Source organism: Noviherbaspirillum sp. (genome assembly GCF_035627455.1).
GTDB lineage: Bacteria > Pseudomonadota > Gammaproteobacteria > Burkholderiales > Burkholderiaceae_D > Noviherbaspirillum.
Genome location: NZ_DASPLS010000072.1, coordinates 55,563 through 101,963, shown reverse-complemented (window position 1 = coordinate 101,963; position 46,401 = coordinate 55,563). Strand labels below are relative to the sequence as shown.

At 64.2% G+C, this 46,401-nt stretch carries 41 protein-coding genes and 1 pseudogene (1 of these 42 cut by a window edge); 16 read left to right on the top strand and 26 right to left on the bottom strand.

From position 1 onward, the window contains the following. The 3 genes from ctaD to VEC01_RS14440 all read right to left on the bottom strand — a co-directional run. The coding region (gene ctaD / locus VEC01_RS14450) for a cytochrome c oxidase subunit I (RefSeq protein ID WP_324901596.1) at positions 1-1,503 on the bottom strand (1,503 nt) is incomplete at its 3' end. An 18-nt stretch (positions 1,504-1,521) separates the two neighbouring features. Next, positions 1,522-2,679 carry a cytochrome c oxidase subunit II gene (gene coxB, locus VEC01_RS14445; protein WP_324901595.1) on the bottom strand — a complete coding sequence of 386 codons (1,158 nt, stop codon included), beginning with the start codon at positions 2,677-2,679 and terminating at the stop codon, positions 1,522-1,524. Positions 2,680-3,397: 718 nt separating this feature from the next. Then, positions 3,398-4,345 (bottom strand): methyltransferase domain-containing protein, encoded by a 948-nt coding sequence (locus tag VEC01_RS14440; protein WP_324901594.1) that lies wholly within the window; start codon positions 4,343-4,345, stop codon positions 3,398-3,400. A 66-nt stretch (positions 4,346-4,411) separates the two neighbouring features. Here VEC01_RS14440 and VEC01_RS14435 point away from each other — a divergent pair, with 66 nt between their 5' ends. The 3 genes from VEC01_RS14435 to VEC01_RS14425 are packed head-to-tail and all read left to right on the top strand — an operon-like array spanning position 4,412 to position 6,135. Then, entirely contained in the window at positions 4,412-5,140 is a 729-nt protein-coding gene (locus VEC01_RS14435) for a ComF family protein (protein ID WP_324901593.1), read from the top strand. 18 nt (positions 5,141-5,158) lie between these two features. Next, the gene (gene trmL, locus VEC01_RS14430; protein ID WP_324901592.1) at positions 5,159-5,629 is read left to right on the top strand and encodes a tRNA (uridine(34)/cytosine(34)/5-carboxymethylaminomethyluridine(34)-2'-O)-methyltransferase TrmL; all 471 of its coding nucleotides are present in this window, start codon (positions 5,159-5,161) and stop codon (positions 5,627-5,629) included. A 29-nt stretch (positions 5,630-5,658) separates the two neighbouring features. Beyond that, entirely contained in the window at positions 5,659-6,135 is a 477-nt protein-coding gene (locus tag VEC01_RS14425) for a copper chaperone PCu(A)C (RefSeq protein WP_324901591.1), read from the top strand. Here the strand turns inward: VEC01_RS14425 and VEC01_RS14420 are convergent, their stop codons facing one another. From VEC01_RS14420 to VEC01_RS14405, 4 genes are all read right to left on the bottom strand, one after another. Further along, positions 6,136-6,585 (bottom strand): DUF411 domain-containing protein, encoded by a 450-nt coding sequence (locus tag VEC01_RS14420; protein ID WP_324901590.1) that lies wholly within the window; start codon positions 6,583-6,585, stop codon positions 6,136-6,138. 84 nt (positions 6,586-6,669) lie between these two features. Further along, complete coding sequence (locus VEC01_RS14415) at positions 6,670-7,677, bottom strand: asparaginase (RefSeq protein WP_324901589.1); 1,008 nt, start codon at positions 7,675-7,677, stop codon at positions 6,670-6,672. A 5-nt stretch (positions 7,678-7,682) separates the two neighbouring features. Next, positions 7,683-8,159: a D-glycero-beta-D-manno-heptose 1-phosphate adenylyltransferase gene (rfaE2, locus tag VEC01_RS14410; RefSeq protein WP_324901588.1), complete on the bottom strand. Its 477-nt coding sequence runs from the start codon at positions 8,157-8,159 to the stop codon at positions 7,683-7,685. A gap of 62 nt (positions 8,160-8,221) precedes the next feature. Beyond that, positions 8,222-9,079: a ferritin-like domain-containing protein gene (locus VEC01_RS14405; RefSeq protein WP_324901600.1), complete on the bottom strand. Its 858-nt coding sequence runs from the start codon at positions 9,077-9,079 to the stop codon at positions 8,222-8,224. Positions 9,080-9,227: 148 nt separating this feature from the next. Between VEC01_RS14405 and VEC01_RS14400 the strand changes: the two are divergent. The 3 genes and pseudogenes from VEC01_RS14400 (at position 9,228) to VEC01_RS14390 (ending at position 13,107) form a co-directional block, all read left to right on the top strand. Further along, positions 9,228-10,408, top strand: a pseudogene (locus VEC01_RS14400) (MFS transporter). 182 nt (positions 10,409-10,590) lie between these two features. Beyond that, on the top strand, positions 10,591-11,742 hold the full coding sequence (locus VEC01_RS14395; protein WP_324901587.1) for a glycosyltransferase family 1 protein: 1,152 nt from the start codon (positions 10,591-10,593) through the stop codon (positions 11,740-11,742). Positions 11,743-11,841: 99 nt separating this feature from the next. Continuing rightward, positions 11,842-13,107, top strand: coding sequence for an MFS transporter (locus tag VEC01_RS14390; protein ID WP_324901586.1), 1,266 nt, complete (start codon positions 11,842-11,844; stop codon positions 13,105-13,107). A gap of 23 nt (positions 13,108-13,130) precedes the next feature. Here the strand turns inward: VEC01_RS14390 and VEC01_RS14385 are convergent, their stop codons facing one another. Then, positions 13,131-13,859, bottom strand: coding sequence for a PhaM family polyhydroxyalkanoate granule multifunctional regulatory protein (locus tag VEC01_RS14385; protein WP_324901585.1), 729 nt, complete (start codon positions 13,857-13,859; stop codon positions 13,131-13,133). 217 nt (positions 13,860-14,076) lie between these two features. Between VEC01_RS14385 and VEC01_RS14380 the strand changes: the two genes are divergently transcribed. The 6 genes from VEC01_RS14380 to VEC01_RS14355 all read left to right on the top strand — a co-directional run bounded on the left by VEC01_RS14380 (position 14,077) and on the right by VEC01_RS14355 (position 19,531). Then, on the top strand, positions 14,077-15,147 hold the full coding sequence (locus VEC01_RS14380) for a DUF3108 domain-containing protein (protein ID WP_324901584.1): 1,071 nt from the start codon (positions 14,077-14,079) through the stop codon (positions 15,145-15,147). Continuing rightward, complete coding sequence (locus VEC01_RS14375) at positions 15,144-15,887, top strand: DUF3108 domain-containing protein (RefSeq protein WP_324901583.1); 744 nt, start codon at positions 15,144-15,146, stop codon at positions 15,885-15,887. Before VEC01_RS14380 ends, VEC01_RS14375 begins: the two co-directional genes overlap by 4 nt. A gap of 90 nt (positions 15,888-15,977) precedes the next feature. Next, on the top strand, positions 15,978-16,685 hold the full coding sequence (gene queC, locus VEC01_RS14370) for a 7-cyano-7-deazaguanine synthase QueC (protein WP_324901582.1): 708 nt from the start codon (positions 15,978-15,980) through the stop codon (positions 16,683-16,685). Between the two features lie 53 nt (positions 16,686-16,738). Next, entirely contained in the window at positions 16,739-17,185 is a 447-nt protein-coding gene (locus VEC01_RS14365; RefSeq protein WP_324901581.1) for a cyclic nucleotide-binding domain-containing protein, read from the top strand. 93 nt (positions 17,186-17,278) lie between these two features. After that, the gene (locus VEC01_RS14360; protein ID WP_324901580.1) at positions 17,279-18,022 is read left to right on the top strand and encodes a metallophosphoesterase family protein; all 744 of its coding nucleotides are present in this window, start codon (positions 17,279-17,281) and stop codon (positions 18,020-18,022) included. A gap of 9 nt (positions 18,023-18,031) precedes the next feature. Next, on the top strand, positions 18,032-19,531 hold the full coding sequence (locus VEC01_RS14355) for a bifunctional serine/threonine-protein kinase/universal stress protein (RefSeq protein ID WP_324901579.1): 1,500 nt from the start codon (positions 18,032-18,034) through the stop codon (positions 19,529-19,531). Here VEC01_RS14355 and VEC01_RS14350 read toward each other — a convergent pair. Then, the gene (locus VEC01_RS14350; RefSeq protein ID WP_324901578.1) at positions 19,476-20,225 is read right to left on the bottom strand and encodes a DUF72 domain-containing protein; all 750 of its coding nucleotides are present in this window, start codon (positions 20,223-20,225) and stop codon (positions 19,476-19,478) included. The genes VEC01_RS14355 and VEC01_RS14350 overlap by 56 nt on opposite strands. A 249-nt stretch (positions 20,226-20,474) precedes the next feature. Between VEC01_RS14350 and VEC01_RS14345 the strand changes: the two genes are divergently transcribed. Continuing rightward, positions 20,475-20,804 (top strand): hypothetical protein, encoded by a 330-nt coding sequence (locus VEC01_RS14345; RefSeq protein ID WP_324901577.1) that lies wholly within the window; start codon positions 20,475-20,477, stop codon positions 20,802-20,804. A gap of 214 nt (positions 20,805-21,018) precedes the next feature. On the opposite strand, the gene VEC01_RS14340 is transcribed toward VEC01_RS14345, so the two are convergent. After that, positions 21,019-21,564 (bottom strand): nucleotidyltransferase family protein, encoded by a 546-nt coding sequence (locus VEC01_RS14340; RefSeq protein WP_324901576.1) that lies wholly within the window; start codon positions 21,562-21,564, stop codon positions 21,019-21,021. 68 nt (positions 21,565-21,632) lie between these two features. Beyond that, a complete protein-coding gene (locus tag VEC01_RS14335) occupies positions 21,633-25,259 on the bottom strand; it encodes an indolepyruvate ferredoxin oxidoreductase family protein (protein WP_324901575.1) in 3,627 nt (1,208 codons plus the stop codon). A 235-nt stretch (positions 25,260-25,494) separates the two neighbouring features. Here VEC01_RS14335 and VEC01_RS14330 point away from each other — a divergent pair, with 235 nt between their 5' ends. After that, entirely contained in the window at positions 25,495-25,791 is a 297-nt protein-coding gene (locus VEC01_RS14330; RefSeq protein ID WP_324901574.1) for a hypothetical protein, read from the top strand. A 10-nt stretch (positions 25,792-25,801) separates the two neighbouring features. Here VEC01_RS14330 and phhA read toward each other — a convergent pair whose 3' ends face one another. Continuing rightward, on the bottom strand, positions 25,802-26,698 hold the full coding sequence (gene phhA / locus VEC01_RS14325; RefSeq protein WP_324901573.1) for a phenylalanine 4-monooxygenase: 897 nt from the start codon (positions 26,696-26,698) through the stop codon (positions 25,802-25,804). Positions 26,699-26,745: 47 nt separating this feature from the next. Then, complete coding sequence (hppD, locus tag VEC01_RS14320; RefSeq protein ID WP_324901572.1) at positions 26,746-27,858, bottom strand: 4-hydroxyphenylpyruvate dioxygenase; 1,113 nt, start codon at positions 27,856-27,858, stop codon at positions 26,746-26,748. 138 nt (positions 27,859-27,996) lie between these two features. Here hppD and VEC01_RS14315 point away from each other — a divergent pair, with 138 nt between their 5' ends. Then, positions 27,997-28,491 carry an Lrp/AsnC family transcriptional regulator gene (locus VEC01_RS14315; protein WP_324901571.1) on the top strand — a complete coding sequence of 165 codons (495 nt, stop codon included), beginning with the start codon at positions 27,997-27,999 and terminating at the stop codon, positions 28,489-28,491. A 19-nt stretch (positions 28,492-28,510) separates the two neighbouring features. Here the strand turns inward: VEC01_RS14315 and VEC01_RS14310 are convergent, their stop codons facing one another. After that, a complete protein-coding gene (locus tag VEC01_RS14310; RefSeq protein WP_324901599.1) occupies positions 28,511-29,170 on the bottom strand; it encodes a GNAT family N-acetyltransferase in 660 nt (219 codons plus the stop codon). A 257-nt stretch (positions 29,171-29,427) separates the two neighbouring features. Here VEC01_RS14310 and VEC01_RS14305 point away from each other — a divergent pair, with 257 nt between their 5' ends. Further along, positions 29,428-30,561: an ABC transporter substrate-binding protein gene (locus VEC01_RS14305; protein WP_324901570.1), complete on the top strand. Its 1,134-nt coding sequence runs from the start codon at positions 29,428-29,430 to the stop codon at positions 30,559-30,561. A 98-nt stretch (positions 30,562-30,659) separates the two neighbouring features. On the opposite strand, the gene VEC01_RS14300 is transcribed toward VEC01_RS14305, so the two are convergent. From VEC01_RS14300 to VEC01_RS14245, 12 genes are all read right to left on the bottom strand, one after another. Then, entirely contained in the window at positions 30,660-35,132 is a 4,473-nt protein-coding gene (locus tag VEC01_RS14300) for an EAL domain-containing protein (protein WP_324901569.1), read from the bottom strand. A 106-nt stretch (positions 35,133-35,238) separates the two neighbouring features. Further along, entirely contained in the window at positions 35,239-36,354 is a 1,116-nt protein-coding gene (locus VEC01_RS14295) for an ABC transporter substrate-binding protein (RefSeq protein WP_324901568.1), read from the bottom strand. A 155-nt stretch (positions 36,355-36,509) separates the two neighbouring features. After that, positions 36,510-38,585: a TonB-dependent receptor gene (locus tag VEC01_RS14290; RefSeq protein WP_324901567.1), complete on the bottom strand. Its 2,076-nt coding sequence runs from the start codon at positions 38,583-38,585 to the stop codon at positions 36,510-36,512. A gap of 56 nt (positions 38,586-38,641) precedes the next feature. Then, positions 38,642-39,298 carry an adenylyl-sulfate kinase gene (gene cysC, locus VEC01_RS14285; protein ID WP_324901566.1) on the bottom strand — a complete coding sequence of 219 codons (657 nt, stop codon included), beginning with the start codon at positions 39,296-39,298 and terminating at the stop codon, positions 38,642-38,644. Between the two features lie 18 nt (positions 39,299-39,316). Next, complete coding sequence (locus VEC01_RS14280) at positions 39,317-40,585, bottom strand: sulfotransferase (RefSeq protein WP_324901565.1); 1,269 nt, start codon at positions 40,583-40,585, stop codon at positions 39,317-39,319. A 40-nt stretch (positions 40,586-40,625) separates the two neighbouring features. Further along, positions 40,626-41,438, bottom strand: a complete 813-nt coding sequence (locus VEC01_RS14275) for a hypothetical protein (protein ID WP_324901564.1) — start codon at positions 41,436-41,438, stop codon at positions 40,626-40,628. Beyond that, complete coding sequence (locus VEC01_RS14270; RefSeq protein ID WP_324901563.1) at positions 41,435-42,241, bottom strand: citryl-CoA lyase; 807 nt, start codon at positions 42,239-42,241, stop codon at positions 41,435-41,437. Before VEC01_RS14270 ends, VEC01_RS14275 begins: the two co-directional genes overlap by 4 nt. Before the next feature lie 17 nt (positions 42,242-42,258). After that, a complete protein-coding gene (locus tag VEC01_RS14265; protein ID WP_324901562.1) occupies positions 42,259-44,091 on the bottom strand; it encodes a thiamine pyrophosphate-binding protein in 1,833 nt (610 codons plus the stop codon). Positions 44,092-44,516: 425 nt separating this feature from the next. Further along, positions 44,517-45,110: a hypothetical protein gene (locus VEC01_RS14260; protein WP_324901561.1), complete on the bottom strand. Its 594-nt coding sequence runs from the start codon at positions 45,108-45,110 to the stop codon at positions 44,517-44,519. Positions 45,111-45,226: 116 nt separating this feature from the next. Then, the gene (locus VEC01_RS14255) at positions 45,227-45,724 is read right to left on the bottom strand and encodes a protein-disulfide reductase DsbD N-terminal domain-containing protein (protein ID WP_324901560.1); all 498 of its coding nucleotides are present in this window, start codon (positions 45,722-45,724) and stop codon (positions 45,227-45,229) included. 61 nt (positions 45,725-45,785) lie between these two features. Continuing rightward, a complete protein-coding gene (locus tag VEC01_RS14250) occupies positions 45,786-46,163 on the bottom strand; it encodes a hypothetical protein (RefSeq protein WP_324901559.1) in 378 nt (125 codons plus the stop codon). Positions 46,164-46,219: 56 nt separating this feature from the next. Further along, positions 46,220-46,401: the 3' end of an efflux RND transporter permease subunit gene (locus tag VEC01_RS14245; RefSeq protein WP_324901558.1), read on the bottom strand. It continues 2,923 nt past the right edge of the window; the window shows 182 of its 3,105 coding nt (coding positions 2,924-3,105); the start codon falls outside the window, past its right edge; its stop codon occupies positions 46,220-46,222.

Here is a 46,401-nt window from a genome sequence, read left to right as displayed (position 1 = left end):
AGGGGCTTTCGCGCCCTTGCCCTTCGCGCATTGCAGCACGACGTAGAGGAACAGCAGCTGCGACAGGCCGAAACCGAAGGCGCCGATCGAAGCGAGCATGTTGTAGTCGGCGAATTGCGGCGCGTAATCGGGGATGCGGCGCGGCATACCAGCCATCCCGAGGAAGTGCATCGGGAAGAAGGTGATATTGAAGAAGATCAGCGAAAGCCAGAAGTGCCACTTGCCGAGCGTTTCGTTGTACATCACGCCCGTCCACTTCGGAATCCAGAAGTAGACGCCTGCGAACATCGCAAACAGGGAACCGGCGACCAGCACGTAGTGGAAGTGCGCCACGACGTAGTACGTGTCCTGGAACTGGATGTCGATCGGCGCGATCGCGAGGATCAGGCCGGTGAAGCCGCCGAGCGAGAACACGAACAGGAAGCCGACGGAGAACAGCATCGGGGTCTCGAAGGTCATCGAGCCCTTCCACATCGTCGCCACCCAGTTGAACACCTTCACGCCGGTCGGCACCGCGATCAGGATCGTCGCGTACATGAAGAACAGCACGCCCGCCGCCGGCATGCCGACGGTGAACATGTGGTGCGCCCAGACGATGAACGACAGGATCGCGATGGAGGCGGTCGCGTACACCATGGAGCTGTAGCCGAACAGCGGCTTGCGTGCGAAGGCCGGGATGACCTGCGACACGATGCCGAAGGCCGGCAGAATCATGATGTACACCTCGGGGTGACCAAAGAACCAGAAGATGTGCTGATACATCACCGGGTCGCCGCCGCCGGCAGCGTTGAAGAACGAGGTGCCGAAGTGGCGGTCGGTCAGGGTCATGGTGATCGCACCGGCGAGCACCGGCATCACGGCGATCAGCAGATAGGCGGTGATCAGCCAGGTCCAGCAGAACATCGGCATCTTCATCAGCGTCATGCCGGGCGCGCGCATGTTGAGGATGGTGGTGATGATGTTGATGGAACCCATGATCGAGGAGGCGCCCATGATGTGCATCGCGAAGATGCCCATGTCCATGCCGATGCCCATCTGGGTCGACAGCGGCGCATACAGGGTCCAGCCGGCCGCGGTGGCGCCACCGGGCACCAGGAAGGAGGCGACCAGCAGGATCGCCGCCGGCGGCAGCAGCCAGAACGAGAAGTTGTTCATCCGCGCGAAGGCCATGTCGGAGGCGCCGATCTGCAGCGGGATCATCCAGTTCGCGAAACCGACGAAGGCCGGCATGATCGCGCCGAACACCATGATCAGGCCATGCATCGTGGTCAGCTGGTTGAAGAATTCCGGCTGCACCAGCTGCAGGCCGGGCTGGAACAGCTCGGCGCGGATCAGCAGCGCCAGCACGCCGCCGGTCAGCAGCATGATGAACGAGAACCAGAGGTACAGGGTACCGATATCCTTGTGATTGGTTGCGTACAACCAGCGCCGCCAGCCGTGCGGATGGTCGTGCGCGTGGTCGTGAGAGTGATCGTGGGCGTGATCGACTACGGTAGTGCTCATGTCATTCTCCTAATTCGATTACTTGCGCGCAGCCAGCACTTCCGCCGGTTGAACAATGTTTTCCTTGGCCTTGTTGGACCAGTTGTTGCGGGTATAGGTGATCACCGCCGCAATTTCAGTATCCGACAACTGCTTGAATGCCGGCATCCCGCGGCGTCCGTTCAACACCACGTTGATCTGCTCCGCGCGCGGGCCGTTGACGGCCGGCGAGCCATCCAGCGCCGGGAACGCGCCGGGCACGCCCTTGCCGTTTGCCTGGTGACACGCCACGCAATTGGCGGAATAGACTTTTTCGCCTCGCTGCTTCAGTTCGTCGACGGTCCAGCTCTTGGTCGGGTCGTCAGCCAGGGCAGCCATTTCCTTTTTCTTGGTGTCGACCCATTTCTTGTATTCATCTTCGGTCACGACATTGACCACGATCGGCATGAACGCATGCTCCTTGCCGCACAACTCGTAGCAGTTGCCGCGGTAAGTACCGACCTTTTCGGCCCGGAACCAGGTGTCGCGCACAAAGCCGGGGATCGCATCCTGCTTGATCGCGAACGCCGGGATGCCCCAGGCATGAATGACGTCGGTAGCGGTGGTGACCACCCGGATCTTCTTGTTGACCGGCACCACGACCGGGTTGTCGACCTCGAGCAGGTAGTTGTCGCTCTTCGCCTTGCTCACGTCGATGATCTGCTCGCGCGGGGTGGACAGTGCGGACAGGAAGGAAATGCCTTCGCCTTCGCCCTTCAGGTAATCGTAGCCCCACTTCCACTGCATGCCGGTAGCCTTGATGGTGATGTCGGCGTTGGAGGTATCCTTCATCGCGACCACAGTCCGGGTAGCGGGCAGCGCCATGAAGATGATGATCAGGAACGGGACCACGGTCCACGCAATCTCCACCGCGGTGCTTTCGTGGAAGGTGGCCGGCTTGTGGCCGACCGACTTGCGATGCTTGATGATGGAATAGAACATCACGCCGAACACGGCGATGAAGATCACCAGGCAGATGACCAGCATCAGGTTGTGCAGCGAGTAGACTTCTTCCGCAATCTTGGTGACCGGCGTATGGAAATTCAGCTGACGCACAGCCGGGCCGCCCTGACTGTCGTTGACAGCCCATGACGGCATGCCGGCCGCCAGGAGCGATGCACCGAGCATCAGGGATTGAAGACGCTTCGCAAGTTTCATAGTTTCCTCAAAAGCCAAAATTGGAATTCTGGTTATCGTTCTAACGCCAGTGCGCTTTCCACCCCTGCGCGAGCTTGCGTCTTTTCCATTCTGTCAAGAACCGGCCTGCCTCAACCCCGGCACCACTCGCCCCCTGCAGACAGTTCCAGACCGTTGCTGCCCGGCCGCGGCGGCACCGCCCGTTCCGGTCCAGCCCTCACTGCCGCACCTGCTCGACCTGCATGACATCGACAAGCGGGCAGTCAGCCATAGGCGCGATATGTTCCTTTTGGTTGCATGCCGAGCATACAACAAAAATGCAATCCTGACAGACGGAGTCTTTAGTATCGGACAGCCATGGATGACGCATGCGCCGGGAGCCGCAAGAATCGTGGCGACAAGTAATGATGTAGCGCAAATTGCGGGAGAGGCCGGCCTCCATCCGGTACGGACAGAGGGTACAGTTACGCGTCCACAGCGATTCGCGTCACGGCATCACACCCCGTTCCGCACCGTCGAATCGGCACTGCCACTGCGCAAAACCCCGGCAGTATAAGTCGGATAACGGATGGTTATCAAGAGGGATATAGTCCTACAAAACCCGCTTGCTCGCGAGTGGGCGCGCGCCGGGAAGGCGCATGGCGCCGTCGCGGGCTATGGTTTTGACAAGATTTCAGGCGTGACCGGCCAGTCCGGGACCAGCTTTTGTCTGTCATCCGGATGCGGAAGCAAGCACACGCTAACGTTTCTTGTTCAGGTCGAGGCGAATAATGCTTTCGCCGCTGGCGGTCCTGGTTGGCTCGGGGCGGAACGCGTGCCCGTAAACGATTTCGAAGGTGAGGGCGAGGCGGCCGTCGGCTCGCCTGCCCGCCGCAAGCGCGTCTTCCACCGCCTTCCAGTCGCGCCGGCCGACGAGCCCGCGGCGCCGGGTAAGCAAGGGATTGCCGCCCCATGCCCGCACGTCGGCCAGCAGTTTGTGGACGGAATCGTAAGTGACCGTGAGGGTTTCCATGTCCATCACCGGCGTGGAAAAACCGGTATTGACGAGCATGTCGCCAAGGTCGTGCATATCGACGAAGGACAGCGCATGGGCGGCGCCGTCGACGGCGGCGAAGGCCGCCCGGATCTCCCGGAAAGTGTCCGGGCCAAAACAGGAAAACATCAGCAGGCCATCCACCCGCAGCACGCGGCGCCACTCCGCAAATATGCGATCCGGCAGCGGATGCCAGTGCAGTGCGAGGTTCGACCAGACCAGATCGGCGCTGGCAGCCTGCATCGGCAGTTGCGCGAAGTCGCCGCACACCAGCCCCGGCCCGGCGCCCAGCCTGGCGCCTCCCCTTGCCGGCAGCAGCTTCCTGAGCATGCGGTTGAGCGACGAGGTCGCCTCCGATTGCTTGCGCTGCGCCGCCGACAGCAGCGGCAGCGAGGCGTCCAGGCCCAGCACCTGGGCTTGCGGATAATGTTCCTGCAGCATGGCAAGATCGGCGCCGTCGCCGCAGCCGAGGTCGAGCACGCGTTGCGGCTGCGCCTTCACCAGGCCGAGCCGTTCATGCATGCGCGCAGCGATCTCGCGGCGCAGGAAATCCGAGTCGGCGATACGGCCAGGCGCGTCGAACAGCCGCCGCACGCGGTGCAGGTCGATTGGTGCGCTGGGGCGGGAGTCGGGCGGCGATGACGGGGAGGACACGAGGAAATCTTCTCGAGGCAATGCGATAATGGCAGCAGTTTACACGCTTGAAGGTTTGCCCGCTCCATGTTTTCCCGCCTGCGTCGCTGGCCGTACCGGATGCTGTCCGGCGTTGCGGCCCTGCTGCCCTCGTCCTGCGCATTGTGCGGCAGCGCGCAACGCGGGACCTTGTGCGACGAATGCCGCTCGCAGTACTTTTCCGCGCCCAGGACGCGCTGCAGGTGCTGCGCGATACCGTTGCAGGCGGCGGACGATGGACAGACCTGCGGCGGTTGCCTGAAGCAGCCGCCGGCATTCGATGCGACAATCGTTGCAACCGACTACACGCCGCCGGCCGACCAGCTGGTGCTGGCGCTGAAGTTCGGCACGCGGCTGGAACTGGCGCCGCTGCTCGCGCGCCTGCTCGATGCGCCGGCCCGGTGCGGGCATGCGCCGGCGGTGCTGACCGCGGTACCGCTCGGGCCGCAACGCCTGGCCGAACGCGGATTCAACCAGGCGCTCGAGATCGCCAAGCCACTGTCGCGCTCGCTTGGCGTGCCGCTCGAACGCGAACTGGTGGTGCGGCAGCGCGACACGCAGGCGCAGTCGCTGCTGCACCCCGACCAGCGGCGCAGGAACGTGCGCGGCGCATTCATGGTGCCGGCAAAGGCAATGGCGCTGGTGCGCGGCCGACATGTGGGCGTGGTCGATGACGTGATGACGACGGGCGAGACGCTCAACGAACTGGCGGCCACGCTCAAGCGCTTCGGCGCCGCCAGTGTCACGAATTTCGTGTTCGCGCGCACCCTGCAATAATGACTGAAGGAGCCCTTCTTGTTTCACGTCGTCCTGGTTGAACCAGAGATTCCGCCGAACACCGGCAACGTCATCCGGCTGTGCGCCAACACCGGCGCGCAGCTGCACCTCGTGGAGCCGCTCGGCTTTCCGCTGGACGACGCAAAGATGCGCCGCGCCGGGCTGGACTACCATGACTACGCGACGATGAAAGTGCACCGCGACTGGAATGCTTTCGTCGCCAGCGAGGGCCCCGATCCGGCGCGCATGTTCGCGCTGACCACGCACGGCTCGGCACCCTTTGCCCACATGGCGTTCAAGCCGGGCGACGTCTTCGTATTCGGTTCCGAAACGCGCGGCCTGGCTGCCGCGCTGCGGGAATCATTTCCTCCGTCGCAACGCATCCGCCTGCCGATGCGGCCCGACAACCGCAGCCTGAACCTCTCCAATACCGTTGCCGTGGTCGTCTACGAAGCATGGCGGCAGAACGGTTTTGCGGGCGGCAGCTAATTTTTCCATTGACTTCACGGACCCACATCATGATTTTGCGCTCTCTTGCCACCTTCGCCATTGCCGCCGCTTTCAGCATCCCTGCCCATGCCGAGGAAACCCGGCTGAACGACTTGCGGATACATAATTCTTTCGCGCGCGCCACCGCGCCGAAACAGCCGGCGGGCGGCGCTTATGTCACGATCGAGAACAAGGGCAAGGCGAACGATGCGCTGGTCGGCGCCAGTTCGCCGGTGGCCAAGAGCGTCGAGATCCATACCATGTCGATGGAGGGCAACGTGATGAAGATGCGCGAAGTCGGCCGCGTCGAGATCAAGGCCGGCGAGCGCATCGAGATGAAGCCGGGTGACGGCTACCACCTGATGCTGATGGGCCTGAAGCAGCCGCTCAAGGCGGGCGAGTCCTTCCCGGTGACGCTGGTCTTCGAGAAAGCCGGCAAGACGGACGTGAAGGTCACCGTGCGCGACGCAGCCGCCGGCCATGGCGGCATGCATCACGGTCACTGATCATGCGCCGACGTGCCGGTACACCTTGTGCCGGCCGTCGGCCTGGATCAGCATCACATCGTAGGGATCCTTGCGCGATCCCTGCTCCATGCCGGGCGAGCCCATCGGCATTCCCGGCACCGCCAGGCCTTTCGCCTTCGGCTTTTCCGCCAGCAGCCGCTTGATGTCCTGGGCTGGGACATGACCTTCGATCGCGTAGCCGCCGACGACGCCGGTGTGGCAGGAGCCGAGCTCCTCGGGCACGCCGAACTTGCGGCGATAGGGAGAGGTGTCGGAAACGTCGCGGGCGGTCACCGTGAAACCGTTCGCGCGCAAATGGTCAACCCAGAGATGGCAGCAACCGCAGGTCGGCGTCTTGTACACCTCGATGACCGGCTGGGCGGCACGGGCGGAAAACGCGGGAAGCAGGAGCGCGGCGAGCGTCCCCTGCAGGAATGAACGTCTTTGCATGATGTTTTTCCAACTGCATAAAGCGTGATGCGTGAATGAGGACTCACGGTAGCACAATGGCGGCCGCCGCGCAGCGGCGCCAGATCAAGTTCTCGCGAGCGTGACGGCGGCGCGGACCTCCCCGGTGTGCAGGCCGCGCAGGTTGCGCTGTTCGGTGCTGCGCCAGGAATCGAGCGGCGTGGTGTCCGCCGCCGCAAGCAGCCCAAGCTGTTCCAGGACCGACACGGTCGCCGCCGCCAGGCCGCGCGCATGTCCATCCGCGACCTTGATCGCGATGCCGAGTCCGGCGGAGCGGATCCCGAGCACCTGCACGCCTTCCGCACCGCCCTTTGCCACCCAGTCCCCCGGCGCCGCCTGCATCAGCGCGAGATCGACGCGGCCGGTGCCGGATACCAGTTCCGGATGCGCGGTCATTGCGCGGAACAGGTCGCCCATCAGGCTCCCGTGGTCCGGGTCGGCGTCGCCCTGCGCCAGCCGCGCATAGGTATAGGCCAGGCGCGACAGCGGCAACGCGTAGTTGGGCGCCGAACAGCCGTCGATGCCCATCGCCATCCCATCCTGCGCGATACCGGCCACGCGCCCCAGGTCTTCGCGGATCGCCTGCTGCAGCTGATGCGACGGATCGATGTAGGTATCGAGCGGCAGCCCCTGCTGCACGCAATGCGCGAGGAAGCCGGCATGCTTGCCGCTGCAGTTGTTGTGCAGCTGGGTAAACGTTTCGCCCGGCGGCGGGGTGCTGCCCTGCGTCGCGTAAAGGATCGGCACATGGCAGCCGCAGCGCAGATGGTGCTCATCGCAGCCCGCCTTGCGCAGCATCCCTTGCACCGTATCGACATGCATCGCCTCGCCCGAGTGGCTGGCGCACAGCAGCGCCATTTCCCTGCTGCCGTAGCCGAAACGGCCAGGACCGCCGGCGCGCAGGAAAGGCAGCGCCTGGAACGGCTTGATGGTCGAGCGGGTAAAGGTCAGGAAGTGCGGATCGCCCGCGCTGTACAGCAGTTCGCCGCGCCGGTCGACGACCGCGACCGCGCCGTAATGGATCGATTCGACCTGTGCGCCGCGGGTGACTTCGGCAAGGGGGGCAAGGTTCATGTCGGTCAGCTCCTGCGGACCTTCGACAGCAGCTTGGTGGTCGAGCGGTCGTGTTCGAAATCGATGGCAAGCGCGCGCCCGCCATAGGCAAGCACTGCTTTTCCCTCCGGGATCGCGGCCATGTCGTAGTCGCCGCCTTTCACATAGATGTCCGGACGCGCTTCCTGCACCACTTCAAGCGCGGTGTCTTCGTCAAACGGCACCACCATGCTCACCGCTTCCAGCGCGGCGAGTATCGCCATGCGGTCCTCGCAGGTGTTGATCGGCCGGTCCTCGCCCTTGCCCAGCCGCCTGACCGAGGCGTCGGTATTGACTGCGACCACCAGCGAGGCACCGAGTTCGCGCGCCTGCGCGAGGTAGGTCACGTGGCCGCGGTGCAGGATGTCGAAGACGCCGTTGGTGAGCACCACCGGCCCGGGCAGTTGGGCGGTCCGCTGCCGGAGCTCGGCGCGCGCGCAGATTTTTTTCTCGAAAGTCGGCATGCTGAAAATGAAAAAGCCGCAAGCGGAATGCTTGCGGCTCGTACTTTAACCCAGACCGGCGTTCAGGAGGCAGGCTGCGGATTGGCCTGTCCCAGCCGCGCCGTGATTTCCTTGCGGTAGCGGTTCAGGTCCTGCACCGATTCGAAGGTGCGCTCGAACAGCAGCGACATGTTGTGCAGGATGCGGTCGACCACCTTCTTTTCCCATTCGCCGTCGAAGTTGATCTGGCCGTCGAGCCAGCGCTCCAGCCAGTTCGGATCGGGCAGCCGGCTCTGCACGGTATCATTCGGGAACAGTGCCTGGTTCACATGCAGATTGGTGGGATGCAGCGGCTTGTCGGTACGGCGTGCCGATGCCATCAGCACGCCGATCTTGGCGAACGCGGCGCGAGCGCTGTCGCCGACCTCGGACAGCGCCTTCTTCATGTAGCGCAGGTAGGCGCCACCGTGGCGCGCCTCGTCCTGGCTGATCACGCGGTAGATGTGCTTGATCACCGGTTCGGTGTGCCACTCGGATGCGCAGCGGTACCAGTGGTTGAGGCGGATTTCACCGCAGAAATGCAACATCAGGGTTTCGAGCGGCGGCGCCGGGTCGAACTCGAAGCGCACATTATGCAATTCCGCTTCGGTCGGCACCAGTTCCGGGCGGAAGCGGCGCAGGTATTCCATCAGAACCAGCGAATGCTTCTGCTCTTCAAAGAACCAGACCGACATGAAGGCGGAAAAGTCGCTGTCGCCGCGATTGTCACGCAAAAACATTTCAGTGGCGGGAAGCGCTGACCATTCGGTGATGGCGTTCATCCGTATGGTTTGTGCTTGTTCGTCTGACAGCTTGGACGCATCGAACTTGTCCCAAGGAATATCCTTTTCCATGTTCCAGCGGACTTGTTCCAACGATTTGAATAGTTCTGGGTACAGCATCACGCACCTTCGATATGTAATAAGTTGTTGATTTTAGCAGGAAAACAGCGATCCCCGTGAACCGGCAGAATTTCCGCAGCCGACCCGGACGGCGGCTTCGCCACAGTTCAGCAATGCGCGCCGCGCACGCACGCCCTACAGCAAAGATATGGATAACAAGGTCTACCCCGTTGCGCCGGCGCGCATTCCATCCACCGTCCGGGCACTCGGCTTTGTCAGTCTATTGATGGACATTTCGTCAGAGATGGTCCATAGCCTTCTGCCACTATTTATGACCGTTGTCCTCGGAACAAGTGCCATGACGGTGGGGATAGTCGAAGGCGTGGCGGAAGCGACGGCACAGATCACGAAGGTCTTTTCGGGAGTAATCAGCGACTGGATCGGCAAGCGCAAATGGCTCGCGGTGCTCGGTTACGGCCTCGGCGCGGCGACCAAACCGTTGTTCGCGCTGGCAGCGGGCGCCGGCTGGGTGCTCGGTGCGCGCTTCCTGGACCGGATCGGCAAGGGCATCTGCGGCCCCCGCGCGACGCGCTGATCGCCGACGTCACCGCCCCTCGATGCGCGGCGCCGCGTTCGGCTTGCGCCAGTCGCTCGATACGGCAGGCGCCTTCCTCGGCCCGCTGCTCGCGATGGGCCTGATGCTCCTGTGGGCAAACGATTTCCGCGCCGTATTCTGGGTGGCGGCAATTCCCGGCATGCTCGCGGTGCTGCTGATCGTCGGCGTGCGCGAACCGGAGCGGCCCAGGCCCGCGCCGGCGGCCCCCTTTCCCATTTCGCGCAAGGCGCTGCGCCTGCTGCCCGCGGCTTCCTGGCGGGTGGTGCTGGCGGGCGCGGCGCTGACGCTGGCGCGATTCTCGGAAGCCTTCCTCGTGCTGCGGGCGCACCAGGGCGGCCTGCCGCTGGCGCTGGCGCCGCTGGTGCTGGTGCTGATGAACGTGGTGTATTCGGCAGGCGCCTATCCTCTCGGCAGGCTCGCGGATACGCTGCCGCACCGCCGCCTGCTGATGGCGGGTATCGCACCGCTGCTGCTTGCCGACCTGCTGCTGGCGCATAGCACTCAACTGCCGTGGGTCGGCGCCGGCCTGGTGTGCTGGGGACTGCACATGGCAGCAACGCACGGCCTGCTCTCGGCAATGGTCGCCGATACGGCGCTGGCGCAATTGCGCGGCACGGCCTTCGGGCTTTTCAATCTCTAGCGTCGTCGCGATGCTGCTGGCAAGCGTCTTCGCGGGCGTACTGTGGGATCGTTTCGTTGCCGCGACGACCTTCCATGCCGACGCCCTGTTTGCCGCGCTCGCGCTCGGATTGCTGATTCTGCGGCGCAAGTAGGCTGCCAAACATCGCGCGGCAACATTTTTCTCGTCTGGAAAAGCTTTCCTTGCAGAACAAAAGCGTATTTTGGGCGTCCAACACCGCGAGTGTTGAGTATAAGAAACCTCTCGAACTCATCATCTTCGTCGTGCATCCCGCCACGCCCGGAGAGTGTTGTCACGTTTCTCTCTTTGACCGCCATGCAAGAAATTCTGATCGACGTCACGCGCCTGCTGCGCCGCTTCATCACTGGCCGCCCGCCAGCCATGGCCGACCGGATCAGCCGGGAATATGTGAGGCACTATGCGCCGCGTGCGAACGCGGTCATCCGCCTGCGCGGGCGCAGCGTCGTGCTGCCGCGGCAAGCCTCGCGTTTGCTTTATGCGCAGCTGCTCAATCCGGCAAGCGGCTCTCGCGCCGCGGCCGTACTGACGGTGGGCAAGGAAGTGCTGTGCGCGCGCCAGCGGTGCGGGCTGGAAGGCGCGTTCCTGTTCAACACCGGCCATGCTGGCCCGGAACAGCGCTGCCATCCGAACGACCTCGACCGGCTCGGCGTGAAGCAGATGTTCTTCGTGCCTGACCTGATTCCAGTCACCCATCCGGAATACTGCCGCCCGGGCGAACGCGACAAGCATGTGGCGCGCCTGAACGGCATGCTTGCCGGTGCGGCCGGCATGATCACCCAATCGCAGGCGACGCTCGACGAACTTGCCGGTTTCGCCAGCAAGACCGGCGCGGCAATGCCGCCGGCGGCGGTGCTGCCGGCGCCGGCGCTGCTGCCGGCGCCCGCCTCCCGCCCGCCGCTCGCCAAGCCCTACTTCGTGGTGCTGGGCACGATCGAGGCGCGCAAGAACCACTGGCTGCTGCTCCAGGCGTGGCGCAGGCTGCAGCAGCGCATGGGGCGCCGCACACCGCGCCTGCTCGTCATCGGCCGGCGCGGCCGGGAATGCGAGAACGTTGCGGACCTGCTCGACCGCTGCGCATCGCTGCGCTCGGTCGTCACCGAACTGCCGCACTGTTCCGAGCGCGACCTGTCGACCTATCTGCGTCACGCGCGGGCGCTGCTCTTTCCGTCATTTGCAGAAGGTGACGGCATGCCGCTGACGGAGGCGCTGCAGCTTGGCACGCCCGTCATCGCCAGCGACCTGCCGGTGTTCCGCGAAATCGCGGGCGACGTCCCGGATTACCTCGATCCGCTCGACGGCACCGGCTGGGCCGAGCGCATCGAAGCGTACAGTGACGCGGCTTTCCCGCGTCGCGTCGCGCAGATCGAACGCAGCCGCGCCCTGGCGCTGCCGACCTGGGGGCAGCACTTCGAACGCATCGATGCCTTTCTCGAGACGCTGCAGTAATTCCGGCCGGCGCCGGGGCGGCAACCGGACGCGTCAGGAAAACATTTCCGCACACTGCTAAGCTATCGGCTTTGCAACCCGACTTCGCAGGCTTCATTCTTGAATCACGCTCCGCAAATTTCCGCGCCGAAGCAGGAGCGTTCGCTGCTCCTCGTGCTGGCCGGCATCCAGTTCACGCACATCCTGGATTTCATGATCATGATGCCGCTCGGACCACAACTGATCCGCACGCTGCACATCGACACCCATGAGTTCGGCCTGCTGCTGTCTTCCTATACATTTACCGCCGCGGCTTCCGGCCTGCTTGCCGCCGCCTGGATCGACCGCTTCGACCGGCGCGCGATGATGCTGTCGCTATATGCGCTGTTCATCCTCGCCACGCTATTCTGCGGCCTGGCGCCGAACTATGCGGCGCTGCTGGTGGCGCGGGCGCTGGCCGGAGCCTTCGGCGGCATCCTCGGCGCGATGGTGCAGACGATGGTGGCCGACGTGGTGCCGTTCGAGCGCCGCGGGCAGGCAATGGGCACGGTGATGGCGGCGTTTTCCCTGTCGACGGTGGCCGGCGTGCCGCTCGGCCTGTTCTTCGCGGAACACATTCCGGCGCTCGGCTGGCGCGCGCCGTTTTTCTTCATCGTGCTGCTTTCCGGCGTCTTCCTGTTCGTCGGCTGGCGGCGCCTGCCGTCGCTGACCGCGCACCTGCATGCGGGCCACGCCGGCAACGTGTTCAGCCAGCTGTTGGCGGTCGCGCGCGAACCGGATCACCTGCGCGCGTATTTCTTCGTGTCGCTGCTGATGATGACCAGCTTCTCGGTAATCCCGTACATCGCGCTGTACTACACCGCCAACGTCGGGATCTCGGAAAGCTTCATCACGGTGGTGTACCTGGCAGGCGGCGCAGCCACCTTTTTCAGCGCCCGCGCGATCGGCAAGCTGGCGGACCGGCACGGCAAGCTGCGCGTCTTCCGCTGGGTCGCGCTGGCATCCTTCGTGCCGCTGCTGGTGACGACACACCTGGTGCCGGTGCCCTGGTGGGCGGTGCTGGCGAACTCGACGATTTTCTTCGTGCTGGTGTCGGGACGCATGATTCCCGGCATGGCGATGGTGAGCGCGGCTGCGGCGCCGCGGGTGCGCGGCACTTTCATGAGCCTTGGCGCGTCGGTGCAGATGATGTCATCGGGACTGGCATCGCTGGCCGCCGGACTGATCATCAGCCGCAATCCGCTCGGCCAGGTCGAGCATTACGGCATCGTGGGGTGGCTTGCGGTCGGATGCGGACTGGCCAGCGTGTGGATGGCCGGACGCCTGAAGATGTGGCAGGCGTCGCCGCCGCAACAGGACCAGGAACCGGGCAGGCGGCGCGCCTGACGCGCCGTTTGCCCGGCATGCGGCTACTTGCTGCCGCTCTTGCGCTTGCGCGCGGACGACGATGCGGAAGAAGACGATGAGGTTTTCGACTTTGCCGCCGGCTTTGACGCCGACTTTGCCGCCGGCTTGGCCTTCGGCTTTGCGGCCGGCGCCGCCGGCGGTTCCGTCATTGCGCCGCTGACCGCCTGCTTGAACTGGTCTTGCAGCATGTTCCACCAGGCCGCCGCGTTGACCAGCGGCGCCGTCAGGCTCGCGGCATCCTGCTCATCCTTGCTGGTCGGTTCCGGCGCCGGCGCATGGGCGCGGGTGGCACCGTGACTGTCGGCGCCATTGCTGCCCTGCGAAGCGCCATTGCCCGTGGACGTTCCATTGGCGGGCGACGCCGCCGCCCGACTGGTGTCCTGCGTCATCGAGCTCATCGTCGCCGTAAACTGTTCGCCCATGGTCTGCAGCGTCGCGATGGTCGCCGCCTGCACTTCCAGTGCCTGGATTGTGCTGCGCAGCATTCCCATGTTCAGGTTGAGCCAGGTCTCCACCGCCTTCAGGTCGGAGATCTGCTTGTTGACCTCGTCGACCGACAGGGTCGGCATGACCATGCCCGGGATGCCGGGCACATTCATGCCGGTCATTCCCGGCATGTTCATTCCGGGCAGCCCCATGCTGCCCCAAAGGTTCTTCACGAAATCGAGGGTATCCGTCATCGCGCCGATGCCAGGGATGCTCGGCATATTCGGCAAATTCGGCTTCATCATCGCAGGCCTCCGTTGAAAACTGGGAGCGTAACAGATTAGGTGAGTGAGCAGAATGATAAAGGTTCAGTTTTGATCATTCTCGTGCCTATTGCCGGTCTTAAACTTTGTCTTGCATCTCAATGACCAAGGGAGAGGTTGATACACTAGCGCCATGCCCAGCACTTCCCGCCACGCCCCGCCATTGCCGCTTCGGCCCCGCCGGCCTGTGCGGCTGGCCGTGTTGCTGGGCGCATCGCTGCTGTGGCATTTGTTGCTCTACAACTGGGCCAACGGGCATATCACCGCGCCCGCGCCGCGGGACGAGCAGCCTGAGGTGGTGACGGCCCAGCTGCGGCCGCCCGCGCCGCTGCCCGCACCGCCCGTTGCGGCGCAGCCCGAGAAACGGGTTGCGGCGGCGCCAAAGCCGAAACCCAGGCCGAAGCCGAAGCCGCGGCGCGCACCGCCCGAGACAGCGCCAACCGCCGTGCAGGCGGCTGGCGCTCTGGACATGCCCGCGACGCCGGAGGAGACCGCGATGCCGCCCGTCACCTTCGCCGAAGCCGATCCCGAGCCGCAGTTCACCGAGCCGCCGCCAGCCGAAGCGACGCCCGGCGACCTGAAGTTCAGCCCGCCGCCCTCGGCCGAGCTCTCCTACGAGGTGCAGGCGCTGCGCGAAGGCAAGCAATGGTATGGCAACGGCCTGTTTCGCTGGAACGCGGACGGCGGCAGCTATAGCATCTCGGGCGAAGCGTACGTGACCATCCTGTTCAAGCTCACCGTACTGAATTTCCGCAGTGAAGGCGCGATCGCGCCGTTTGGCATCGCGCCACAGCTTTACACCGAAAAACCGCGCAACAAGTCGACGACGAACACCCATTTCCAGCGCGAGCAGGGCAAGATCACCTTCTCCGCGTCGGAAGCGGTGTTCCCGTACAAGGGCGGCGAGCAGGACCGCGCAAGCATCATGTGGCAGCTGGCAGGCATCGGCCGCGGCGATCCCGCACAGTTGACGCCGGGCACCAGCTTCGAGATCGTGGTCGCAGGCGCGCGCAACGCGGATACCTGGCGCGTGAAAGTTGTCGGAGAGGAAGAGATCGATACGCCGCTCGGCAAATTGACGGCCTGGCACTTGCGGCGCGCGCCGAAGTCGGATTCCCATGACCAGACGATCGATTTCTGGCTGACGCCGCAGCATGACTGGTATCCGGCCCGGGTGCGCTTCACCTATGCCAACGGGGATTATCTCGATATGCTGCTTTCCCAAATGAACCGCAACGCCCCGGGCGTTGCCGCCGCAGGAACAGAATGAAGCATTTCACGCCGCGCTTCGCCGCAGCCATCCTCGCCGCCGCCCTGACGGCCGGGACAGCCGGCGCCGCGCCGAAATACAAGACCAGCTTCCCGCCGTCGGCGGAGCTGTCCTATGCCATCAAGGCGAAACAGAAAGGCTTTCCGGTCGAGGGCGATGCGGTGATGCGCTGGTCGATGAAGGGCGGCAAGTTCAGCGTGACCAACCAGGCGCGCGCTGCGCTCGTCGGAAAGATCCTCGAAGCGCGCAGCGAAGGCGAGATCGATGCCTGGGGCCTGGCGCCGGCCAGCTTCGTGGAAAAGCGGTTTCGCCGGGAGCAGACGACCACCTCCTTCGATCGCGCATCCGGGACGATCCGTTTCAGCGCGTCCGGGCAGACCTATCCGCTGAAGGGCGGCGAGCAGGACCGCAACAGCGTGATCTGGGAACTGGTGGCGGTCGCGCGCGGCATGGCTTCCAGGGTCAAGCCGGGGGTCTCGTGGAATTTCTTCGTGGCCGGCCTGCGCGACGCCGACCCGTGGACCTTCCGCGTGGTCAAGCAGGAAAAGATCCGTACCCCGCTGGGCGAGCTGAACACGCTGCATGTCACCCGCGTGCCGCAGCCGGATTCGACCGACCAGCATGTCGACATCTGGCTTGCGCCGGCGCTCGAATGGTATCCGGCACGGCTGCGCTTTTCCGACGACAACGGCGACTACATCGAGCAGACCTTGCAGAACGTGAGCAGGACCGCGCCGTAAACCAGTCGCGGCGGCGGTACAATGCGTGGGCTTTCGGTCAGTGCGGCGCTGCCGCCCACCGCCCCCCACCCAACGCAATTGTTTACGACCATGACTCTCCCCAACGGCGCACTTGTCCTGTTCAGCGGCGGACAGGATTCGACCACCTGCCTTGCCTGGGCGCTCGCCCGCTACGCGAAGGTGGAAACCATCGGCTTCGACTACGGACAGCGGCATGCGATCGAGCTCGAGGTACGCCCGGCATTGCTGCAAAAGATGCGGAGGCTGACGCCGGAATGGGCGGCGCGGCTGGGCGAGGACCACATGATCGACCTCGGCCTGCTCGGGAAGATTTCGGACACCGCGCTCACCGCGGACGTCGAAATCGCGATGCAGGCCAATGGCTTGCCGAATACCTTCGTCCCCGGGCGCAACCTGCTGTTCATGATGGTGGCGGCAACCGTGGCCTACCGCCGGGGCCTGGATGTGCTGGTCGGCGGCATGTGCGAAACCGATTTCTCCGGCTATCCCGACTGCCGTGACGACACGATGAAGGCGCTGCAGGTCGCGCTCAACCTCGGCATGGCCACCCGCTTCAAGCTGGAAACGCCGCTGATGTGGATCGACAAGGCCGCCACCTGGCGGCTGGCGCGCGCCCTTGGCGGCGACCCGCTGGTCGACCTGATCCGCTCGGACACCCATACCTGCTACCTCGGCGAACGCGGCGCGCTGCACGACTGGGGCTATGGCTGCGGCAGCTGCCCGGCCTGCGAACTGCGCGCCCGCGGTTACCGGCAGTTCCTCGACCATACGACATAGACAATGGCGCCAATCCGCTCTACGCTTGCCGCAAAACAACCCGCGAGCAAGCCATGTCCGTCCACTGCGAGCCCGAAACCTGTCAGCTGCTGCTCCGCCTCGACCTGTTCCGCGGGCTGGAGGCGGCGGAGCTCGTCCGCCTGCTGACGGAAGCGGAACTGATCGAATGCCGTGCCGGCAAATACCCGATCCGCGAGGGCGAGCAGGATATCCACCTGTTCATCATCCTGGCCGGCAAGGCGGCGATCTACAAGCGCTCGCTGGGGGTGAACAAACTGATCAAGGAACTGGGACCGGGCGAGTGTTTCGGCGAAATGTCCCTCATCGAATGCCGCAGCCGATCCGCTTCGGTCAGGGCGATCACCCATTGCCGCCTGCTGCGCCTGGACGGGGCGCAGATCACAAAGCTGCCGGACATTGCTTCCAAGCTGTTCCGCAACATTGCCCGGCTGCTGTCCCAGCGGCTGCGGCATGCGAACGACCTGCTGACGCTGGGCTGAAAGGCCGTGGCTGTAAGCAAACTCAAAGAATCGGGGAGTAGGATGGAATGTCTCAACATAACAAAACCCCATTTACATCCTGAGGCATAAGCCATGCTGATCGCCATACTGACCGACATCCATGCCAACCGCGAAGCGCTGACCTCCTGTCTCGCCCATGCGAAGGAGCGCAATGCGCAGCGCTATGCCTTCCTCGGCGACTTCGTCGGCTACGGCGCCGATCCGGCCTGGGTGGTCGATACCGTGATGGAATATGTCGACCAGGGCGCGTTCGCGGTGCAAGGCAACCATGACGTTGCCGCCACCCAGGCGCCGAACAGGAACATGAATCCGGCCGCGCGCGAAGTGATCGAATGGACGCGGGCGCAGCTCAATGAAAGCCAGCTCCGCTTCCTCGACCGGCTGCCGCTGACGCAGGAGTTCAACAACCTGCTGTTCGTGCATGCGACGGCGGCCGAGCCGAAAAGCTGGGAATACATCAACGGCACGCTGGAAGCGGTCAAGAGCATGCACGCGACGCGCTGCCGCATCACCTTCGTCGGCCATGTGCACGAGCCGGCGCTATACAACCTCTCGCCGACCGGCAAGGTCTCTTCCTTCGTGCCGACCGGCGACAGCAGCATTCCGCTTGGCACGCAGCGCCGCTGGCTGGTCTTGCCGGGATCGGTCGGCCAGCCGCGCGACGGCAATCCGGCCGCATGCTACGCCTTGTTCGACGATGCGACCAACGAACTGGTGTATTTCCGCGTACCCTACGACCACGAAACCACCGCGGCGAAGATCCGCGCCGCAGGCTTGCCGCAAAGCATAGGCAACCGCCTCGAACACGGACGCTGAGCGCGACTTATGGAACGTCTCGAACCGGGCATGGTGATCGACAGCTTCCGGCTGGAAGAGAAGCTGCACAAGGGGGGCATGGCGCTGCTGTGGCGCGTGCGGCGCATCGACGCCGGCGGCAGCAGCGAGGGTAGCGAGGGCAGTCCGCCGCTGATGATGAAAATCCCCATCGTCGGCGACCACAACGATCCGGCGGCGATCGTCGGCTTCGAAGTCGAGCAGATGATCATGCCCAAGCTGACCGGCATCCATGTGCCGCATTTCGTTGCCTCCGGCGATTTCACCGGCCAGCCCTACATCGTGATGGAAGAGATCGCCGGCAAGTCGCTGCGGGCGCGCTTCGATGCGGCGCCGCTGCCGATCGAGGAAGTGGTCGCCACCGCCGTCCGCGTGGCGACCGCGCTGCACGACCTGCACCGGCAGAATGTGATTCATCTCGACCTCAAGCCGAGCAACATCATGTTCCGCGAAACCGGCGAGGCCATCCTGATCGACTATGGCCTGGCGCGCCATGACAAGCTGCCGGACCTGCTGGCCGAGGAATTCCGGCTGCCGATGGGGACCGGACCGTATATCTCGCCGGAGCAGGTGCTGCACATCCGCAACGATCCGCGCAGCGACCTGTTCGCGCTCGGCGTGCTGATGTACCACCTTGCGACCGGGGAACGCCCGTACGGCTTCCCGACCTCGGTATCCGGCCTGCGCCGCCGCCTCTACCGCGACCCGGTGCCGCCGCGCGCATTGAATCCCAAGATTCCGGAATGGTTGCAGGAAATCATCCTGCGCTGCCTGGAAGTCAACCCCAACAAGCGGCACGACACCGCTGCCCAGCTGGCATTCGAGCTGCAGCACCCGGAACAGGTCCAGCTCACCGCGCGGGCGCGCAAGCGCGTGCGCGACGGCTTCTGGACAGTGACGCGGCGCTGGTTCCGGGCCGCCGGCATGGAGCCGGTGCCGCAGCAATCCGCGTCGACCCAGCTCGCACGCGCGCCGATCATCATGGTGGCGATCGACCTCGCGCACGGGTCGGAGGCGCTGGCGGAAGCATTGCGGGTGGCCGCGCGGCGAGTGCTGCAGACCGAGCCGGGCGCCCGCCTGGCTTGCGTCACTGTGCAGAAGACCAACCGGCTCGGCATGGACGAATACGTCGACAAGGCTGGCCGCAACATCCACGTCAAGCACCTGGTCGGCCTGAAGCACTGGGCGAGGCCGCTGTCTATTCCGCCGGAAAAGATTACCTTCCACGTGCTTGAAGCGCCGGATCCGGCCGCCGCCATCGTGGAATATGCGAACGGCAATGCGGTCGACCACATCGTGATCGGCTCGCGCGGCAGTTCCGCGTTCCGGCGCTACCTCGGCAGCGTGTCGTCGCAGGTGGTCGCCGCCGCGGACTGCACCGTCACCGTGGTCAAGAGCACCGGCAGCAGCATCAACGGCGCCGGCAAGCAGCCGGTCACGCCGGCACCGCTTCGGCAAGCCGCAGACGAGCAAGAAGCGACAACGCATTAGGCACCGCGGCGCCGCTGGCGGTATTGTCGAACACGCACCACACCTGGCGCCCGCCGCAGGCTTCGCGTTTGATCCTTTCCGCGAGGCCGTCCAGGAAGTCCTCCGCGTATGCCGAGTGGTAGACGACGGGCGCTCCGTGCAGGCGGATATACAGGACCTTGGCTGCCGTTTCCGGCAGCGGCGCGACAGGCGGATCGGCAAGAACGCAGGAAACGTCGAGCGCGGCGAGCGCGTTCGCCACGGCCGGCGCAAACCACGTCGCATGCCGCGCCTCGCACACCGGGTGCACGGAAGTGAGCGCGCGCAGGTGCCGGAAGAACGGCAGAGCGGTGGCGGCATCGTACTGCAGGCTCGGCGGCAGCTGCACCAGCAGGCAGCCCAGCTTCGGCTCGAGATGGGACACTTCCCCGATGAATTTTTCCAACGCCTCGTGCACGCCGCGCAGCCGCGCTTCGTGAGTGATCGCCTTGGGCACCTTTGCCGAAAAGCGAAAGTCAGGCGGCACGCTGTCGCGCCAACGCTCGTAGGTGGCGGCGCGATGCGGACGGTAGAAGGAGGTGTTGATTTCCACCGCCGGAAAAACCGATGCATAGCGCGCCAGGTGCGTCCCCGTCGCCGGAAAGTCGTCGTGCACGGCGCTGGACAGACTCCAGCCGGCACAACCAACGTACGCCTTGAAGGTACCGGTATTCACGTTTTTTCCACCAGAAGTATCCAGACCCCTTGCCGCCGGACGCCGAGGCCGCAGCAAGCTCTCGTTTGTCGGTTAGACATTGTGCAGTGCGAATTGATCCGTGCCGCTGCCAGGGGCAGAATACGCAAACCATGCACCGTGCCCGCGACGAAGAAGAAGGCAGCACGAAACACTTTGCGCGAAGCATGCCGACAGTGCGGCGCGGCTCCGGTCAACCTTGCTTGCATACGGTTCAGAGAGAGGTCTCGAATGAATGTACAACGCGAAGAAATTCAGCAACGCCTTGGCTTCATTGACCGCACCATCGACCACGCCGTTCGCGCGTGCCAGTCGGACGACAAGGTCCCGGAAGAACTGAAGGATTACGTGGACCAGCTCGGCCAGCGCTCGACGCAGGCGCAGCGGGCGCTGGCCCGCGAGGATGAGCGCGGCGTGCGAGAAAGCGTCGACGACCTTGCGCGCATCAGTTACCAGGCACAGCGCCGCATCCACCCCGCCGATGACATGAACTACGATGTGAAAAGCGCGGTGATCCTGGCGCATATCGAAGTGTCGGCGCTGCGCCACCAGCTTGCCTAATGGCCTGAGCTGCTAATTCGTTGACAGGAAAAAGTAATGCAACGGGCGGCAGGTGCTGTCGACGGCCGCAGCGATAATGCGGGCTGTCGCGAGGATTGACGGCGGCGCATGGCGTCCGTTCCATCGCTTTTTGTCAATGAATTAGGGACTCAGGCCACTACAGGGTGTTATGCACCAGAGCCCCTGGCGCGTTTCCCTCAGGCTGGGGCAACGCTCACGCATCCACCCGCAAGTCCGGCCATTTGCGCAGCCAGTCCTTTTTGGTGAGCCGCACGGCGAATTCGTGCGCCTTGCGCCGGCCGCGGTTCGGCGTGATGCGTCCTGCCAGCAGGCTGTCGAGACCGAACACTGCCACCACGCGCAGCGCGCCGTCCTTCTCCAGGCGCACGCCCACCGCGGTTTCCTGCTCCACCCAGTAACGCATTGCATCCGCAGTCGAAAGGTAGGGCGGATCGTCGTTGCGCGTGTGCATGCGCGCCTGGTTGCGCACAGACCAGGGCAAGCTTGCGTCAAGCGCGGCGAGCGCTTCCTCCACGCACCGGTCGCGCGCCCCGGTGGCCTCGGCCGGATCGAAATACACCAGGTCGATATCGTCCAGCGGCGTCGGCACCGCATAGCCGTGCAGCTTGTCCCATACGAGGTTGCGCACGAAGCCTGCGGCGATGCACCAGTCGGGCAGGTCGAGCGCGCGTGCGATATGAAGCGCGCGCATGCGCAGCGGGTCGGCGGCAATCCAGTCGCAAATCTGTTTCTCTTGCATGCATTCGCGTAAAAAAACCGCCGTTGCGGCCAGGCCGTAACGGCGGTGATGGACCCGGGCTTCCGGCTTCAGGCGGCGTGCTGCGACGATGCGGCGGTGCCGGCCGGGAGGTCGAATTCCTTGAGCAAGGCCGCTTCCTTCTGCTGCGCGGCCTTCAGGTTCCTTTCCTTCACATGGCCGAAGCCGCGGATCTCTTCCGGAATGTTGGCGATCGCCACTGCCTTGCCCAGGTTCTGCCCGGTCAGCTTCGGCAGCAGCGCCGATACCGTGTCCTTGTAGCGGCCGATCAGCGCACGCTCGGTCTTGCGCTCCTCGGTGCGGCCGAAAATATCGAAGGCGCCGCCACGCAGGAACTTGAGCTTCGCCAGCACGCCGAAGGCCTTCATCATCCACGGACCGAATTCCTGCTTGACCAGGTGCCCTTCCGCATCGCGTTTCGCAAACAGCGGCGGCGCGAGGTGGAACTTGAGCTTGTAGTCGCCTTCGAACATGCCTTCGATCTTGGCCTTGAATGCAGTATCCGCATGTAGGCGCGCGACTTCGTACTCGTCCTTGTAGGCCATCAGCTTGGACAGGTTGCGCGCGACCGTCTCGGTCAGGCGCAGCGCACGTCCCTCGCCGACCAGCTCGGATTCCGCGGCGCGCACCTTCTCGACGAAGGCGCGGTACTGCGCCGCGTAGCCGGCATCCTGGTATTTCGTCAGGAAGGCCGAGCGAGACTCGATCAGCTCATCCAGCGACGGGCTGCGCTTGAACTCGATCACCTGCGCCTGCGCGTCGTTCAGTTTCGCGAGACGTTCGACCGCGGCCCAGTCGTGCGCGGCGTTGCGGCCCCACACGAAAGCCTGCTTGTTGAAGTCGACGGACACGCCGTTCAACTCGATCGCCTTGGTCAGCGCCGCCTCCGACAGCGGCACCCAGCCCTTCTGCCACGCATAGCCGAGCATGAACATGTTGGTCGCGATGCTGTCGCCCATCAATGCGGTGGCGACACGGCCGGCATCGATGAAATCGACGCGGTCGGCACCGCAGGCATTGCGGATATCGTTTTCCGCGGACGAACCGGGGAATTTCCAGTCCGGGTTGCGCACGAAGGCTGCAGTCGGTGCGCCGGTGGAATTGACCGCCGCATACGTGCGGCCCTCGCCCATGCGCGTGAGCGCGTCGCGGCTGCCGGTCACGATCACGTCGCAACCGATCACGAGGTCGGCCGCGCCGGTACCGACACGGGTCGAATGGATGTCTTCCTGGCGATCCGCCAGCCGCACGTGCGACATCACCGCGCCGCCCTTCTGCGCCAGCCCGGTCATGTCGAGCACCGACACGCCCTTGCCCTCCAGGTGCGCCGCCATCGCGACGATCTGGCCGATGGTGATCACCCCGGTGCCGCCGATGCCGGTTACGATAATGCCGAACGGCTGCTCGGTGGTCGGCACGGCCGGCTGCGGCAGGTTGGTGCCCTGCAGGATCGGCAGCTTCTTCGTGCCGCCGGCCTCGCCGCCCGCCGCCTTTTTCGGCTTCTTCAGCTGGCCGCCTTCGACCGTCACGAAGCTCGGGCAGAAACCCTTGACGCAGGAAAAGTCCTTGTTGCAGGACGACTGGTTGATCTGGCGCTTGCGGCCGAGCTCGGTTTCCAGCGGCTCCACCGACAGGCAGTTGGACTGCACGCTGCAGTCGCCGCAGCCTTCGCACACGGCTTCATTGATCACCGCGCGCTTGGCCGGATCGGGGTAGGCCGGCTTGCCGTCCGGACCGATCTTCTTGCGGCGGCGCCGCTTTTCGGACGCGCAGGTCTGGTCATAGATGATCGCCGACACACCCTTCACTTCACGCAATTCCTTCTGCACCGCATCGAGTTCGTCGCGGTGGCGGACCGTGACGCCCGGCGCCCAGTTGATGCCGGCCGGGTACTTGTCCGGATCGTCGGTGACGACCACGATGGGCTTGACGCCCTCGGCGGCGATCTGGCGCGAGATCATCGCCGGGTCGAGCGGGCCATCGACGTTCTGGCCGCCGGTCATCGCGACCGCATCGTTGTACAGGATCTTGTAGGTCATGTTGACCTTGCCGGCGACCGCGGCGCGGATCGCCAGCAGGCCGGAGTGGAAATAGGTGCCGTCGCCGAGATTGGCGAACACATGCTGCTCGTTGGTGAACGGCGCATGGCCGACCCAGGTCACGCCTTCGGCGCCCATGTGGGTGAAGGTCGAGGTCTTGCGGTCCATCCACAGCACCATATAGTGGCAGCCGATGCCGGCCAGCGCGCGGCTTCCTTCGGGCACCTTGGTCGAGGTGTTGTGCGGGCAGCCGGAGCAGAAGTGCGGGATGCGGTCCTTGGCCGGATCGGGCCGGGTGCCCCCGACCTTCAGCACCGTTTCCTTCGCTTCCAGGTAGGCGATGCGTTCCTTGACGCGCTGCTCGATCGGGTGGCCGGCGAAATACTTCGAGATGCGCGCGGCGATGGCGCGCGCGATCTGCGCCGGCGTCAGTTCATAGGTCGCCGGCAGCAGCCAGTTGCCGTGTCCCTCGCGGTGGTTGCCGCTCCACTCTCCGGTGTCGTCGAACTTGCCGACCACGCGCGGGCGCTGGCCGTCGGGCAGGTTGTACAGTTCTTCCTTGAGCTGGTATTCGAGGATCTGGCGCTTCTCTTCGACCACCAGGATTTCGTCCAGGCCCAGCGCGAATTGCTGCACGCCTTCCGCCTCGAGCGGCCAGGTCATGCCGATCTTGTACAGGCGGATGCCGATGTCGCGCGCGACCGCCTCGTCGATGCCGAGGTCGTTCAGCGCCTGACGGGTGTCGAGGTAGGACTTGCCGGCGGTGATGATGCCCATGCGCGCGTGCGGGCTGTCCCAGATGACCTGGTTGAGCTTGTTGGCGCGCGCATATGCCAGCGCCGCATACCACTTGAAATTGTTCATCCGCGCTTCCTGCTCCAGCACGGCGTCGGGGTAGCGGATGTTCAGGCCGCCGGGCGGCAGCTCGAAGTCGGTCGGGATCACGATCGGCACGCGCATCGGATCGACATCGACGGTGGCGCCGGATTCGACCAGGTCGGTCACGCATTTCATCGCCACCCACAGCCCGGTGTAGCGCGACAGCGCCCAGCCGTGCATGCCGTAGTCGAGGTATTCCTGGATCGACGACGGATACAGCACCGGAATGCCGCAGGCCTTCAGGATGTGCTCGCTCTGGTGCGCAGTGGTGGAAGACTTGGCCGCATGATCGTCGCCGGCCAGCACCAGCACGCCGCCGTTCCTGTCGGTGCCGGCCATGTTCGCATGCTTGAAGACGTCGCCGCAGCGGTCCACGCCGGGGCCCTTGCCGTACCACATCGCAAACACGCCGTCATACTTCGCGTCCGGGAACAGGTTCACCTGCTGCGTGCCCCACACCGAGGTCGCGGCGAGGTCTTCGTTGACGCCGGGATGGAACTTGACATGGTGCGCTTCGAGATACTTGCGCGCTTTCATCGCCGTCATGTCGACATTTCCCAGCGGCGAGCCGCGGTAGCCGGTGATGAAGCCGGCGGTATTGAGCCCGGCCTTCAGGTCGCGCTGGCGCTGCATCATAGGCAGGCGGATCAGTGCCTGGGTGCCGGTCAGGAAGGCGCGGCCTTGCTCCAGCGTGAACTTGTCGTCGAGGGAAATGTTTTCCAGCAGCTGCCGCTGCCCGGAAGTGAGGGGTGCGTTCAATTCAGTCTCCAGCCAAAAATTGTGTTCTTGGGTGCGATGGTTCGCAGTCAAACAGGCGCGCCTTGTGGGCACGCCGTTTTATCGTTTTGACACTCCGCACCATAGCACACGCGTTCGTTTCGCTCAATGCACGGCGCAGCATGCCTGGCGCCACAAGCTGTAACAACCCGTAAATGCCATAGTGAAACGTGCGGCGGCTGCGTACAGTAAAAATCAAAGCAGCCCGGAGTTCCCAATGCAATACGTTCTGTTATCCATGCTGGTGGGCGCCCTGTTCGGCGGCGGCATGGCGCTGGCCCAGTCTTCCGCCGAACCGGCGCCCGTACCGAAACAGCCGCACTTCCTCGCCCGGTTCGACGAGCGGTTCAAGGCAGCCGACAAGGACGCCGACGGCGCATTGACCCGGGAAGAAGCGAAAAGTGCCGGCCTCGACCGCGTCACCGACAATTTCGACCGGCTCGACGTGAACCAGGACGGCAAGGTGACCCGCGAGGAAATCCGCTCGGCGCTGCGGATGCGGATTTCCAGCTGAGCGCCGCGCGTTATGCCGGCGTGCCGACCCGGTTCGGCGGCAGGTTCACTTCTCCCGGCAACAGCGTATTCGCAGGCAAAGGCTCCAGCTGCTTCAGCCGTTCGTAGATCGGCGTGAAGTCCGGCGCGGTGGCATCGAACAGCTGCTGGTAATCGCGGATCACGAAGTAGGTTTCCTGGTACGAATCGATCTTGTACAGCGTGCGCATCACGCGCTCCGCGTCGAGCGCGACACGGCGCGGGGCCGGGCTCGTCAGGCAATGCTCGATCTCGCCGCCGGACGACAGGATGCCGGCGCCGTAGGCGCGCAGCCCCTTCGGGCTTTCGATCAGGCCGAATTCCACCGTATACCAGTACAGCCGCGCAAGGTACTGCAGCGCATCCAGCCCGAGCGCCTTGATGCCGCCCTTGCCGAACTGCTGCAGGTGGTCCGCGAACACCGGATTGAACAGCAGCGGCACGTGCCCGAAGAAGTCGTGGAAGATATCCGGCTCCACGATGTAATCGAACTCTTCCGGCTCGCGCAGCCAGACGGTGACCGGGAAGCGGCGCTCGGCGAGGTGCTCGAAGAAGGTCAGGTCGGGGATCAGGCCCGGCACCGCGACCAGTTCCCAGCCGGTTGCCTTGCGCAGCGCGGCGCTGGTGCGCTCCAGCTGCGGGATTTCATGCGAGGCATCGAGCTTGTCGAGGCTTTCGATGAACAGCTCGCACGCGCGGTCCGGCACCAGTTTCGCCTGGCGCTGGTAGAGCCTGCGCCAGAGCGCATGCTGCTCGGGTGTATACAACGAACAGTCCTGCTCGACGACATAGCGGCTGTCGCAGCGGCTGTAGTCGCCGCGCAATTTGCCGCCGTCGGACTTTTCCTCCAGGGTCTTGAAAAAGTCGGCTTGGTCGACTGCGGTATTCATCTCGCTCCTCCTTGCTCCTTCCCCTGCAAAGGGGAGGGAAACCGTAGTTATGCGGAAACCTTGTCGTCTTTGAGCACGCCGCGCCGGATCTGGTCGAGCTCGATCGACTCGAACAGCGCGCGGAAATTGCCCTCGCCGAAACCCTGGTCGCCCTTGCGCTGGATGATCTCGAAGAAGATCGGCCCGATCACGGTCTGCGTGAAGATCTGCAGCAGCAGTTCGCGGTGCGACGCATTGCTGTTGCCGTCGATCAGGATGCGCAGGCGGCGCAGCTCATCCAGCCGCTCCCCATGTCCGGGCAGGCGCCTGTCGACCAGGTCATAGTAGGTCTCGATGGTGTCCTGGAACGCGACCTCCTGCTTCTTCATCGAGTCGACCGTGGTGTAGATGTCGTCGGTGCCCAGCGCGATGTGCTGGATGCCTTCGCCGTGGTACAGGTCGAGGTATTCCGCGATCTGCGACTTGTCGTCCGAGGATTCGTTGATCGGGATGCGGATCTTGCCGCAGGGCGAAGTCATCGCCTTCGATTTCAGGCCGGTCAGCTTGCCTTCGATGTCGAAGTAGCGGATCTCGCGGAAGTTGAACAGGCGCTCGTAGAATTCAGCCCATTCCTTCATGCGTCCGCGGTGCACGTTGTGCGTCAGGTGGTCGATGTAGGTCAGGCCGTGCCCCTTCGGATTCGCTTGCGCGCCGGGAATCGCGACGAAGTCGACGTCATAGATGCTGATGTCGCCGATCGCACCGGAATTCCCTTCCTTGCCGCGCCAGCGGTCGACGAAATAGATCAGCGAATCGCCGATCCCCTTGATCGCCGGAATGTTCAGCTCCATCGGGCCGGTCTTGTTGTCGAAACCCCAGGCGCCCAGCTCCAGCGCCCGCTTGTACGCGTAGGCGGCATCCTTGACCCGGAACGCGATCGCGCAGATCGACGGGCCGTGCTGGCGCGCGAAGCGCTGCGCGAAGGAATCCTTTTCGGCGTTGATGATGAAGTTGATGTCGCCCTGGCGGTACAGCGTCACATCCTTGTGCCGGTGGCGGGCGATCGCGGTGAAGCCCATCTGTTCGAACAGCGCGCCGAGCGCCTTGGGATCGGGGGCGGCGTACTCGATGAATTCGAAGCCGTCGGTACCCATCGGGTTGTCCCAGGGTTGGAAATCCATGCCTGTCTCCTCATAATTATTTGGCAAAAATCTGAGTACAGTATAGTCAAGGCGACGAGGCAGAAAATTGCAAAGCGCAGCCACAAAATCGAAATAGCGGCAATAATATTGCTAACGAATTTTTGAAATTGGTGATCCATGTCAAAAATAAACCTGGATAAGACGGACCGGAAGATCCTTGCAATCCTGCAAGCCAATGGGCGTCTCACGAACCAGGAGGTGGCCGACCGGGTGAACCTGTCGCCCTCCCCCTGCCTGCGGCGCATCCGCAGCCTCGAGGAATCCGGCGTGATCCGCCAGTACGTGGCGCTGCTCGACCCGGACAAGATCGGGCTGGGGCTGCTCGCCTACGTGAATGTGCGGCTGGAGAAGCACAGCGACGCGCCGGGTGGTGCCGGCTCGCGCTCGCCACGCGCGGACTTTGCCGCATCGGTCGAAAACTGGCCGGAAGTGGTGGCCTGCTATGCGATGACCGGGGAAATGGATTACCTGTTGCGGGTGCACGTGGAAGACATGGAGCACTTCTCGCAATTCATGATGGAGACGCTGCTCAAGCATCCGGCGGTGCTGGATGTGAAGTCGAGCTTCGCGTTGCAAAGGATCAAGGACACTACGGCGCTACCGCTGGTATGACGCCGCGGCATGCGTACGGCTACTTTCCCTTCACGCCGGGCAGCTTGCGCAGCAGCTTCAGCGCCGCCTTGGTGTTCGCCTTGAGGGTGTAATCCAGGCTCGCGAACTGTTCCTCCACCGCCTCGGCCAGCATGGTGACGGGATTGGCCGGCGTCAGCTTCAGGTAGGCGTCGGCTTCGCCATAGTCGCGGCGGATTTCCATGCCCGCCTTCTTTGCGATATGGATCATCGTCTGGTTTGACGACAGGCAATGCATGTACAGGGTATCCACATCCTCGTTTCGGCAGTGGATCGCCGCGCGCTCGAAAAGCTTGCTGCCCACGCCCCTGCCGCGCGCCGCCGCCGACACGGACACGCCGAATTCGGCAATGCGCTCCTTCAGCGTCGCCTCGGACAGCACAGGCATCGCGTCGCGCGGAGCGAATGCCAGGTGGCCGACTCCCACCAGCGCAAGGTTGTCGTCGTACACGCCGAACACGGTATCGCGCGAAAAATCCAAGGTCTGCACATAACGCGTGACAAGGTCGTCGGGCAGGACCATGCCGAAGCGCAACAGACGGTCGTTGCTGTCCAGGTCAAGGAAATGCATCAGCAGGCGCCGGCGGTCACGCTCCGACAATTCCTTCACACGAACCGAGGCTTTCTCACTGGGCTGCTGCTTGACGTCGTCGATGGTCATGTCGGAAGGAGGGCCGAGACCCCCGAGTTCATTCGATTTCATAATGCACTCCTTTCACTGCAATTTGTGCAACGCACAATCGCATTTTATGCGATCTCGCGCCCGCGCAACGAAACCTGCCCCGCAAAACGGCTGCGCTTGACCTCCATCAATGCAAACTGCACATTCTGCAGGCAGAGCGTTACGTAAAACCCACAATTGCTGTCGGTAGTGCAAGCTCCAACAATGCCTGTTCCCCCCTCGAAACAGGACAAGACATGCGCAGGCACTGTCGGTATCTCTTTACAGCATTATTGCTTACTTGCACTGCGATTTCAGCCTCCGCCGAAGATGGTGTCTCCGATACCACAGTCGTGATCGGGCAGACCGTCGGTGTGACAGGCACGGTAGCCGGCCCGGTAAAAGAAATGAACGAAGGCGCACGGGCGTATTTCGAGCAGGTGAACCGCAAGGGCGGCGTACACGGGCGCAAGATCACGCTGCACACGCTTGACGACAAGTTCGACCCGGCGCAGACCCTTGCCAATGCGGAAACCCTGATTCGCAAGGAGCGGGTTTTCGCGTTGTTCCAGACCCGCGGCACACCGCATACCCAGGGCATCCTGCCGCTGCTCGAGGCCAGCGGCGTCCCGCTGCTGGCGCCGAGCACCGGGGCGGCGGTGTTCCATCAGCCGCTCAACCGGCTCGTCTTCAATATCCGGGCGAAATACCAGGATGAAATCACCAGGGCGGTGGAGCACTTCGCGACCATCGGCATCCGCGACATCAGCATCCTGCATGTGGACGACGCATTCGGCCAGGATGGTCTCGAAGGCTTCAGGAAAGCGATGGAGTCACGCAAGCTGAAGCCGGTTTCCATCGTCAAGTTCGCGCGCGTCAATCCGGATGTCGCGGCAACCGCAGCAGAGGTGATCAAGGCCGCGCCGGCCGCGCTCATCATTGTCAGCTCGGCAAAGAACACCGCGGAAGTGATCAAGGCCATCCGTGCCCAGGGCGGGCAGATGCAGATCATGACGATGTCGAACAACTCCTCGCAGTCCTTCGTCAAGGATCTCGGCGCCGCCGGCAATGGCGTCGTCGTCACGCAGATCACGCCGGCGCCGCACCTGATATCCACGCCGCTCGGTCAGGAATTCAACCTGCTGGCCAAGGCGTCTGGCGTGACGGTTTCGTATGCGGCAATGGAAGGCTTCGTGAACGCGAAGGTGCTGGTCGAGGGACTGCGCCGCGCCGGCCCGAAGCTGACGCGCGAAGCCTTCATCCGCGCGCTCGAATCGATGCAGCGCGTGGACTTCGGCGGTCTGATGGTGACGTACGGGCCGGACGATCATACCGGCAGCGAATTCGTCGAATTGACGATGATCGGCCGCAACGGAAAGTTCGTGCGCTAGGGCTGTCGGACCAGGCTTCCGGACAAGGGACGGGGCTGGCCGTTCATACCGGCCCTTGCCGGCCCGCCCCCTGCCCTGCCGCATTGATCGGCGCCGCCTCAGATCCCCGGCAGACTCCTTGCCCTTCCCTCCCAGCGCGCGCCGGCCCTGCTCAGGATGTTGCGCTCGAACTGCTCCGCCGGCACCGGCTGGCTCAGGTAATACCCCTGCAGCAGGTCGCAGGACTGTTCGCGCAGGAAGCGCAGCTGCGCCTCGGTTTCCACGCCTTCGGCGACCACCTCCAGCCGCAGGCTGTGCGCGAGCGCGATGATGCCCGTCACGATCGATGCGTCGTCGGCGTCGGTGGGCACGTCGCGCACGAAGGAGCGGTCGATCTTGATGATGTCGACCGGGAAGCGCTTCAGGTAGGACAGGGAAGAATAGCCGGTACCGAAATCATCGATCGACAGCCGCACCCCGAGGTTGCGCAGGCGATGCAACGCTTCCAGCGTATCCTGTGCGTTTTCCATCAAGGTGCTTTCAGTGATTTCCAGTTCCAGCAGGCTGGGCGACAGACCACTGTCGCCCAGCGCCTGCTCGACCGTGGCCGCGAAGTCCTTCTTCAGCAATTGCTTGACCGACAGGTTGACCGCGATCCGAAGCTGCGGCAGGCCGGCCTTCGCCCAGGCCTGCAGCTGGGCGCAGGCCGTATGCAGCACCCACGCGCCGATCTGGTTGATCAGGCCGGTCTCCTCCGCCAGCGGGATGAAATCCGCCGGAGAAACCATGCCGCGCGTCGGATGGCGCCAGCGCAGCAGCGCCTCGGCGCCGATCACCTGGCCGTTATCGACGCGCGCCTGCGGCTGGTAGAACACTTCCAGTTCATTGCGCTCGATCGCCCGGCGCAGGTCGCTCTCCATGCGCACATGCTCCGAAATCGAGTGTTCCATCGACGCCTCGAAGAACTGGAATCCGCCGTTGGTGCGCTTCGCACGGTACATCGCGGTGTCGGCATGCTTGAGCAGGGTACCGACGTCGGTGGCGTCATGCGGATACATGGAGATGCCGACGCTGGTGGTGACGAAGATATCGTGGCCGTCGATCTGGAACGGGGTGGCCAGCGCACGGCAGATGTTTTGAGCGGCACTGACTGCGGCGTTCGGTCCGTTCACCTCCGCCAGCACCACGGTGAATTCGTCGCCGCCCAGACGCGCCACGCAGTCGGCATTGCGCACGCTGCGCCGGATCCGCTGCGCGACCGCGACCAGCAGGCGGTCGCCCACGTCATGGCCGAGCGTGTCGTTGACGTTCTTGAAGCGGTCGAGGTCGAGGAACAGCACCGCGATCGCTTCGCCGGCGGCTCGCGCCTGCTCGATGCGCCGTCCAAGCTGGTCCATGAACAGCGCGCGGTTCGGCAAGCCGGTGAGCAGGTCGTTATAGGCGAGATGGCGGATCCGTTTCTCCGCCTGGTTGGCCTCGATGATGCGCCGCACCCGCTGCGACAGCACGGCGAAATGGATGGGCTTGGGAATGTAGTCGCTCGCGCCCGCGGCGAACGCACGCTCGACGGAGTTGTTGTCCTCCAGCGCGGTGATCATCAGGACCGGGATCGAGCTGCCGTTAGGCAGCTCCTGTACCCGCGCACAGGCGGTGAAGCCGTCCATCACCGGCATCACCGCATCCATCAGGATGACGTCGGGACGCATGCGCTTGAGCAGCTGCAGCGCCTGCAGCCCGTCGGCCGCCTCCTCGACCCGGAACCCGTCGCGCTGCAAGGTATGGCGCAGCGAACTGCGGGTACTGCGGTCATCGTCGACCACCAGCACCTGCGCGATTTCCTCGCCCTGGCGCACACTCAACCTGTCCTCGCTGAACATCTCGCCGCGCAACACCACCGCCACCGCTTCGTACGCCTGGCGCAGGCGTACGAGCAGCGGCTGGATGTCGGTGGTGCGCCGCTCGATCGCCAGCTCTTCGATCTCCTTTGACAGCTGCGCCAGCGTGCTGGCGCCGAGGTTGCCGCTGCTGCCCTTGATCGAATGCGCCATCGCCCGCGCGGTGTCGCTGTCGCCATCGTGCACCGCCTGCTCGAGCTGGCTCAGATAGCCGGGCGTATCTTCGATGAAAGGCGTGACCGTCTGCTGCAATGCCGGACCGAGGATCTCGCGCAGTTTGTCGAACACATCCAGGTCGAGCGCGCCGCCATCCCCCTCGTGCGCGGCGGCTTCGGGCGGCAGCGCCCGGGTCTGCGCCGCGCCGCGCGCCAGCCAGCGCTCGAGCTTGTGGCGCAGTTCGACCAGCGTGATCGGCTTGGCAAGGTAATCGTCCATGCCGGCGGCGAGGCACTTCTCCGCATCGCCCTGCTGGGTATTGGCGGTCATCGCGACAATCGGTGTCCGGCGGCCGGACGGCTCTTCGAAACTGCGGATATGGGCGGTCGCCTCGTAGCCGTCCATTTCCGGCATGCTGCAATCCATCAGGATCAGGTCGAAGCGCGTGCGGCGCGCCGCTTCCACCGCTTCCCGTCCGTTCGCGGCGAACTCGCATTCGCAGCCGTTCATCGTCAGCATGCCGCCCGCCACCATCTGGTTGGTCCGGTTGTCTTCGGCCACCAGTACGCGGTACTCCTTGGCCGCGCTCGCCACGCCGGCCGGAGGCGGCAGCGCGAACGCCGCGGCCGCCGTCACCTGCTCGCCCGGCTGCAGGCGCTGCACCGCTTCCAGCAGGCGCTGCTGGCGCAGCGGTTTGCCCAGATAGAGATCAGCCCCGAGCGACCTGCTTCCCATCGGCGCCGCATACCGGTCCAGCACCAGGATGCGCGGGCCCGATGCGCTCGCATCGATCCGAATGCGGCGCACCAGATCGGTGCCGCGCTCATCCACGGTATCGACATCCATGATCACGAGGTCATAGCACAGACCGGCCTGCTCCGCGCGTGCCAGTTCGGCCGGCACTGCAGCGCCCGACGGCAGGGCGAGGCAGTATGCGCCGGCGCGCGCGAGCGTCTGCTCGACGAAGGCACGCACAATGTCGCTCGCGTCGACCACCAGGACGCGCACGCCCGGCAGTGCCCGGCGCTCGACGGGCGCAGCCTGCCCGGCGCGCCTGCAAAGGACGGTGAACCAGAACGCGCTGCCCCTTCCCGGCTCGCTGCTGACCGCGATCTCGCCCTGCATCAGCGCCACCAGCTGCCGGCAGATCGCGAGCCCCAGCCCGGTGCCGCCGTACTTGCGCGTGGTGGAGCGATCGGCCTGCGCGAAGGATTCAAAGATATGCTGGACCGCTTCTTCGCTCATGCCGATGCCGGTGTCCGCCACCTCGAAACGCAGCCCGAATCCCCCCTCGGCGGCGGGCGCGAGCGAGATGCGCACCGCCACTTCCCCGTGCTCGGTGAATTTCACTGCATTGCCGATCAGGTTCAGCAGCACCTGGCGCAGGCGCAGGGAGTCGCCGCAGATCCGGTCGGGCACATCCGGCGCGATCAGGTAGCCGATCTCGAGCCCTTTCTGTTGTGCCTGCTTGGCAAGCAGTTCGATCACTTCCTCGACCAGCTTGCGCAGGTCGAATTCGATCTCGTCCAGCTCCAGCTTGCCCGCCTCCATCTTCGAGAAATCGAGAATGTCGTTGATCAGCTCGATCAGCGCGCGTGCCGAGTTCCACGCGACATCCACGCATTCCTGCTGGCGCTTGGTCAGCCGCATTTCCTTGAGCATGTCGAGCATGCCGACAACGCCGTTGAGGGGGGTGCGCACTTCATGGCTGACGGTAGCGGCGAACTGGGTCTTCATCAGGGCGGTACGCAACGCTTCGTCGCGGGATTTCTTGAGTTCGGCCTCGCGCTCCTCCAGCACGTCCATCATCTTGTTGAATGCATGCGCCATATCGACGATGTCGCGCGGACCGGCGGGCTTGGCCCGCATGCCGGATTCCCCGGCTTCGGCGCGGCCCATCAGGCGCGACAGCGCGTTCAGGGGACGAATCATGTGGCGTGCCAGAAGCCGCATGATGCCGAGCAGAACGGCGGCGAACGACAGCGTGATCGCGAGATTGCCGATCAACAGCGAGGTCACGAGGCGGTTCAGGGTGCCCTTGCCGATGACGACATAGACATGGCCCAGCAGTTCCGGCTTGCGCTCGGTGAGATCGAACGGATTGGTATCGGACTGGCCGCTGTAGACCGGCGCCTTGAAATGCCATTCGTCGTTGTCCTCGTGCACCAGCGTCGCGCGCGAGACGTCGCCGCCGGCGCGTTTGGTCCGGCTCGCGTCGGCGCCCTGCTTGGCCTGCGACAACAGCACCTGGTTCGCGCTGTCGATCAGTTCGACGCGCAGCACATCGGGGAAGGCAAGCGTGGTATTGACGCCGTCGCGGGCATTGTCGGCCGAATGGTAGAGCATGGAGAGTACGCTCTGCAGCGCCAGGTTCTCGCTGATGCGCTGCCCCTGTTCGACGAGATAGCGCTCCATGCGGCGGCTGGCCTCCCAGGAATTCATCAGCGAGGAAAACAGCGCCAGGCCGAGAATGGCGGCGCTGACGACGACGGTGAGCTGCCGGCGAAAACCGGTGCGGCTGAGGAAATCGCGAAACATCATGTCCGAACAAAAGTGGGGCGGCCGCCACGGCCGACATGTGCCTTGCTTGCCGCCGCACGGTACCGCAACGGTGCAAGCATGCTCCTGTTGTCTCTCGCTCTATGCATCAGGGCTCCGGAAAGATGAAATCGAAACTGCGTTGCTGCTGAAAGCTGATGTTCAGGCCGATGTGGCTGGCGGTGCGCAGGTTGACCGCGGTTTGCACTTCCCGCAGGGGCACCAGCCCGCGGCGCCGCGCGTCACCCGCCATGAGCGCTTGCGCGGAACCGGCCAGCGTGCGCCCGAGCTCGACGTTGTTCGGATAAAGCGCAAACAAGGCGCCCTTTTTCACATGCACGAAGCTGCTGGAGAAGACCGGCACGCTGCGGTTCCACGACTCCTTCAGCACCAGCGGCAGGATGGTGTTTTCGTCGACGGTGGTCGTGTCCTGCGGCAGCCATACCGCGTCGCGGCGGCTGTCGCTGCCGGCAAACACGCTTTCATAGGCGCGGGCGGCAGTACTCATGTCGCGCGCTTCGTGTGCGGCGAGTTCGAGCCCCTGAGTCCTGGCAGCCTCGCGCGCCAGCCTGATGAGCCATTCGTTGTGCTGCGGATCGTAGACGACGATGACGCGTTTTACGCCCGGCATCAGGCTCTTGAGGCGGGCGAACAGCAGCGCCGGATCGGGCGTGAGGCTGATGCCGGTCAGGCTGCGGTTTTCCGCGTCCGGGATCGCGAGCACGCCGCCGACGACCACCGGAATGTCGCGGTCGAGCCCCGCTGTCGCACGCAGGCCCTGGCGGCCCAGCGCGATCACCCCCCTGGTGCCGTTGCGTTTGAGCTGCGCGTTGAGCTCGGCCGGATCCTGGTTGGCGGCGATCGGATAACTGCGCACCGCGCTGCGGGCACCGTCTTCGATGCCTTCGATGATCTTCGCGAATACGCTGCGATAGGGCTCGCCGATGTCGGGGTAGACCACCGCCAGCGTGCCGGCGGCCTGCGTGTCGGCACGCCTGGCGCCGTCACCCGGTTCTGCCAGGCTGATCGGGGAGAGATCGGTGCGCGCGCCGCGTACGGAACGACGGGACTCGAAGGGGCTGCCCTGCTGATGGATGGCATCGGCGTCGGCGGACGCCGCCTGCGCCGCTCCCGGCGCGAATGCCAGCGGCAGGCACAGCACGCAACCCAAGGCGTGCGCGCCTACCCGCATCCGGCGGCCGATCAGGAAACTAGCCTCCGCCATTTTCTTACTGCAGCAAACTGTGACGCCGATTCATCAGACGATATCCCAAAAAGAACCGAGGGGAAAAACCGTACCCTGTCTTGCAGCCGGAAAAACCGTATTCCCGCCGCTGCGCACCCGGCTACCCGGCAGCGGCACTTGTCGTACGTCGCCGCCTACATCCTGTAGACCGCCTGCAGGTAGAACGCCCGCCCGGCCATCGGCAGGTCGTTCGGGATGGCCACGCCCGGCGCCAGGCTGGGTTCGCGGATATCCGCGTTGAACAGATTGCGCGCCGAGAATGCAAAATCCCACTGGTCGCGCCCGCGATTGCTACGCAGCGTCACGTCGACCGAGGTGTAATCGCGTACGGCCGGCCGGGGGTCGCCCACCGGCCTTTTCCGGGCTGCCACCCAGTTCAGCTGGGGACTGAGGATCCAGCCGCCGCCAAAGCGCCAGTCGGCCCGCCCGTAAATCTGCTGGCGCGGCGCATATCCGGCGTCCTGGCCGGTTGCCTCGTCGATCGAGCGCTGGTATGCGTAGTTGCCGGTGACGCGCAGGGTGCGCGAAGCATCCCATGCCAGCTCCAGCTCCAGCCCGCTGCCGTGCTGGCTGCCGGCATTGGTATAGGTCGAGCCGGTTCCCGCCACCGCGTTCGGCACGGCGCGGATAATGTCGGACATGGCGTACTTGAAGATGGTCATATTGAACTGCAGGTCACGCCGCGCCTGCCAGGAGGCGGTCCATTCCAGGGTGTTGATCAGTTCCGGACGGAGACCCGGATTGCCGTTGGCGACCGGGTTGATCCCGTACTGCTCGTTAAAGGAGGGTGCGCGGAATGCCCTTCCGTACAGCAGCTTGGTGGTGACGTCGAGCGCGGCGTCCCATACGAGCGCAAGACGAGGATTCGTGGTGCCGCCAAAATCTGAATAGCGGTCATGCCGCACGCCCGCCGTCAGCGCCCAGTCTCGCGTAAACTTCCACTCGTCCTGCACGTAGACGTAATTCACCTTGCGCCTTTGGGGCAGGATATGCGGCTGGAGCGCAGAGTATTCGATCACCGGGCCGGTCGGGATCGGCACGCCGGCCGGGCTCAGCATGAAGTTCTTGTAGGTGGTGGTCTTGTACAGGTCGAGATCATCATGGCCGACACCGAAGCGCAGCTGGTGCGCAGCGAAGCCCGTGTAGACCGCGTAGGCGCCGAGGCGCAACTGCCGTTCCCATCGGTTCGGCCCGCCTATCATCCCCTCGGGAAACAGGCCGGTCGGCAGGCGCAGCCCGGGAGGCAGCAGGGTCAGCCGGTTGGGCGTCAGTTCCACGTAACGGAGATAGCTGGCGGTAAGGCCGGCGCCCCAATCCTGCGCGAACTGCGGATCGGTCCAGGACAGGTCGCCGCCGGCGCGATGGCTCTTCGCGTAGCCGGCCGGGTCCAGTGCGGACGACACCCCCGCGCCGGTGCCGACATTGTCGCGCCGCGCATAATGGGTGCGCAGCCGCCATTTGCCGTAAGCGAAATCGAGGCTGGCGTCGACCGCATCGCGCCCGGTGTTGATCGAACCGGGCGCGAGGCTCGCGTTCGTACCGAAGGCCCTGTCGTTGCGCGTCTGCGCATCGGCAGCGATGGTTTCCTTGAATCCTGCGGTGCTGCCCACCTGCAGATAGGCCGAAACATCCACCGCCCCCAGCGCCCCGCCATGCTGCACCCACGCGTCCCCGGTCCGGAACGAGCCGGCGCGGGCGCCGACCTGCGTTCCCTGGATCTCGGCAGCATTCTTGGTGATGATGTTGATTACGCCGGAGTACGCGTCCGCGCCATAGAGCGCGGAGCCCGGTCCGCGAATGATTTCGATGCGCGCGATGTGCTCGACGGGCATGCCGCTCCACATGTTACCCTTGTCGCCGGTGTACATCGACGTCATCGGGATCCCGTTTCGCAGCAGCAGGACCTGCGGGTTGGTCGGACCGCTGGCACCGATGCCGCGGATCACGTAAACCGGCGAGTAGACGATGGGATTGCGGGACACGTGCACCCCGGGCACCGATTCCAGCACCTCATCCAGGTCGGTGGCGCCCATCGCCGCAATGTCGTCGGCGGTGATCACCGTCGCTACCGCCGGCGCGCGGCGCAGGGATTGCTGGCTGCCGGTGGCGATACTGACCATGGACTTGTCGCCGTAGACCAGCGCGAGATCGTCCTCCTCCATGCTCTCGGCATACGCTCCCGCCGAGTACCACGCCAAGGCCGAAGCCATGGCCAGCGTCAGGCATCCTGATGGCCGCACGATATGTCTCCCAGGCATTATTATTTTCAGGAAGTGTATCGCTTCTGTTGCAATCCCGGGGCAAGTTTCCGCAGGATTTCCGCCACACTTTCCTCCACGGTCGAACGCGCCGTGTCGATGCGCATGGCCGGCGCCTCGGGCGGCTCGTAGGGAGCAGACACGCCGGTGAATCCGCCGATCGCTCCCCGCCGCACCTTCTGGTACAGTCCCTTCGGATCGCGCTCTTCACATACACGCAGGTCGGTGCAGAGGTGGATCTCAATGAACCGGTCCGCGCCAATGACGGCGCGCGCAAGCTCCCTGTCGCAACGATAGGGAGAAATAAAAGCTGTAACCACTAGTAGACCTGCATCATTAAAGAGTTTGGACACTTCAGCGGCCCGCCGGATATTTTCCATCCTGTCCTCGGGAGAAAACCCGAGGTCGCGGCTCAATCCGTGCCGCACGTTGTCGCCGTCCAGCACGAATGCAAGCCGGCCCTGCGCGATCAGTCTCCGCTCGAGTTCGAAAGCAATCGTCGACTTGCCGGCACCGGACAGGCCGGTCAGCCAGACGGTAACCGGCTCCTGGCCCAGCAGCCGGGCGCGGTCGGCCGCAGCGACCGCGCTGCGGTGCCAGGTCACATCAATGCGCCCCCCGCAGTCCGGCGCCGCGTCGGTCTCAAACACTCGCTCGTCGTTCATACATGCTCACTTTGCGTGTTATGCGGCGCGCCTGCCTTCGTAGGGAATCGCATATTCCCGGCGGACGAACATCATGCGCGCATCCACCTCTTCCCTGGTGATGCCGAAATCATCCAGCGAATAGCGATGGCTGCCATGCCTGCTTTCGCTTTCGCTGCGCGCCAGCCAGCCGCCGAGCGCCTGCTCCGCTTCCGCAGAAAATCCGATGCCGGCGAAGTCGTAGACGCGCCGCATGACCGCGCGCCAGTCGCTGTTCATATCGTCGTAATACACATCAAGCTGCTGTGACGCGGGAATCAGGTGGCGCTTCTCGATGCAGCGCCGCGCGGCCGTCTCGCAGAATCTCATCCAGGTGTCGCGCATCGGCCCGCGCATGGGGGCGTCGGTATGCTGGACGGCGTAATGCCACATGAGAGACATGACCGACGCCACGGTCTTGAGCGGATCGCGATGGGTAAACACGACTTTGGCATCCGGAAAGACCGCCATCAACGCATCCAGATCCAGCATGTGCTGCGGGTTCTTCAAGACCCAGCGCGTGCCCTCCGGCTCGCCGCGCGACCAGGAGATCAGACGCATCAGGTCCGCCATGTAGCGGTACGGCCCGGTCTTGTCATGCTGCAGGAACCAGTTGAAGTAACCGGGCACATGGTACGAGCCGAGGATGGAGAAACTGCAGAACGAATGGTTAAGCAGAAGCATTTCCTCCTCTGCCCAGTCGGCGTCCATCGGATGGCCGACAAATGCGCCCGGATAGAGCCGGTCCACCGCGCCGAGCGCCTTGCGCACTTCCTCCCGGCGTATCGTCCTGCCCATGTCGGGCAGGCCCGGCCGCGGCGCCGGATTGAAGCCTTCCCAGGTCTTCAGGTGCGACAGGCGGGTATCGGCCGACATCATCCTTTGCATGCGCGTGGTGCCGGAGCGATGCGGGCCGACGATGACGATCGGTGCGACAATTTTGCGCCTGCGGATTTCGGGATGGGCTTCGAAGCAGGCATTGGCCCAGAGCCGGTTTTTCAGCGAGCCGACAATGTTCGTCTTCGCGTAGAAACGGCCAAAGGGGTTGAGCCGCGCCTCCGCTTCCAGCGACCGCAGCAGCACGCGCAATCCCGGCAGGTGGCTGTCGTCGCCGAAATGCTCGAGGCCGGTCTCGCGCCGGGCGGCGGCGACCAGCGCATCTTCGGACAGCGCGATGCGGCCGATGCCGGCCGCGTTCAACGCGCGCGCGCCGAAGTTGAACAGCTTCGTCGGAAGCGGATGGTAAAAGCTGCTGGGCCTGTTATCCATGTTGTCGTTTCTCGTCAAAAGACTGTTGTGAAAACCGCCGTTACCGCGGGCGCGCCGGCCATGCGCGTGCCACCGGTCCCTCGTACAGGATGTCGGTGCAGCGCAGCGGAAACAATGTTCCCGCCGGGCGTTCCTGCGATTCGGCCACGCAGGGCTGCATGCCGGCGAGGAAGACGGGGAACATGTACAGCTGGAACTCCCGCTGCGACAATCCCAGGTCGGCGCCGAGCGCCGCCACCAGCGCCGCGTAGTTCATCTTCATGCGCCAGCGGCCGGCGCGCAGCACATCCTCGACGGCGAAGGCCAGCTGCAGATGGGGCCCCTGGTCGAGCTCCAGCTCCGCGGCGAGACTCAGCATCGGCCCGATTCTTTCGTCGCCCGACGCAATCGGCCGGCCGTAACCGCCAATCACGCGGAAGGTGTCGAGTTCCTCGCGCACGCATGCATCGAGCGATGCGCCGTCCTCCAGCCTGGCACGGGTACGGATGAAGAAATCGATGGCGCGCACCAGGATGCCGCCGCCGTAGATCGATGCTTCGGACACGGCGAGCGCGGCGGCCGTGCCGAGAGCGGCAGCGCTGCGCGCGGAACCGGCAAGCGCGGCCACCCTGTTGTTCCAGATCCGCGCATCGGGATAACTCGTATAGGTCCAGATCGCATGCATCAGGCGGATCTGTTGCGGCGAAAAGCGCCGCCCGGTAATGCCGAACACGTACAACGCCATCCAGTCCATGTCATGCAGGTCGGCATGCAGGTCATGCCCGCGGAATACCGCGCGGCTGCCCGGCCAGCAGGCGCCGACCCGGGTCTTCAGCAAGCCGGCGTGCTGCTGCAGAAGATCCGGGCCGTTCATGCCTGCGTCTTTCGCAACGGGTCGTCCTCCAGCTCCACCGGAAAGAACGGAAAGCGCTTGTAGCCGTAGCCCTGCTGCTCCAGCGCATGCGCGGCCGCGCCGGGAAGACGCAGCAGCAGGAACAGCATCTCGCCTTCTGCCGGCGCAAAGCCGAGGTCGCAGAAGGCGGCGGCGGCAACCGCTGTGATCGCAAGCGGACGGCCGAGCGCGCGCTCCTGTTCCTCTCGCTGTTGGGCCAGCCAGCACAGCCGCGGCGTGCCGCCGATGTGCGCCAGCGTGGCAAGCAGCTGCCGGACGACGGTCGACGTTGTGGCGCCATGCGGTTCGCATCCGGGCGGGTGCTCCGTCTCCGGCCAGACGCCGGCGTGCTTCGGCTGCTCCGCCGCATGCCTGTCCCACGCGGAAAAATCGCTGCCGCAAGCGGACCAGACCTGCATCGCGTCGAACAGGTCGCGCGCGCCGCCGACGCGTCCCGCTCCCACCGACAGCGCCGCCATCAGCGACGCCGCCGCGCTCGAACCGCCGACGCCGCCGCACATTGCGGCATGCACCGACGGATCGCGCGGACCGGGATTGGCCAGGGCCACGGACAGCGCTTCGAGCATGTCCAGTTCGGCCGCCGGCGGCAGTGCATCCCGGAACAGCAGGACCAGCATCTCGATCCAGCGGGCGCGCCCGACCATCGCGCCGAATACGTCATAGCCGCGGCAATAGGCGGCGCGCGCGGAAAAAGGATTGTCCGGCTCCGGTTCTTCGCGCCAGATGCGGGTGCGGATGGCCGGGGAAGGATCCCGATCGCTCACATTCTCATTCCGGTGCGTCACAACAAGGTCCCCAGCGCCCGCATCCGCAGATTCATCGGCGGCACCTCCTCGCCGTCGATGTGCACATCGATCAAGGTTGGGCCCTTGCGGCTGCAGATGGCCGTCATGTCGAGCGCGCCGAGTTCATCCGGGCGGCGCACGGTGAACGCATCGGCGCCGAGCGCCCTTGCCAGTGCGGCGAAGTCGGTGCGCGGCAAGCTATGCGCGATCCTTTCGGCGCCCGCCAGGCGCTGGCCGTGCTTGACCATGCCGAGCGCGGCGTCGTTGAGCACGATGTAGATCACGGTCAGGTTTTCGGCAACGGCAACCGAGAGTTCCTGGCCGTTCATCAGCATGCTGCCGTCGCCGGTGATGCAGACCACCGGCACCTCGGGATTGCCCAGCGCGGTGCCGACGGCGCCGCCGATGGCCCACCCCATCGGCGCGAAATCCATCGTCACGCGCAGCCAGCCGCCGTCGGTCTTGCGCCGGCCCGACGTGCTCTTGCGCTCGCCGGGCAGACGCCGCTCGCTCATGCGCCTGTCCTGCGGACGCAGGCAGTGAATCGCCCAGGCGACGCTGTTGCCGGCATCGGCCAGGAAGCGGGTGCTTGGCGGAAACAGGCGTCCGAGATCGCGCATGAGCCGTTGCGGCAGGATGGGCACGGCGTCGCTGTCCCGCTTTTCTTCGCCCGCGAGTTCCGCTTCGAGGGCGGCGTCTTGCTCGCCGGCGGCTGCGGCCGCGCCCTGTGCCGGCTGCAGCTCGCGCACCCTCTCGCCGAGGCGTTCGAACACCGTCAGGATACGGCCGCGCACATGCAGCTTGGCCATCGGGCTGCGCGCGAAATGGTCTTCGCACTCGTCGATGTGAATGAGGCGGCTGTTGAGCAGCGAATCGCTCCAGCCGGCGCTGGTCCACTCGCCCATGCTGGTGCCGACGGCCAGGATCAGGTCGACAGATTTATCGCGCAGCGCTGCATCGGCGGAGGCGTGGCCGGCGAAACCGAACACGCCGCGAAACAGCGGATGGCGCGGGCTGACCAGCCCCTTGCCGTCCGGCGTGGCGACAATGCGCGCGCCGGTCTGCGCGGCGAACTGCAGGATGGCGCCCGCGGCCTCGCCGCACCAGCCGCCGACCAGCATCACGATGTGCTTAGCCTGCCGCACTTCGCGCGCCAGCAGTTCCACCGCCGTCTCGTCGATCATCGGGGCCGGCTGCAGCAGCCTGCGCAAGTCATAGGAAGTCGCGCTTTGCGGAACGGCGCTGCGCAGGATGTCGAGCGGAATCGACAGGTGCACCGGGCCGCGCGGCGAGCGCATCGCGCACATGAGCGCCGCGGTCAGCTTCGCTTCCATCTGCTCGGGATGCGATACCAGGGAGTTGTAGCGCGTGCAATGGCGGAACATCGCCAGCGTGTTGACGCCGGTGCATGCGGATTCCTGCAATGCGCGCTTGCCGAATGCAGGCAGAACGGGCTGACCGGTGAGCACCAGCATCGGGATGCCGTTGTCGTACGCGCACGCGACGCCGGTGATCAGGTTGGTCGCGCCCGGGCCCGATGTTGCGCAGCAGACGCCGAGCTTGCCGGTCTCGCGTGTGTAGCCATCGGCCATGAACGCAGCGCCCGCTTCATGACGGGCGACGACGGGACGGGGACCGCCGCGCCGTGCGCTGCGCGCGAGGGCGTTGTAGATCGGCTCGATCGCGCCGCCGGGGACGCCGAACACATAATCGACGCCGAGCTGCTCGAGATAGGCGACCAGCAGGTCGGCGACTTCGAGTTTCGGCGCCGGCGCCGGGACGGGCCCGCGCATGTCTCGTGCATGCACGAGCGAAGCGTGTTTGGACATGACTGATTTTCCCGGTGGCAACTTTTTCGCAGCACCACCCCAGAGTTTTTCTGACAAGAATGTTACTCGAATTCCTGACAAGCAAAACTGGGATTTTTGACGGGGAGACGGGAAAAGAAGAAAGAATTACCCTAGAGAAAATGTTCTCTAGACATCCTGTTACTCAAAGTGTTTTTGCTGTCGCAGAAAAGCAGTTACAGCGCCGATACGTGCGGCGGTGATCGCTTCCGGAATGCGCTTCGGCACCGTCGCAGGCGCTGCGCGATCGCGCCGGCGCTCACCGCCCGCGCGGCCTCGATCGCTCCATGCAGGTACACCGCCTGCGGAAACGACGCAATGAAATCGTCCTGCAGTTCGAACGGACGCGTGACTATAAAAGTAGCTGCGGCATCAGCGAAGAAAGGTTACGGAGCCTTTTGAGCTTGTCAGATGCCAGATCCCGGCTGTAAGGTTTGTTTGAGAATTTCCACTCGGGCGGAGTGTACGGCTTTGCCTATGTCTGGGCCTTGCATTCCATCTGCGGCAGCTCTCTTTGCGATTGCGCCCGTGTCAACTCTGCGAACTGCGTCTGCGGCAGCATTTAAGAGCTGCGAAGCTTGGTACTGAAAATCTCCTTTTTCATCGTACGCTTGCGCGATGCATTCACATGCCGTCAGGAGCTCGCGAAACCGGCCAGGTTTTCGAATTGCATCACACCGCTCGAGCAAATTTACTATCTCTTCCGCATTGAAACTCGGACTGTCATCGACTTGAGCATGCTCTCGCTCCATGGTCAATGCCAGCTCCTTGCACTCGGTGGGCACGCGCAACCGCTCGCACAGGTCGAGGATTCTCGCGCGTCCTGCCCCGCTAACTTGGTCGACTTGTTGATTACCGGCTAGCTGATTCTTCCCGATGCCGGAGACCAGGCAAGCAAAGCGAACAGCTAAAGACGCGTTTTTCTGCGAAGCGATATCGAGGGCTTCCATCACGAGCTGTCCAAAGGTTTTTTCTTTCACGGTGTCGTTGTCGCTGCCCATAACGCTACTCTGGTAATTGAAAAATCAGGAAACCACTAGTCGGAAAGTGACAGCAGGAGAATACCGGCAGTCTGGTTTAGTTTAACTTACGACACGAAAGAGGCTAGCCAGCAAGGCTAAGGCAGCGTCAGTTGTACCGTTTTATCAATCGGTGGGTAGCAAACACCAAGCTTCTCGTGGCAACCCTGATACGACGCCTGCAGCGTTATAGGTTTCCCTTTTGCCGCATTTTCGAGGGTAAGCGCGACCGGGACAGTCTTCCTAAAGACCTCGGTGCGGCCGAAAATCTGGTCATTCTTCATTTCACCGCCGGGAAACTTCACGTCTTTAATTCGCACGCCGCTTCCATCCTCTATGGAAAAACGCATGCGCTCCTTGTAGACGTAATAGCCGTTTGCCGGCACAACCTCGACGTGCAATACGTTCGTGTTCTTGGCCACCACACTTAACTTGAACGCCAGATCCGGCTCGATGAGTTCGTCTTCCTTTGGCTGAGCGAACAAACCCTTGACCTTGTCGGCCAGGCCTGGCGCAGTCGATTGTTGCGCAAGCGCTGTTGGAGCCGTGACTGCCGCCACAAGGGCAAACATGGTCGAAACATTTTTGATTTTCATTGCTTCCTCATTCCGTTAATTCGGGCGAGCGCTTGTTCTTGCGCCCGCCGCTCTCAGGCACTTACTTGACCGCAAAGCGGACGTTCACTGTCTTTTTATCAGCCAGGTGGATGGCTGCAATCGCCTTCGCGCCCGTGCCGAGCTTTGGGTCCCCCTTCGACACCAGGGCATTTTCTCCAGCCGGCTCGAGCGGGACTTCCGATTTATCCGTCCCATTCAGTACGGTCAGCTTCCCGGAGGCTCCCGCGGTTGAAACCGGCTTCCCATGGTCTTCCACGTAAATCGTGGCCTTCCCATCCCTGGCCACCAGCTCGAGGCTGACGCCACTGCTGGATTCCTGAACGATACCGCCATGTTTGGCCTTTTCCCCATGTGCCCACACGCTTCCGCTTGTTGCTAACGTTACTGCCGTTGCCACCAGGGCGAGATACTTTTTCATTGCGTCCTCCATACGTGCAGCGGCTCGTCCATGGGCGCCGCTGCAATAGCCCGTTCTTAATACGCTTCCTCTGATTGTCCGGCAACCAGCGTCTCCAGGGGCTTGCGGCCCACAAGCCAGAAAATCAACGGTGTCAGCAGGGAGTCGAGGATTGTTGAACTCACGAGACCGCCAAAAATCACGACTGCCACCGGGTGCAGAATTTCCTTGCCAGGGGCGTCCGCTGCCAAGAGCAGCG

Excerpts from the sequence above, each read along its gene's own strand:
- VEC01_RS14305 (WP_324901570.1), top strand. The coding sequence starts at position 29,428 with ATGCGCAGGCACTGTCGGTATCTCTTTACAGCATTATTGCTTACTTGC.
- VEC01_RS14385 (WP_324901585.1), bottom strand. The coding sequence starts at position 13,859 with ATGATGAAGCCGAATTTGCCGAATATGCCGAGCATCCCTGGCATCGGC.
- hppD (WP_324901572.1), bottom strand. The coding sequence starts at position 27,858 with ATGGATTTCCAACCCTGGGACAACCCGATGGGTACCGACGGCTTCGAA.
- VEC01_RS14345 (WP_324901577.1), top strand. The coding sequence starts at position 20,475 with ATGAATGTACAACGCGAAGAAATTCAGCAACGCCTTGGCTTCATTGAC.
- VEC01_RS14275 (WP_324901564.1), bottom strand. The coding sequence starts at position 41,438 with ATGAACGGCCCGGATCTTCTGCAGCAGCACGCCGGCTTGCTGAAGACC.
- VEC01_RS14355 (WP_324901579.1), top strand. The coding sequence starts at position 18,032 with ATGGAACGTCTCGAACCGGGCATGGTGATCGACAGCTTCCGGCTGGAA.
- VEC01_RS14360 (WP_324901580.1), top strand. The coding sequence starts at position 17,279 with ATGCTGATCGCCATACTGACCGACATCCATGCCAACCGCGAAGCGCTG.
- VEC01_RS14405 (WP_324901600.1), bottom strand. The coding sequence starts at position 9,079 with ATGCTGTACCCAGAACTATTCAAATCGTTGGAACAAGTCCGCTGGAAC.
- VEC01_RS14260 (WP_324901561.1), bottom strand. The coding sequence starts at position 45,110 with ATGGGCAGCGACAACGACACCGTGAAAGAAAAAACCTTTGGACAGCTC.
- phhA (WP_324901573.1), bottom strand. The coding sequence starts at position 26,698 with ATGAATACCGCAGTCGACCAAGCCGACTTTTTCAAGACCCTGGAGGAA.
- VEC01_RS14365 (WP_324901581.1), top strand. The coding sequence starts at position 16,739 with ATGTCCGTCCACTGCGAGCCCGAAACCTGTCAGCTGCTGCTCCGCCTC.
- VEC01_RS14395 (WP_324901587.1), top strand. The coding sequence starts at position 10,591 with ATGCAAGAAATTCTGATCGACGTCACGCGCCTGCTGCGCCGCTTCATC.
- queC (WP_324901582.1), top strand. The coding sequence starts at position 15,978 with ATGACTCTCCCCAACGGCGCACTTGTCCTGTTCAGCGGCGGACAGGAT.
- VEC01_RS14330 (WP_324901574.1), top strand. The coding sequence starts at position 25,495 with ATGCAATACGTTCTGTTATCCATGCTGGTGGGCGCCCTGTTCGGCGGC.
- VEC01_RS14435 (WP_324901593.1), top strand. The coding sequence starts at position 4,412 with ATGTTTTCCCGCCTGCGTCGCTGGCCGTACCGGATGCTGTCCGGCGTT.
- VEC01_RS14420 (WP_324901590.1), bottom strand. The coding sequence starts at position 6,585 with ATGCAAAGACGTTCATTCCTGCAGGGGACGCTCGCCGCGCTCCTGCTT.
- VEC01_RS14375 (WP_324901583.1), top strand. The coding sequence starts at position 15,144 with ATGAAGCATTTCACGCCGCGCTTCGCCGCAGCCATCCTCGCCGCCGCC.
- VEC01_RS14265 (WP_324901562.1), bottom strand. The coding sequence starts at position 44,091 with ATGTCCAAACACGCTTCGCTCGTGCATGCACGAGACATGCGCGGGCCC.
- VEC01_RS14250 (WP_324901559.1), bottom strand. The coding sequence starts at position 46,163 with ATGAAAAAGTATCTCGCCCTGGTGGCAACGGCAGTAACGTTAGCAACA.
- rfaE2 (WP_324901588.1), bottom strand. The coding sequence starts at position 8,159 with ATGCCGACTTTCGAGAAAAAAATCTGCGCGCGCGCCGAGCTCCGGCAG.
- VEC01_RS14310 (WP_324901599.1), bottom strand. The coding sequence starts at position 29,170 with ATGACCATCGACGACGTCAAGCAGCAGCCCAGTGAGAAAGCCTCGGTT.
- VEC01_RS14425 (WP_324901591.1), top strand. The coding sequence starts at position 5,659 with ATGATTTTGCGCTCTCTTGCCACCTTCGCCATTGCCGCCGCTTTCAGC.
- coxB (WP_324901595.1), bottom strand. The coding sequence starts at position 2,679 with ATGAAACTTGCGAAGCGTCTTCAATCCCTGATGCTCGGTGCATCGCTC.
- VEC01_RS14255 (WP_324901560.1), bottom strand. The coding sequence starts at position 45,724 with ATGAAAATCAAAAATGTTTCGACCATGTTTGCCCTTGTGGCGGCAGTC.
- VEC01_RS14340 (WP_324901576.1), bottom strand. The coding sequence starts at position 21,564 with ATGCAAGAGAAACAGATTTGCGACTGGATTGCCGCCGACCCGCTGCGC.
- cysC (WP_324901566.1), bottom strand. The coding sequence starts at position 39,298 with ATGAACGACGAGCGAGTGTTTGAGACCGACGCGGCGCCGGACTGCGGG.
- VEC01_RS14315 (WP_324901571.1), top strand. The coding sequence starts at position 27,997 with ATGTCAAAAATAAACCTGGATAAGACGGACCGGAAGATCCTTGCAATC.
- VEC01_RS14295 (WP_324901568.1), bottom strand. The coding sequence starts at position 36,354 with ATGGCGGAGGCTAGTTTCCTGATCGGCCGCCGGATGCGGGTAGGCGCG.
- VEC01_RS14415 (WP_324901589.1), bottom strand. The coding sequence starts at position 7,677 with ATGAACCTTGCCCCCCTTGCCGAAGTCACCCGCGGCGCACAGGTCGAA.
- VEC01_RS14290 (WP_324901567.1), bottom strand. The coding sequence starts at position 38,585 with ATGGCTTCGGCCTTGGCGTGGTACTCGGCGGGAGCGTATGCCGAGAGC.
- VEC01_RS14280 (WP_324901565.1), bottom strand. The coding sequence starts at position 40,585 with ATGGATAACAGGCCCAGCAGCTTTTACCATCCGCTTCCGACGAAGCTG.
- VEC01_RS14300 (WP_324901569.1), bottom strand. The coding sequence starts at position 35,132 with ATGATGTTTCGCGATTTCCTCAGCCGCACCGGTTTTCGCCGGCAGCTC.